Consider the following 57,671-nt stretch of genomic DNA (forward strand, 5'->3'; position numbering starts at 1 on the left):
GCAAGTCTCTCGTCTCCCTGCGCATGAAGCGCCCCGGCGCCCGCTGGAAGGAGGCGTCCGGCCAGCACATCCTGGACTTGCGCGCCCTGGTGCTCTCCGAACGGTGGGACGCAGCCATGCACCTCACGCTTGCACCGCAGAGGGCCGAGGTGCGGCGCGCAGCTTGATCAGGATGGGAGCCACACCCTGCTCAACAGGCAAGATGTGATGGGCCTCGACCCGATAGGGATGGGTCTCCGCCTTGAGCGTGATGGTGCCATCCTTGCGCTGGTCTAGGTACATCTTGCGAACGTTGGTCTCGCCATGACCTCCCTTGGCCCATGGCTCCAGGTTCTTCCCGTGCAGGGTATCCCGTAGCTTTTGGCCCTGGCGCGACACGTTCCCCGTTCCCTTTGGGTTGTACTCCGAGTCGAGGTCCTTCTCGTGTCCCTCGCAGTTGGACCACTTGCACTTCTTCTTGTCCGGGGCCTCTTCCTCGTCGGCCTGCTTCGCGGCAATCCCGGTGGCACCATCGAACTGATTGGGCATGGTGAGCCTCAACCCATGATGTTCTTCTTGTTGTGGAAGAGGGGGGCACCCATGCGACACACGTTCTTGCCTTCGAACTTCACGTCGAAGGAATAGAGCATGAATTCCGCCTCGCCCTTGGTCGAGCCACTCACGACGCCCCCTGCGGAACCGGCTTCGTCGCCCGCGGTGAGGCTGTACTTCGCGCCCTTGACCATTGGCATTTTTCCCTCGACCACGACGGATTTGGGGCCCTTCGCCGTATCGCTGGACTTGCCAATGTTCGGGTAGGGAATGGGGACGGGCCCGGAGGGCGTTGGCGTCTTGCATACGTCGGGGAAGACCGTGTTCATGCCTCCGCTTCCCTGATGCACCACGCCTCGGAAATTGACGAAGACCGAACTTGCCATTGGCGCTGCCCCTATGACGGCATGGGTTCACTGCTCACGAGGGTGGCGGCGCGCGGAGCAGTTTCTGAAGAACACCAAGCAAGGCATGGTCCGGGCAAGTGGCCTCTCTTCAGTCCGAGCGCCGCGAGTCCAACGAGGACCGGGCCAGTCGCCGCCCCGAGGTCTCCGAAGCAATCCGCGGGGTGCTCCATGCGCAGTTCCGGGTGCAGGGCCTCTCGGTTGCGGATGAAGGCCACGCCCCATTCTTTTGCCCCGAAGCTCTCGCCGTTCAAGCTCGCGAACACGGCTCGAACCGGAAGGCCAGAGGCCCCCTCGACCGCGGCGCGGACTGCATCTGCCAGTCCATCGCCCAGGTATGGCTTTTCGCTATACCGATGTCCCTGTTCCTCTCCCAGGCCCGGAGATGACACATAGGCAATGGCCGTGGAGTTCGGGAGGGTTCTCTGCGAGGACAGCAAGAGAAACCCAGCGCCTTCGCCTGGCACGAAGCCATCCAAAACCTCCTCCGCATGAACCCGTCCCTCCTGGTCCAGCATACCGAGCACTCCGGCGTCCACATGGCTGTCGATGCCTCCAACCAGGACCGCGCGCGCCGTACGGGTCTGCAGCAAGGTGAGGGCGGGTGTCTGTGTGTGCAGGGTGTATGTTTTGTATTGGACGCTAATGTTTGGCTCTGCGGGGTAGCGCCATCGGGCGCATGATGGTCATTCCTCCTGCGAGTCGGCAGAGAAGGTGAGCGTCTCGTGGAGGGCCCGCGGCATTGCGGTGTCACGGGCCCCGTCGCGCGTGGCACGACATGCGGCATCAGGGGGATGTTCGCGCGGAGGTGCCGGATGGTGCCGAGCGGGCTGCACGGCACCATCGGCCGGAGTGTCTTCCGTCTGCCTAGAGCGACCGGCTGGCGATTTCCGCCAGCTCCGCGTCTGTCAGCGCCAGGGGATTGGCCTTCATGCTGCTGGCCTCCTTGGCCTTCGCCACCAGCGCGGGCACCTGGGCCTCCGTCAACCCGTAGCGTCCAAGCCCCGGCACGCCCAGCGCCGCGCGAAGTTCGTCCACCCACGTGACGGCGTCCTCGGCCCTTGCATCCACCCGCCCCGTCAGCAGCGCCGCCAACTCCTGCACCCGGGGCAGTGATGGATGCGTTGGCGCACGGGCCCGCAGCGCGCGCAGGTTGACGTCCAGTACCGCGGGCAGCAGCGCCGCGCATACCGCGCCGTGGGGCGCGTCGAACATGCCACCCAGGGGCGCGGCGAAGCCGTGCACCACGCCCAGGCCGGCATTGGCCAGACACAGACCGCCGAAGAGACTGGCCAGGGCCAGGTCCTCGCGGGCGGGCGCATCCGGACCGTCCAGCACCGCGCGCCGCAGCGAGCGGGCCGACCTTCGCAGGCCCTCGCGTGCCAGCGCGTCCGTCAGCGGGTTGGCGCGCGCGGAGAGGAAGGGCTCGATGAGCTGCGACAGCGCATCCATCCCACTGGACGCGAGCACGGCGGCGGGCGCCCCCGTGAGCAGGTCCGGGTCCACCAGCGCCACGCGCGGCAGCATGTGTGGACTGCGCAGGCTGGCCTTCGCCTTCGCGTCCTTCGAGCCCAGCACCGCGTTGCGCGTCACCTCGGAGCCCGTGCCAGCCGTGGTGGGGATGGCCATGAAGGGCAGGGACGGGCGGGTGAGCGGCTGGCCCCGGCCAATGACTTCCAGGTAGTCCAGCGGGTCGCCCCCGTTCGCGGCGAGCGCGGCAATGGCCTTGCCCGCGTCCAGCGCGCTGCCTCCGCCCAGGGCCACCACCACATCACAGCCTGCTTCCGCGACGCGCGCGGTGCCTTCGCGAGCACGCTCCACGGTGGGCTCGCCGTCTACGGAGAAGACAGTCACCCCCAGGCCCAGGCGCTCCAATGCGTCGTGGAGGGGCCGTGCGCGGGAGGGATTCGCGCCGGTGACGAGCAGCACCCGGGAGCCCCCGAGGCCGCGGATGGCCTCCGGCGCTTCGGTCAGGCGGCCCGGGCCGAAGAGGACGCGGGTGGCGGTGGCGAACTCGAACGAGGAAGAAGCGCTCACGTCCGTCACCACCCGGCGTCTTCAGGGAAGCGGTTGACGAACTTCCGGCTGGTGCGGGGCTCCGCCATCATCGGCGCCACGGTGTCGCGCCAGGTGAGGTAGTGCGCCGTCTCCTTGTGCGCGGCGGGGGCCTGCGGCGTCCGGTACGCCTCCACCAGCACGAAGCGCGTGGGGTCCTCGGCGTCCTGCAGGACGTCGAAGCGGGCAATGCCAGGCTCCTTCACGCTTTCTCGCGCATTGGCGAGCGTGGCCTGGTGGAAGGCGTCCACGTGCTCCTGCTTGACGTGGACCTGGACGTGAACGACGAGGAGACTGTGGGACATGCCCCGGAAACTACTCCGGGCCGGGGCCGCGTGGGGACGCGACCTCCGGCCCGGGTGGGGGCAGGCGTGTTGGCTGCCCGTCAGTCCCTACGGGGCCTTGAGGACCGCCGTCGGGCTGATGACGTCTTCCAGCTTGCGGGCCATGGTCCACCCGTCGTGGTAGACGATGCCCACGGGGCTGATGGTGTCATTCCGGTACAGGCCGACCTTCAGGTAGTTGAGCTGACCCTTGTACTGCGTGGCGATGTAGCGCTTGGGCAGCACCACCTTGCCGTCCAGGTACAGCTCCACGAAGCCCACCTTGGAGTCCGGCGACCACTTCACGTGGAAGATGAAGTCCAGCCAGCGGCCGCGAACCAGCGGCGTGCGCCAGACGATGGTGCCCGGGTTGCCGCCGATGTTGAGGCGAATCTCCTCGCCGTAGACGTAGAACTCCACCGGAGGCGAACCGGAGTCGCCCTCGTGGTGCCACTGGGTGAAGAGCTGCCACGTCTTCGCGCTGGGGAAGCTCGAGTCGAACATGGTGCTGAAGCGGTAGTAGTACTCGGAGCCCGTGGCCTCGCGCGTCATGCGCACCAGCTCGTTGCGGTTGCCGCTGGAGTTGATGGGGTCGTCGCCCTTGCGCACGGTGGCCTTGAGGGCGTAGCGGCCCTGCCGCGCGGGCGAGCTCACCACCGCCAGCCGGTCCGCGCTCACCATCTGCGTGTGGCTCCACTGGGAGCGGCTGTTGGTCTCGAAGTCACCGACCCACACCACGCTGGCGCCGGTGCCCGGGGGCGGCTGCTCCGGCGTGGGATCCGGGTTGGGGGTGGGGTCGGTGGGCGTCGACGTCGTGGACGAGCAGGCACGCGCCTCGGCGATGCTGGCCCATTCATTGACGTTGTTGCTCAGGAAGGTGACGCGAACCCGGCGCGTGTTGACGGCCTTGAAGCTGTACGTCTCCGCGGCGGCCGTGGTGCCGCTGCTCTTACCCGAATAGACCTGTGTATAGGTATAGCCATCCGGTGAGACAGAGACGAAGAACTCATTCGTGCGGGTATTGCCCTGGTGCCACGCGACGGAGACACCGGCGACCTGCTGGATGGAGCCCAGGTCATAGTCAACCCAAGAGCCCCGGCCGCTCCGGCTCCAGCGCGTGCCCAGGTTGTCGTCCATGGTATTGGCTGGGACGTTCCCGTCGTGGCCGTTGGAAATCACCGACCGGGCCGTCAGCGCGGTGCAACCGGGGGTGGTCAACGCCGCGGCGCTGACCGCGGAGTTGCCGAGGGCGTCGAATTCGATGGGGGACGCACCGGCTTCAGATGAAACATCATCTTCAGGGGCGCCGCAGCCCGTGCTGCTCATACCGAGCAGCGTTCCAACCAGCAGGAGGGTCTTCTTCATTGGGGGGCTCTCTGGGAACTAAAGACAGACGAGGGGGAGTCCGCGCCGTGGGGGGACGGGCGGGGGGGTGCTTGGCTTTGCTAGGTGGGCTTCTCCAAGGTCACGGCGGGTCGCTGCCGTGTCGAGCTCTCAACGAGCATCCGTCAAAAGTATTTCGTATTCAACACGCGATTTCGCGCCTGCTTGCTCTCCAGGCGCCAGCCGGGGCGTACCTTGTTTCTGTTTCATTCGGCGTGATTGGAATTGTCTGTCATTGTGCGATGCGGGCACTGGAATCGCGCTGGGCGTGAGACTTTCGATGCACTGCGGGCCTGGGCGGGCGCCGGAGTGCACTGCGACGCGAGTCGGGGGTGTGCGGTGGGGAGCGAACAGTCCCACACCCCTGGCGGTCGGAGGCGCCAGGTGCATGCCGGCGCTACAACACCCCGGGTCGTACCGGCGACGCGAAGGACCGGCGCTCGACTCACACAGCGTCATCCTTCAGGGAGGTGACCATGAACCCGGCTTCGGGCTCGTGCGTTGCGTGTGGGGCGCGTTTCCTGGGAGGCGTACTGGCGTGCCCGCGGAGCGCGGCGGGGGTGCCCCGGGACGCGCCGGTCCGCCGATGGGCGCCAGGGTTGTGTCACCCGCCGCTGGTGGGCCGTGTCGCGGTGCTGAAGCGGCTGATGGGGCTGGCGGAGGATGTCCGGCGCGGGTTGGGACGGGCGGTGTGGTTGATGGGGGAGGCGGGGATGGGCAAGACGCGCATCAAGGACGCCTTCGTGGAGTCCCTGGCCTCGGATGGCTTCGAAGTCTGGGAAGGCAGTGGCCTGGCGCTGCCGGGCGCACCGGCGGGCATCTTCCGGGAGCTGCTGGACGCCACGCGGGCGCTCAGCCCGCCCGCCGGGACGGGCCGCGTGTCCAGCGCGGACGCGGAGCGAATCCAGCGCTTCCTGGAAGGCCGCGAGCGCCAGGGCATTCCGGCGAGCCTCGCCTCCGAGCGCACCGCCCTCTTCGACTCCCTGTGCCACGCGCTGATGCCCCACCGCCGTCCGCGCCTGCTGGTGCTGGAGGACTGGCAGCATGGGGACGCGCTCAGTCATGCGCTGGTGGAGGAGCTGGTGTCGCGGCTGTCACACACGCCGCTGCTGTTGCTGGCGCTCCAGCGCCCCAGTGGCACGGCGCCGGCGCCTCTCACGGCGGAAGTCCTGACGGTGGGGCGGCTGGGGCCCGCCGAGTCCGCGGCGCTGCTGGAGGGCCGGCTGCGGAACCGGGGGACACTGACGCCCGCGGCCCGGGTGGCGCTGCTGCGCGGCAGTGCCGGACACCCGCTGCACCTGCTGCACGCGGTGACCCTGCACGAGGAGCAGTCCGAGCGGGAGGTCCCACTCACGGGCGAGGCGGTATATGCGGCGCGGCAGGCCTTGCTGCCCCCGGCACAGCGGGAGGTGCTGCGGGCGGCGTCGGTGCTGGGCCCGTCGTTTCCCCGGGCGGTGCTGGTGGCGTTGGCGGGTGGGGTAGGGCCGTTGGCGCTGCTGGAGACGGGGGGCTGGCTGCGCTCCGTCGCGGGAGGCCGGTACACGTGGGCGGTGGAGCCCGCCCCGGGCGTCGACGAGCTGCCGGAGGCGGAGTTGCCCGCGGCACACCGGCGGGCCGCGGAAGCCTATGAGGCCCTCCCGGAGCCGCTGCGTCAACGCGCCTGTATGGAGTTGACGCGGCAATGGCTGTCAGCGGAGGAATCCTCCCGGGCACTGCCTTATCTGGTATCACTGGCAGGCTGGAACCTGGCGGCATTGGAGCCGGGGCCCGCCATGGCTGTGTATCGCTTCGCGCTGGGATTGGCGAACGCGCTCAAGCCAGACGCCGCGCGGGAGTGGCAGCGGAGGCTCTGGGAATACATGGGCGACGCGCACCGGCTTGCGGGCGAGCCCGCGGAAGCGGACGCCGCATGGCATACGGCGCGGAAGCTGGATGATGAGGGGTTGGCGTCTCCCGCGGGGGACCGGGCCCGGCGTCTGTTCAAGCGGGCGTCGGTGGTGCTCGCGCTCGGCAGGTATGAGGAGGTGCTGGGGCTCGACAGGGAGGGGCGCCGGGATTGTCTGTCCGCGGCGCCGCTGTTGTCGGTGTCGCTGGACGCGCTGTCCGCGTTGGCGCTGTCCGCGCTAGGGCGGTTCGAGGAGGCGCGCGCGAGGATTGTCCTGGCCCGCGAGCAGTTGCAGCAGGCGGTCCGCGAAGACGGCCCCGCGTGGGCGGGCGTGGAGGCGCTGCTCCACCGGGCCATGGGCAGCGTGCAGCTCGGGCTGGGATTCCCGGAGGCCGCGGCGTCCGAATTCGCTCAGGTCCTGCGCTGGAGCGAGCGCGCGGGGGATACGTGGGAGCACTCCACCGCGCTGCTGAACCTGGGCGATGCGTATTCGCGGGCAGGTGACAGGGAGCGCGCGGCGCACTTCTTCCAGCTCGCGCTCGAGCTGGACTCCCGCACGGGAGACCGCCGGGGCATGGCCTACACGCACCATGGCCTGGCGCTGCTGCATACGCGCGCGGGCGCGCCCGAGCTGGCGAAAGAGGACGCACTGCGAGGACTCCAGTTGGCGTCCATGCTGGAGGATCGGCGCCTCCAGTCGTTGCTCCGGTGCGTGCTGGGGCGGGCCCAGTTGCAACTGGGCGAGTTGGATGAAGCCGGACGTCAGCTCCAGCTCGCGGCGAGAGATGCGTCCGCCGCGGGAGCCCGCCTGGAGCTGCTTCAGGCGGAGGCGTGCCTGCGGGTGCTGGAGGCGCGGCGCTGAGCGTCAGGGGCCCATGGGGCCGCGAAGATGCACATTCGCCATGCGCTGCACTCCTCGCTACCCCAGGGCGGCGAGGCGTGAAATTGTTCATGTGTGATCGAAATCGGGACCATCAAGGCATTCGAGCGGCACCTCTCGGCGGGCGTCGGGTTCGCCAACGTCATCATCCAAGGGCTGGATCTACGGCGGTACACCCAGGAACTGGCCTCCGCCAAGCTCGTGGGCGCCGTCTTCCTGGGCTGTGAGCTGGAGAAGGATGCGCTGAAGGCCACCGTGGAGCATGGGGCCATGGTGTTCCCGCCCATCTCCGGCGTGCCCTATCAACCCTACCGTGGCGCGCTGTACACGCCGGAGGAGCTGTACGCGGGCTTCGACCCGGCTCAGCCGGAGTCCTACGCGGACACGCCGGATGCGCGCATCTACGCGCACTGGGCGGCGAACGGGCGCGGCAGTCCTCCCGCGCTGCTGGAGACGCTGGCGCAGCGGCTCCACGACCACTCGGTCACGGAGGCCATGCAAGGATTGCTGTACCGGTCCGGGGGCGTGCGCAAGGTGGTGGCCATCATGGGCGGCCACTCCATGAAGCGCGGCCAGTCGGACTATCGCGCGGTGGCCTCCCTGGCGCGCGAGCTGGCACGCCGTGGCTTCTTCATGGTCAGCGGCGGTGGCCCAGGCGCCATGGAGGCCACGCACGTGGGCGTGTGGTTCGCGCGGCGCACGGAGGCGGAGCTGGACGCGGGACTGGCCCTGCTTGCGCAGGCGCCCAGCTACACGGACCGCGAGTGGCTCTCGCGCGCCTTCGACGTTCGCCGGGCATTTCCCCTGGGCAAGGACGACCTGCCGTACTGCGCCAGCCTGGGCATCCCCACGTGGCACTACGGGCATGAACCGCCCAACCCCTTCGCGACGCACATCGCGAAGTACTTCGCCAACAGCGTGCGGGAAGACGGCCTGCTGACCATCGCCAAGGGCGGCATCATCTACTCGCCCGGCAGCGCGGGCACCATCCAGGAAGTGTTCCAGGACGCGTGCCAGAACCACTACAACTCGGTGGGCGTCATCAGCCCCATGATCTTCCTGGGCACCGAGTTCTGGACGCGCACCCGGCCCGTGTACCCGCTGGTGCACCAGCTCGCGCAGGGCTACGACTATGCGCGCTACCTCATGCTCACGGATTCGCAGGAGGAGGTCGTCCGGGCGCTGGAGGCGTTCGACCGCGAGGCGCATCCGTTCCTCTGACCGCCCGCTGCTTCGCCGGGAATCTCCGACTCCCCCGCCTTCCAACGGGCAGGCTCGGGGGCAGGGGCCCGGCGAATCCGCCTGGACGCGGTCGCCCCACTGCGTTGTCGCTGTTCGACACAGCCGGGGCGGCGTATCCTCGCCTCGGGAAGGAGTGCTCGGATGCGGCCCCGGGCCGTCTTCTTCGACTTGGATGACACGCTGATTGACCGCGCGGGCGCCTTCACGCGCTACGTGGACACCCTCGTCTCCCGTTACCTGTCGTTGCTCTCCGAGGCTCGGCGTGCCGAAGCCGTGCTCTGGATGCACGAGGTGGATGGGCGTGGCGGCGCGTCCCGGAGCGCGTTCTGCCAGCAGGTGACGAAGGCGTTCCCATGCCTGGGCCTCACGCCAGACGCGCTCTGGGAGGACATGGCGTCGCGCCTGCCTCTGCTCGTCGAGGAGGACGCGGGCGTCTGTGATTGGGTGGCCTCCGTGGCCCGCAGCCGGCCGGTGGCGGTGGTGTCCAATGGTTCGGCGCGGGTGCAGCGCACGAAGCTGGCCCGCGCGGGGCTCGCGAAGGTCCTGCCGGATGTCTTCCTCTCCGGCGAGGTGGGCGCTTCGAAGCCGGATGCCCGCATCTTCGAGGCCGCGCTGGCCCACGTCGGACGTTCGCCGGAAGAGGTACTGCACGTGGGCGACGACCCGGAGCGGGACGTCGTGGGCGCCGCGCGGCTGGGGATGGCTACTTGCTGGGTGTCTCATGGCCGGCCGTGGCCCTCCGCGCTGCCTCCGCCCATGTTCACGGTGGAGTGCATCCCTTCGCGCATCGACGACATCGCCGGAGTGCTCACGCGATGGACATGAACGCGGTGGTCGGCACGCACGACCTGCTCTTCATCACCCTGGATACCCTGCGCTACGACGTCGCCGAGGCGCTCGCGGCCCAGGGGCGCACGCCGAACCTCTCCGCGCTGTTGCCCGGAGGCCGGTGGGAGCAGCGTCACTCTCCCGCGAGCTTCACGTACGCGGCGCACCACGCCTTCTTCGCGGGCTTCCTGCCCACGCCCGCGACGCCGGGGCTGCATCCCCGGTTGTTCTCGATGCGCTTCGAGGGCAGCGAGACGACGGCCTCGGGCACCTGCGTGCTGGACGCGCCGGACCTCGTCACCGGGCTGGCGGGCCGCGGGTACCACACCATCTGCATTGGCGGCGTGGGCTTCTTCAACAAGCGTAATCCGCTGGGCAACGTGCTCCCCGGGCTCTTCGCGGAGAGCCACTGGAGCCCCGAGCTGGGCGTGACGGACCCTCGGTCCACCGAGCACCAGGTGGCGCTGGCCGTCCAGCGGCTGGAGGCGCTGCCGCGTGAGCAGCGCGTCTTCCTCTTCATCAACGTGTCGGCGCTGCACCAGCCGAACCGGCACTATGTGCCCGGCGCCAGCCAGGACTCGCGCGAGTCGCACGCCGCGGCATTGGCGTACGTGGACTCGCAGCTCCCTCCGTTGTTCGCCGCCTTGCGGCGCCGGGGCCCCGCCTTCTGCATCGTCTGCTCGGACCATGGCACCACCTACGGCGAGGACGGCTTCACCGGCCATCGCCTGGCCCACCCCGTGGTGTGGACGGTGCCCTACGCTGAATTCCTGCTACCTCGAGAAACCGCACCATGACGCGTCTGGAGCAGATGCTCGAAGGGTCGCCCTATGTGGCGTACCTCTACGGCTACCCGCACAAGACGGCCTACCGGCCCTTCACGCCCGCGCTCCCGTTGGAGTCCGTCTGGGCGGAGGAGCGGCGCGACGCGCTGTTCCTCTACATCCACGTGCCCTTCTGCGAGATGCGCTGCGGCTTCTGCAACCTCTTCACCGCCGCCGGGCCGAAGCAGGACGTGGTGGACGGGTACCTGGGCGCGCTGGTGCGCGAGACGAAGCGGGTGAAGGAGGCGCTGGGGACGGCGAGCTTCGCCCGGGCCGCCATTGGCGGCGGCACGCCGACGCTGCTGGACGTGGCGGGGTTGAACACCGTGTTCGACATGGCCGAGGGCGTCATGGGCGCGGACATGAAGAACATCCCCGTGTCCGTGGAGGTGTCGCCGGAGACGGTGGACGCGCAGAAGCTCCAGGTGCTGCGCTCGCGCGGCACGGACCGGGTGAGCATGGGCATCCAGAGCTTCATCGAGGCGGAGGTGGCCGCGGTGAAACGGCCCCAGAAGACAGCGCAGGTGGAGGCCGCACTGGACCTCATTCGCACCACCGGCTTCCCCACGCTGAACCTGGACCTCATCTACGGCATGGAGGGGCAGACGGAGGAGAGCTTCCTCTACTCGCTGCGCACGGCGCTTCGTTACTCGCCGGAGGAGATTTATCTCTACCCGCTCTACGTCCGGCCGCTGACTTTCCTGGGCAAGAAGGCGCGGGCGTGGGACGACCTGCGCCTCTCGCTGTATCGCGTGGGCCGCGATTTCCTCCTGTCGGAGGGCTACACGCAGGTCTCCATGCGGATGTTCCGTGCTCGCCATGCGCCGGACGCGGGCGGTCCGGTGTATCGCTGCCAGGAGGACGGCATGGTGGGGTTGGGCTGCGGGGCGCGCTCGTACACGGGGCAGGTGCATTACTCGTCTGAGTACGCGGTGGGTTCTCGCGAGGTGCGCTCCATCATCTCGTCGTACAGCGAGCGGACCGAGGCGTCGTTCGGCGAGGTGGGCTACGGCTTCCGCCTGGACTCCGCGGAGCGGCGGCGCCGTTACATGCTGCTGTCGCTGTTGGCCGACGGCGTAGACCTCGCCGTGTACCGGCAGCGCTTCTGCACCGACGCGCTGGAGGACTTCCCGGAGCTGGAGGAGTTGGAGGCGCACGGACTGGCGCGGAAGCACGGTGGCGTGGTGCAGCTCACCGCGGCGGGCGTGGAGCGCTCCGACCTGATTGGCCCCTGGCTGCACTCCGAGCAGGTGCAGGCGATGATGAAGGAGTACGCCTGGCGATGAAGCTCACCGTGCTCTATCGGGGCCCGCTGTCCAGCTGCAACTACGGCTGCGAGTACTGCCCCTTCGGCAAGTGGAAGCACACCGAGGAGGAGCTGGCCAAGGACCGCGCGGACCTGGAGCGCTTTGTCGCGTGGGTGGAGGCGCGCACGCAGGACACGGTGTCGGTGTTCTTCACGCCGTGGGGCGAGGCGCTCATCTGGCCCTGGTATCAAGAGGCGCTGGCCCGCCTGTCACATCTGCCGCATGTGGGGCGACTGGCCATCCAGACGAACCTGTCCTGCAATCTGGACTGGGTGGCCCAGGCGCGCGCGGACAAGCTGGGCATCTGGGCCACGTACCACCCGGAGTGGACCCGGCGGCACCGCTTCGTGGCTCAGTGCGCGAAGCTGACCGAGCTGGGCGTGCGGCACAGCGTGGGCGTGGTGGGGTTCCTCCGCTTCACGGACGAGGCGGAGGCCCTGCGTGCAGAGCTTCCCGCGGACACCTACCTGTGGATCAACGCGGTGAAGGACGGGCAGGAGGAGCCGTACACAGCGGAAGACGTGGCGCGCTTCACGCGGTTGGACCCGCTCTTTCCGGTGAACAACACGCGTCACCCGAGCCTGGGCCGCGCGTGCCGGGGCGGGGAGTCCGTCATCTCCGTGGACGGCGAGGGCACGGCGCGGCGGTGCCACTTCATTGACGAGCCGATTGGCAACATCTACGCGCCGGACTTCGACTCCGCTCTGAGACCCCGGCCCTGCGCGAAGCAGACCTGTGGGTGTCATATCGGGTACGTGCATCTGGAGTACCTGGAGCTGGACCGGGTCTTCGGCTCCGGCATCCTGGAGCGCGTCCCGGCCACGCCCCTGTGGAAGTAACTGGAGCGATTCCCGGCAGCGTGATGTGTGTCCATCACGGGAGCTGACGCAGGGCTTCTTGAATCTCCCACTCGTAGACGGTGAGCCCGTCACGGCGGAGGTTGGGGAGCAAATCGCCGAATGCGTTGGCCTCCAGCACCCGGTGCCCGGCGAAGTGCTCCTCGTACATGAGGTCGATGCCCACGTGGAGGCAGTCATGGCTGCGGGCCACCGTGCGGCAGCTCTCCATGGCATCCGCGAGCTCGTTCCGTGGCACCGCGGCGTGGAAGTCGTCCAAGTCGCCCCGCCAGCCGCCCAGGTGCAGGTTGGTGATGGGCCGCATGCTCTGCCGCACCACCGTGAAGGCTGGCTCGCCTCGGACCATCAACACCCGGCAGTCGAAGTAATCGCCGCCCAGCCGTGCCTTGGGAATCGAGCGCTCCACCTGTGAGCCCTCGCCCAGCAGATACGTGAGGATTTCATCCACCTGCTTTGGGGCCTCGACGCGGCGGACCTTCAGCGAGTTGTACCAGCCCGTCTTCGCCACTTCGATGGTGGTGGTCAGCGTGTCCGCCGAGCGCCCCCGCCGGTAGATGGCGAGGCACGACGCGGAGGAGCCACACGACACCTTCACGAACACCTCGCGGCAGTCCTCCTCCCGCATCCGTTCGCGGAGTGATTCCACGTCCGTGACACCGTCCAGCGGCTCGGGAACCGGCACGCCCAGGGCGGCGTAGCGGCGGGAGGTGATGCGCTTGTCGAAGAGGTCCGCGATAGCGGAGGGCTTCTGGAGGATGCGCCAGCGGGGATGCGCCGCGAAGATGGACTCCAGCTCCGCCAGGACTCGCAAGAACCCCAGGTGGTGCTGCCGGGGGCTGAGAATGCGGCCTCGGTCCACGGGCAGGCGGTCCACCTGCTCCGGCGTCAGGACGGAGCAGCCCTGGCCCACGGCGTCCGCGTAGCCCCGCTTGAGCAGGGCCTTCTCCACGTCCCAGTTCTCGCCCGTGGAGTCGATGCGGACGAACGCCTCCGAGTCCGGCAGGTCCGCCAGGAGCCCCGGCGACGCCAGCAGCTCACGCCAGGGGACGACGTGCGCCGGGGGAAGCCCCTGTCTGGCGAGGGCGTCCTGGAACAGCGTGACGCGCCGGTTCTCCGGGTTGCCGACGAGGATGAACGGAGGCGCGCCCATGATGCCGGACTACTCGCTCACCGCGACGTAGCGACCGCCTTCGTCATCGTCGTAGATCTCGCGCTGGTTCCCCGCCACGACGTCCGGGCACAACGAGGCCAGCAGCTTCACGCCTTTGCGCGTGAGCTGGTTCTGCGACACATCCAGCTTCTTGAGGTGCTTGAACACCGCCGCGTTCGCCGCCAGGACCTCGGCGTCGGTGTCCATCAGCGTGCCCTTCGACAAGTCCAGCGACTCCAACTGCTTCAGCACCTTGGCCTTCGGCAGCACGGTCGCGAGCTCATCGGAGAAGGCCGCGTTGCACAGTCCCAGGTGCTTCAGGTTCGGCAGCCCCGTGGCGTCGAGGATGGGCTGGATGTCACTCGGGCGGAACCGTCCGCCGTACTCCTCGCTGCCGAACCAGACTTCCAACTGCTCCAGCTTCGGCCACTTCGCACTGGCGATGGACTGCACCGCGGGCCGAGGAAGGCCGCCCGACTCCATCGTGAAGCGACGCAGCTCCGGCAGCTCCACCGGCCCCAGGCGTACCTCTCCGCCACGCAGCCTCAAGGTGGTGAGCTGGGGCAGGGCCTTGAGCAGGGGCGCGAGGTTCCCCAGCTTGACCCAGGAGATCTCCGACTCGTCCGGGAAGACGAAGTCACCGATGAACAGCCGCTGAAGCGTCTTCGGCGCCAGCCTGGTGATGACCTTGACGAGGTCGCCGTACTCGTTGTCACCGTCGTTGTCCGGCAGGCCGAGCGTCAGCTCCTGGAGGAACCGCGCGGAGGGGCTGCGGAGCAGCATCGTCAGGGTTTCGACGACGTCGAAGTCGGCGTCCGAGTCGAAACCCGGCGCCGCGACGCGCGCGCCACGGATGAAGCCCAGGTGCCACTCCAGCGTCAGGGCTTTCTCGCCGAGCATCGACGTGAGGCCCACGCCCAGCAGTGTTCCCTGGTGCTTCTTGTACAGGGCCGCGACCTTCCGCTTGAGGCTGGTGGCCTCCGCGCCCTGGGCCTGTCGCTGCGCGTGCTGGAGGGCCATCAGCTCGCCGCGTGGGTCGCCCTGGCCCTGGAGCCAATCGGCGTAGACGAGGTAGCCGTCGTCAGACTCCGGAGCCTGGAGGATGGCGGCCTCCAGCTCCGGGTTCGTCTTGGCCGCGGGCGCCGTGTCCTTCGGCTTGATGCGCGTGTACCCCTTCTTCGTCTTCTCCAGGACCTGCTTCTGGTACGCCTGCAGCGCTTCATACGTCTGCTTGAACTTCTGGGTCTTCTCCTGGCCCTCAGCGCCGATGCGGCCCCAGCGGGTGGTGACGACGGTGTCCTTCCGTTCGATTTCCCAGAACTTGCTCGACGTGCCTTCGGTGTACTCGAAGCGCGGCATGGTGTGACCCCCTGGAGTGCGCCGTGACGCTACTCGCCCACCGCGGAGTAGCGGTACTCCTCTTCGTAGTCGCGCTGGTTGCCCACGTTGGCGTGGGGAATCGCCTTGGACAGCAGCGACTGGCCTTCGTCCGTCAGCGTGTTCTCCGTGACGTCGAGCTGCTTGAGGTGGGCGAAGGCCGCCGCCTTGTCGGCCAAGGCGCGCGCGCCCTCGTCGGACAGGGTGCCCATGGAGATGTCCAGCGTCTCCAACTGCGGGAGCACCTTCGCGGTGGGCAGCGCCTGGGCGAGCGCGTCCGTGAACTCGGAGTTGCGCAGGCCCAGCTGCTTGAGGTTCGGCAGGCCCTTGCCGTCGAGGATGGGCTGGATGTCCTCCACGCCGCCCTCCGCGCCGTAGTTGTCGCTGCCGAACCACACCTCCAGGCGCTCCAGCTTCGGCCACTTCGCGTTGGCGATGGACTTGACGGCCGCCAGCGGCAGGCCGCCTGTCTCCACCGTGAACTCGCGCAGCTCGGGCAGGTCGATGGCGCCCAGCTCCAGCTCACCGCCGCGCAGCCGCAGCTTGCGCAGGTCGGGCAGCACCTTGAGCAGGGCGGAGATGTCGGTCAGGTGCGTCCAGGAAATCTCGGTGTCGTCCGGGTACTCGAAGTCGCCGATGAAGAGCTCCTGAATCGTCTTCGAGCCCCCGGCCTCGACGAGCGCCTGGATGGTCTCGCCGTATTCGTTCTCACCGTCGAAGCTCGCCATGCCGATGGTGAGGCTGCGGATGAAGCGCGCGGAGGGGTGCTTGAGCAGCGCCCCGGCCGTCTCCGGGACATTGAAGTCAGAGTCGTATTCCTTCTGGCCCACGCGCGCGGAGCGGATGAAGCCCAGGTGCCACTCCAGGGACAGCTCCTCTGACTTCACCCCGGCCGCCAGCTCGCCGAGCAGCAGCGTCTGGTACTTCTTGATGTGCGCGGCGGCCTTGCGCTTCAGGTCGCTGGCCTCCGTGCCGCTGGCCTGGGAGGCCGCGTGCTGGATGGCGATGAGCTCGCCGCGCGGGTCGCCCTGGCCCTGGAGCCAGTCGCTGTAGACGAGGTACGCGTCCACGTTGTCCGGGTCCTTGAGGATGGCGGCCTCGAGCTCCGGATTGGATGCGGGCTCTTCACCCCCACCGCCTTCGGAATCGTCATCGTCGCCCTTGCCGGCCAGGACGTAGCCCTTCTTCTCCTTCTCCCGGACGAGCTTGTCGTGCTCCTTCTGGGCCTCGGCGGGAGAGCCGAAGGTCTGGGTCTTCTCCTGGCCGTCGGTGCCGATGCGGCCCCAGCGCGCGGTGAAGCTGTTGCCGGAGAGGTTGATTTCCCAGAACTTGCTGGAGCTGCCTTCCTTGAACTCGTACCGCGGCATGGCCCGTCCTTCGTCCGTTGCGCCGGGTGGGGCGCGTTGTGAGACGGACGCTAGAGAAGCCCTTGCGCAAGCTCAAGCGTTACGCCGACCCAGGCCTCCCAAGGGTCGTTGTTGAGAGCGGCGCCCATCGGCGCTTCCGACTTTCGAGAATCCAGGTCTTCTCGCTTGTCTCGGATGGTCCGCACGCGAGGGGAGGGGCCGCTGAGGTCGAGCACGTGCCGCTCGACCCGGGAGGCGCCGGGATGAGACATCTTCTCGACTCGACTGCTTGCGTCGAGCAGCACCAGGTCCACCCGCGCGCGCTTCGCACGCGCTTCCGCATCCGCCAGGACGTCGTCGAGCGTGGCGGCGGTGACGACCTCCGCCGTGCCTCGGGCGCGCCACTCGCGCAGCAGCAGCTCGCAGAGGCCGCGTTCAGCCTCCAGGGGCGCCGAGCCGTCATGGGCGTGCAGGAAGACGGCGCGAAAGTGGAGTTCCTCGCTGCCCAGCCAGAGGGAGAGCCGCCGCACGAGGCAGAGCAGCAGGCCCAGCGACACCACGACGCGCTGCCAGCGGACCCCCGCGTCCTTCACGCGCGCATCCACGAGGTCCGGCGGCAGGACGAAGGTGATGACGCGCCGGCGGCGAACGGAGATGCTCTCGTCGCGCGTGTAGTAGAGGAGTTCGCCCTCCACATAGCGCACGTCGAAGAGGTCGAGGTTGGGTTCGTCCTCCATGTAGACCAGCTCGGAGGTGACGAGGTTCTCCAGGCTGCCCACGTTGGACACGGAGGAGAATCCACCTTGTGGGAAGGCGGCCTCGTCCTCCAACGCCATGGGGAGCGGTGCGGTGCTCACCGGGCGGGCGCGGAGCTTGGGCGGCAGGGTTCGCGACAGGGCCTCCGCCGCCTCCACGGCTTGCTCCAGGGCCATCCGCTGCGCCTTGCCCTGGAGGTGTTCCAGGTTCTCCAGCGTGAAGGACTCCGCGTCGCCGAGCAGGGCATGGGCACGCCGGGCCGCGCTCGCCATGGCTTCGTAGCCTTCAGTGAGCCGGTCCAGCGCGGTGCTGGTTCCTGACTCGCGCAGGGCTGTGTAGCCCGCCTGGAGCAACTCCGAGGGTGGACGCTCCAGGACGCGCCGGGCCAGGGCGGGGCTCACCGGGCTTCCCGCGGTGAAGCCCATGCGGGTCAGGACGCGCGCGACGAGGAAGGCGACGCCTCGCGGCCGGAGCGTCTCGGGCAACCGTGCGAGGGCGGCGGAGACCGCCTCCAGATGGGGCTCCGCGGCCAGGCGTGCCAGTACGTGGTCGTCATACGCGCGCACCGCCGCGCGCAGCCGAGGCTGGGTATCGGGAACGGGCGCGGAGGGCGCGAGCGGAACCCCCGCGACGAGCCGGCCGAGGTCCGCGATGAACGCGGGTGGGGGCAGGGCAGGCGACTCCGCGAGCGTGGCGAGGAGCCACGGCACGGCCGAGGTCAACGCGTCGGCCGTGAGGTCCTCGTGCCGAATCAGGCACAGCCCCGCGCACAGCCAGCGCTCCGTGTCCTGAGGGCTTCTCAGCTCCGTGCTCATCCGCGACTCACGAGAGGCCCAGCAGCCGGGGCACCTTCTCCTCCAGCAGGTCGATTTCTTCCCGCGTCTCGCCCAGGTACGAGAGGAGCTGGAGGTCCTGCCGCTCCACCGCGCCGCCGTGGAAGATCCACGCCCGCGTCCGCAGCAGGCGGTAGAGCTTCACCAGCTTGCGGTCGCTGATGAACACGCCGTCCTCGCGCGTCAGCGTCTGCACCACGCGGCGGAATTCGCGCAGCAAGTCATCGCGGAAGAACAGGTCGCGGTCGCGCAGCTCCCGGCCATCCGGGCCCGTCTCGCGCTTGCCCATCATCAGCGTCAGGTAACGGTGGGCCTTGAGCACGTCGTCCAGCGTGGCGTGCCCTTCCGCCCAGGGTTTCTGGTTCATCTCCCGGTGCGTCTGCGAATCCAGGCCGGAGTCCAGCAGCTCCAGGAAGTAGCGGTCCTGCACCGGACGGCACGCGGCCTTGAGGCAGAAGCGGTCCTTGAGCGCGCCCAGCTCGGCGTGCTCGGGCAGCTCGTTGGTGGCGGCGAAGAGCACCTTCAGCTTCACCGGCTGCGGCGCGCCGTCCTGGTAGAACTTGCGCTCGTTGATGACGGTGAGCAGCGCGTTGAGGATGGCGGAGCTGGCCTTGAAGACCTCGTCGAGGAAGACGAGCCGGGCCGTGGGCAGCTTGCCGCCCTCGCGCCGGATGTAGCGGCCCTGGCGCAGCAGGTTGATGTCGATGGGGCCCAGCACCTCCGACGGCTCGGTGAAGCGCGTCAGGAGGTACTCGAAATAATCCTCGTTGGGGATGCGCAGCGCGTCCCGGAACTTGAGGACCAGGTCCGACTTGGCCGTGCCCGGTGGGCCCACCAGCAGCAGCGGCTCCTGCGCCACCGCCGCCACCGTCATCAGGTCCACCAGGGTCTGCTTGCCCACGAAGTGACGGCCCAGCGCCAGGCGGAAGCGGTTGAGGCGCTCGCGAAGGCCGTGGGCCTCGCTCGAGAGCGCGTCGAACGTCAGCTCGGAGATGGCGGGAAGACTGCTCATGTGCGCTCCTCCAGCTCCCGATGGATGCGCCGTCGCACCAGGAATTCGTCTTCGTCGAGCCAGCTTCGCGCACGCGCTCCGGTGCCTTGCGCCACCTCCACGTGGCCCTGCACCAGCGCGTCCGCCAGCTCCACCACGGAGAGGCAGAAGTGGCTGTTGGTGTTGTAGCTGTCCGTGATGATGGGCAGCCCTTCCGAGATGCGCGCCAGCCCCGGAAGCGCCAGCTCCACGGGGGCATGTGCCAGGGCGCTCGCGAGGCTGCGCATCAGCGCCAGCCGCTCAGGGAGTCCGCCCTTCGCAGCGCCCAGTGACTCGAAGGCGGCGTCGAACACGTCGACGGCCTCGGCCGTGCGCCCCTGCATGGACAGGCCCGCCGCCACGCCGAGCCGCGCCGTCAGCGGTGTCTTGGGCCCCGTCAGGCGTTCTTGCGCCGCGTCCACCAGCTCGGCGGCTTCGCGAGACAGGCCGACCCGGCGCAGGCCGCGCAGGCTCACACCCAGGATGCCCTGACCCCAGGCGGGCGACGTGGGGGCCAGCGCCGTGAGCACCTTGCGCAGCCGCGCCGCCAACGTCATCGCGTGGTCCGCGCGGCCGAAGAGGGCCGCCAGCGTCAGGGCATCCCCCAGCATCACGGCCTGGGCTTCACCGGGAAGCGCCTCCATCGATGAGACGAGCCGGTTCAGGAGTGGAAGCGCACGCGCCGGCGCGACGCGAGGCAGCGTGTCCAGCAGTCCTCCGATGAGCCGCTGCCGTTCCTCGGCGGGCAGCGTCGCATCGGTGGCCCGGCCCGTCAGGGCCTCCACCTGCGCCGCCACCTGCGCCGGGTCCTTCAAGTCGCGAAGGGCGGCGAACTCCTCTCCGCGCAAGTCCCTCGCGCCGCGCCCGAAGGCCCTCGCGGGGTCGAGCCGCTCGCTGGGCTCCAACAGCGCCGACGCCTGCCGCAGCCGATCCACTTTGTACCGCTGGAAGGTCCCCAGGGCATTCAGCTCGGCGGCGATGTCGGACGGCAGCGGTGTCTCGGGCGGCTGGCCTTCCAGGGCCTGGGCCACGCGCGCGCCGTACGCTCGGGAAAGGAAGCCGTGGATGGCTTCCTTCGCATCGACTGCCTCCACCGCCGCGGACGCCAGGGTGCGGGCACGGTCTGCCTGCCCGAGCCGCGCGAGTCCCACGGCGAAGACATAGCGGACATAGGCCAGCGTGAGGGCAGGCGCCGCTTCGATGGACGAGCGGCGACGGGGCGTGTGCTCGAACCGCTCCAGCAGGGCCTCGAGCTGCGCCAGCACCCGGGGCGCATGGGCCGAATCGGTGCCACCTCGCAGGAAGCGCGGCACGTCTCTCGCGAGGGAAAGGCCTCGCTGAAGCATCTCCAGCAGCCGGTCGCCCGCTCTCGCAAGTCCGAGCGCATCGCCACCCGCCAGCGTGTCGAGCGCCGTCCGCGTGAGCCAGAGCGCCCGGACGTCGAGCTCCGCGTCGTGCCTGTCCAACCACCGCTGAAGTGCCGCCACGTCGACAGGCGCGGGCGCACCTGGGACGCACACCGCGCGCACCAGGCTGCTGGCGACGCCGCGCACGTCATCGCCCGTGGGCGCGGGGGACGCCATCCGTTCGGCGGGGGTGGCGCCTCCTTCGTTTTCTGAATCGGACCAGCGCCGTGCTAGCTCGGTGGCCTCGGTGTCGGACGCGGACCACAGCGCGCGTGTCCAGCACAGGCTCGCGTCGCGCTTGCGGCCCAGCCGCCCGTTCAGCTCCGCCATGCGCGTCCAGAGCTCCTGCCGCTGCGGCGAATCGGCGGGCACCTCCAGGGCCAGGAAGGACTTCTCGAGCGAACTCAGCTCCTCTTCCACCGCGCTGGATTGCGCGGGCGTGAGCGGCGCCAGGCGGACCCCGGTGGGCACGGGTTGGGCGACGCGGACCGCAACGATGGGGGGCGGGCTCGCTGGTGTCACGGGGGGCGCCGGCACTTCACGGCGGCTACGGCGCGTGCCTCGCGGGCTCCGGTCGTCCTCTTCGTCCGATTGCATCGTGCGGGCCGCGCTCTGCCACTCACCCTCCGCGGCCTCGAAGGCGGCGAAGTCGAAGCTGGCGCTCCGGACCCACGGCATGAGTGCGTCGGCGTCGGCATCCACGACGTAGTCCACCCACGTGTCGAGCGGCTGGAACGCGGATTCCGGCAGCCGTTCCGCGCGGAAGCCTCCACCCCCGGTGGGGTGGAGCCACGTCACGGTGTCGGCCTGGGGCACGAGCAGCGCGCGCAGGCGGTCCCTTCGCACGGGGGGCTCCAGCAGTCCGTCACACGGCAGGTAGAGGTCCGCGAGCTGAGGCAGCGGCGCGTACGCCATGCCCGACAGGCCCAACTCCGGGGGGCGCTCCCGGCCCGCTCGGGCACGGAGCACGATGCACGGCGCCTCCGGTGGCCCCGTGACAGCGAAGCGAAGCTGCGCGAGCAGCGGCTCCGGCACCGTGTGGACCAGGGACTCCACCTGGGCGAGCGCATCCTCTCGCAGCACCCACAGGCTCGCGGGTTCCGTACGTGCGGCTCGCGTGAGGCGCAGCGGCACCGTCAGCCGGCCCGGGGTGGGCGCGGGCGTCCAGTCCTCGCCCGGGGCTGGGAGCCGCAGGTCGGTGTGTTGGTACAGGTCCGTCCACGGGCCGTCCGGCGCGGTCAGCCAGGGGCCTTCGCCGCGGACGAGCAGCAACGTCCCCGCGGGCGCTTGCAGCGTGCGCGCGAGTGGATGCGTGTAGCCCACCTCGACCCAGACGGAGTGTTGCCCTGGGACAGCGGGAACGAAGGCACGCAGCGGACCCGAGGCGTCCAGCGCGCTGGTGAGGGTGAAGTAGGGCGGCGCCATCGCGCGCAGCAAGGCGCGCTGTCCGCTTCCCCCCGAGGCTTGGGCGAAGCACACCTCCTGCCGGTCGCACCCCAGGCGCAGCATCTCGCCCGCCAAGGGGAGGAGTGCATCGGCGCTCGGGGGTAGGAACAGCACCGGGCCGGTCGGTGCGCTCTCCAGCGGCACGCGCCGCGCCGTCACCAGCTCCGCCCAGCAGAGGACTGGCGTGGCCTCCTTCGCGCGGCTCCGCGTCACGTGCACGCCGAGGGACGCGAGGCGCGCGAGCACCTCCTTCGCGGGCATCACCTCCGGCAGGACGTGAAGCGCGCCGTCGGGCGTCCGATGATAGCGGGCGGGTGCGGCCTGGACTTCGGCGGGGACGAGTCCGGAGGTCAGCGCCAGGTGGAGCGCCTCCTCACTGGTGAAGACGAGCATGGACATCAGGCCTTCTGGCGGACCTTCTCGGAGGCGTCCTCGGCGGTGGAGGCGGGCTCGGTGGCCTTGCCCGACGGCGTGTCGCGCTGGACGATGACGCGGCCCAGTTCGGAGGCTTTCAGCGTGCCGCCCTGGATGAGCGAGTCCACGAGCCGCCGGTGCTCGTCCTCATGCTCCATGGGCAGCGCGTCCGCGTCGCTCTCGTACTGGATGATGACGTCCTTGCGGCCCGTCGCCGGGTCCACCTGGAGGCGGAGGATGAGGCTAGCCAAGCGCGGGCTCCTTCTTCGGCGCCACGGGCGCGGGCACCAGATGGGTGAAGGCCTCGCGGTCCAACACCTTGCGTTCGATGAGCAAATCTCTCAGGGCCACGACCCGCTCCTTCTCGCGCTGGAGGATATCGCGGGCCCGGGCCCGTTGGACGGCCAGGACTTCCTGTATCGCGGCCTCCAGCGTGCTTCGCGTCGCGTCGGACAGGGCATGTCGGTCCCCCTGCCGTCCCGGTGCATCAAAGCGCCGCACGGGCACGCCGTCTCCGCCCATGCCCAGGTCCTCCACCAGCTCGCGCGCAATCTCCGTGGCGCGCTCCAGGTCGTGTGCGCTGCCTAGGGAGAGGTCATCCAGGAGCAGCGCCTCCGCCTCCCGGCCGCCGAAGAGCATGCAGATGCTGTCCAGCAGCTGGCCTCGCGTGACGACGTACCGGTGCGCCGGGTCCGCGTACTGCACGTGCCCCAGCGAGCCCGCCAGGTCACCCCGGATGCTGATGCGGTCGATGGCGGGCGCGTGCTCACAGAAGAGCGCGCACACCGCGTGCCCCGCCTCGTGTGTGGCCACGACGCGCTCCTCCATGGGCGTGAGCTCCGGCCGGTCCAGGAACTCCGTGAGGGCGCGCTCCACGTCCACCGCTTCGGTGGGGCCCTGGGCGCCTTCGCGCAACCGCCGACGTGCGAGTGCCCGGCACAGGGCCTGGATGTGGTCGCCGGAGAAGCGCGTGCCGGTGCCTTCCACGCGGTCGCCCGTGCGCTTCACCGCGTAGTCCAGCGCGCGCTCTGTCATCTCCAGGCCCAGCTTCTGGTTGTAGATGGACAGGATGGCGCGCCGGTCCGAGCTGTTGGGATAGGGAATGCAGAGCTGGAACTCGAAGCGGCCCGGGCGCAGCAGCGCGGGGTCCAGGGACTCCACAGAGTTGGTGGTGCCCACCACGAAGACCAGCTCCTCCTTGCGGAAGCCGTCCATCTCCGTGAGGAGCTGGTTCACCATGGAGTGCTCCACGCCCGAGCCCGTGTACGTGCCACGCGCCGACGCGAAGGAGTCCAATTCGTCGAAGACGATGATGCTGGGCGCCGCCTGCCGCGCGCGGACGAAGATCTGCCGGAGGTTCTCCTCGCTCTCGCCCACCCAGCGGCTCTTGAGCTCGGGGCCGCTCACCACCTGGACCGCCGCGCCCAGCGACGAGGCCATGGCCTTGGCGAAGAGCGTCTTGCCGGTGCCGGGAGGGCCCCAGAAAATCATCCCGCGTGGCAACAGCGCCTCCACGCGCTTCACCGCCTCCGGGTCGCTCAGCGTGTCCTTGTGCGACAGGACGTCCAGAATCTCCTGCTGGAGCCGTTGCTTCACCTTGGTGTAGCCGCCGATGTCCGCGTGCAGCTCCAGCTCCGGCACGCTGAGCGAACTGGTGAGCGTGGCCGAGCGCAGCTGCGCATACGCGGGCTTTGGGTTGGCGGGGTAGTCCTCACCGGTGATGGCGCCCAGCAGGCGACGCAGCCGCACGGCGTTGACGCCGGAGACGTGCTTGTAGAGCGCGTAGGGCTGCAGGCCCCTTCCGAACTTGCGGCACTCGCGCTGGGTGATGAGGTAGCGCAGCCGGTCGCGCCCCACGCCGAGGATGCTCTCCTTGTGGGGGAAGAGGTTCTCGATGACGCGCGGCACGGCGAAGGACGGGTCCTTGAACCCGACCCAGACCATCTCCGGGTTTTCGTACAGCAGGGGGATGACCTCGCGTGCCTCGCTGGTGAGCCCGCCGTTGCTGGTGGTGAGCAGGTCCAGGTGGGGCAGCACGACGATGCGCTCGCGCACCGCGCCACGCACCGCGTCCCGGAGCTGCGCGATGAGCGTGGCCATCATGCTGGGCGCGGGCATGCCCGGTGGAGGCTCCTGCGCGGTGCGGCCGTCCAGGTAGAGGAACTGCTTGCCGTCCTTCTTCAGCCTGTCTCGCAGGCACTTGTAGAAGTAGGGCGTCAGCTCCTTGTCCGCCTCCACCATGACGGGCAGCCCGCGCAGCAGCGCCTCGCAGACGCGGTTCAGCTCGGCGGGGTAGGCGGCCTCGACGGCGGCGAAGGGCGACAGCTCCGTGGGCAGTGACTCCTCGGGGATGCGCTGACTCATACGCGCACCTTGATGGTGAGTGAGCCCGTCGCCGCGTCCTCGTGGACCTCCTCGATGGTGCCGAGCTGCCCGGCGCGCACCTTGAGCGCCTCCGCTGTCACCTTGTTGGAGATGGAGTCCAGCTCCGACTTGAGGTCTTTCAGCCGGCCTTCGAGCTTCTGGGTGACCTGCTGCCGCAGCTTGTCCGTGGCGACGTCCGCCGCGTCCTCGAGCCGCGCGCGCGCCAGGTCCTGGGCCCGCAGCTTCGCCTGCTCCACCTCGTGAGGGCTCTCCACAGCCAGCTCGCCGCGCGCCTTCAGCTCCACCTCCTGCTCGCCGCTGAGGGTGACGCTGACGTCCCCGGTGGTGACGTCGATGGCGATGCGGACACCATCCGCCTCGGTGCGCAGGGCCACGTCGCCCACTTGCGTGAAGCCTCGGTTCGCCAGCTCGGCCGCGAGCAGCCCGGCCAGCTCCTCGCGCGACAGGAGGGGGAGCAATTCCAGCTTGGAGCAGAGGCCGTCCTCGGCCTGGACCACGCGGTTGAGGGACTCGGAGACGGAGACTCGGTAGGCGCGGCTCATGAAGCGCTCCCGGCGGAGGAAGGTGGAGGTGTGGCGGAGGCGCCGCTGGCGCTGGTGAGGGCGGTGGCCAACTGCCGGGCGTGGTCCTCGGCGCGGCGGAAGCCTGCTTCACCGAAGGCGTTCCATTCAGACAGCAGGTGCTGGGCGGCGTCGTAGTCGTCGTCGAAGAAGCGCACCGCGCGGTGCTCCGCGTCCCAGCGCGACAGCCGTCCCAGCGCGCGCAGGAAGGCGGCGGCGGCACGAGCCGCCGCGGCCCGGGAGGACAACGTCGCCGAGGAAGACAGCCCCTCCACCCAGCGCGTGGCGGGCTGCTCCAGCAACGGGCGCGCCGCTTCGAGGAGGAAGCCCGCGAGGTCCCTTCGGCCCGCGCCATCCACCGCGTCGAGGAACGCGGCGAGCACGGCCTCCTGCGCGATGCCCAGGGCCAGGGCCTCCTCGGGAGCCGCGATGTGACGCTTGGACTCCTCCAACCCACGCCAACGCTGCGCGAGCTCCCGCCGCAGCGCCTCCAGCAGCCACGCGCCGTCCGCCAGCAGGGGCGCGAAGGCGGTGGCATCGAGCTCCGGACGGTGCGTCCCGAACTGCTCCGGGAAGCCCAGCCAGCAGAGGGCGGAGCGGCGGAAGAGGTGCTGTGCGCCCAGGGCCGGCGCGCAGGGGGTGCCCGCCACCAGACGGCAGCAGAGAAAGAGGATGAGCTCGTCGGCGAGCGTGGGGGTTCCGTCCACCTCCAGCGGCATGGCCCCGTGTTTCGTCAGGGGCTGTTCCAGAAGCCACTTCAGGACGTGGAAGGTGAGGGGGGAGAAGCGCAGGGTGGGCGGAGCATGCCGCTCCCAGAGCCGGCCGGTGCGTGCCTGCCCGTCGCGCACCGTGAGCTGCTGGCGCCAGCCGCCGCATCGGGCGAGCGCCATCACGCTGCCCTTGGCGAGCGTGTCCCGCAGGACCTCCATCGCGCCGGGACTGAACTTCGCTGGGACGGCGTGCCGGTTGCGGAGCAGGTCCTCCACGGGGGCGTACTGCCCCAGGCCGACGATGGCGCGGGCGAGCGTGAGCAGCTCGAGCTCGGACGGAGCGACGCGAATCATGGACGGAGCCGGTCGGCGAGCGCGGGCCAGCCGTTGATGACGAGCTTGCCGCCGACGAAGTGCACCTCCGCCGTGTTCGGGGCGGTGAAGCACGCGTCGTGCGGAGCGTAGCGGCCGGTGAGGAAGTGCATCACCTGGTTGCGCGAGCCAATCCACCGCCGCGCCGTCTCCGGCTGGTCCTTCTCGAAGCGGCCGTCCACCAGCAGGTCCACCGTCGCGAGGAGCCGGTCCACGTCGTCCCGCGCCTGGGCCCGCAGCTCCGCGAGCGTGTGGCCGGTGAAGACCATGATGCTCAGCCCGGCGGCGCGGACGCGCTCGCACAGCGCCGCGGCGGGACCGGGCTGGGAGAAGGGCTCGCCGCCCAGCAGGGTGAGTCCCTCGATACCGGGGGTGGCCAGGATTGCCTGGGCCAGCGCCTGCACCGTCTCCACGGTGCCGCGCTCGGTCGCGAACATCTCCGGGTTGCAGCACCCCGGGCAGCGCAGGGGGCAGCCCTGGACCCAGAGGGCGTAGCGCACACCGGGGCCCTCCGCTTCCGTGCGGGGGACTCGCTGGGCAATCCGGAGCGTCGGGCCGGAGCTGGGGGTGCCTGCGGCGATGGCCATGAAGACGGCTCCAGCATGCCAGCAGCGGCGGCACAGGGGGAGCGCGAGGACGTGTCTCATGCCGCGAGACGGGCTCGTTTGCTTGTTGATACCTTCCGCCGCCCGGTCGTTCATGACCTATGCCTACATCCAGGTCGAGTGATGACTGGCGAATCTTCTCGCGTCGCAAATTGTCAACGTCGCTTCATCCCTCAAGTAGACTGTGGTGGTCATGACGCGGCCTGTGTCCGCCTACGCCCCTCGAAGCGAACGCAAGCCGTTGTACGTGAAGGTGGTGACGCAGCCCGCGCTCCATGGGTGCTGGGCCGTCAACATCAGTGAGACGGGCATCGGGCTCATCGCCACGCCGCACACGCCGTCCGAAGGGCCGCGTGAGGGCGAGGACGTGGAGCTGTCGTTCTCCCTTCCGGACTCCGGTGAGCACATCCGCGTGCGCGGCGTGGTGCGCTGGCGCCACGACGCATCCGGCGCGGTGGCGGCCATGGGCGTGAGCTTCCGCGCCTTCGAGGAAGCGGACGGCGTGAAGCTGGCGCGCTACCTCGCCTCGTCGCACCTCCAGGTGGTGGTGGCCTTCGCCACCGAGCAGGAGGCGCGCGCGGTGACGGCCGCGCTGGAAGGGGTGGCCAAGCTCCACTTCGCCGCCAGCCCGTCGGACGCCCACGCGCTGGTGACGCGCGGGGACGCGGCGTGCCTGGTGGTGTGCGGTCAGGACGAGGAGCAGGCCCTGGCCCTGGTGGAGTCCCTGGCCGCCCGCCGCGCGGACGCGGACCCTTCCGGCGCGGGGCCGCCCAGTGACCTGGCATCGCGAATCGTCTACTGCGCGCCGGCCGCGCCGGAGCGGCTGGTGGCCCTCTTCAACGCCGGGCGCATCTTCCGCGCGCTCGGGCCTGCACCCACGCGGGAGGCCCTGCACCAGGCGGTGCTTCAAGCGGGGCGCGAGCACGGCGTGCGCACCGAGCAGTGGCGCATGGCGCTGGAACTGGAGCGCAGCTTGCTGCGCGAGCGCGCCCTATCGCAGAAGTTGCCGCCGGCCCCTGGTGGGCGCGGCGGGGATGAAGTGGGCTTCCGCAGCGCCGCCATGCAGCGGGTGATGGAGCTGGTGCGCCTGGTGGCGCCCCACCGCGTGGCCGTGCTGCTCCAGGGCGAGACGGGCACGGGCAAGGAGGTGCTGGCGCGCATCCTCCACCGGCTCAGTGGCCGGGGGGACGTGCCGCTCGTGGTGCAGGACTGCGGCGCGCTGTCGGAGACGCTGCTGGAGAGCGAGCTCTTCGGCCACGTGAAGGGCTCCTTCACGGGCGCGGTGGCGGACCACCCCGGGCTCTTCGTGCTCGCCAACGGCGGCACCATCTTCCTGGACGAAATCGAGAACACCACCGCCAACCTCCAGGCCAAGCTCCTCCGCGTGCTGGAGACGGGGGACGTGCGTCCGGTGGGCGGCACCCAGGTGCGCCACGTGGACGTGCGCGTGGTGGCCGCCAGCAACAAGGACATGGGCGAGGAAGTGCGCGCCGGCCGCTTCCGCGCGGACCTCTTCTACCGGCTCAACAGCTTCACCGTGGACATTCCCCCGCTGCGGGACAGGCCGGAGGACGTTCCGGAGCTGGCGCTCTACTTCCTGGAGTTGTTCAACCGCACCTTGCGCCGCTCCGCCAGCGGCATCGCGCCGGACGCGGTGGACGCGCTGCGGGCCTACGCCTGGCCGGGAAACGTGCGCGAGCTGCGCAACGTCATGGAGCGCTCGGTGCTGCTCTCCCGCCCCGGCGAGGTGGTGTCGCGGCGGCTGCTGCCACCGGTGCTGGGCTCCACCCTGGCCCTGCGTAACGAGCCGGGTGGGGATGGCTCGCTGCGCGCGCGGCTGGACCGGGTGGAGCGGGAGTTCATCCGCGAGGCCCTGGAGCGCCACGGCGGGGTGCTGCGGCGCGCGGCCGTGGCGCTGGGGATGGACCCGGTGACGCTGGGCCGGCGGGTCCGGCGCCACGGCTTGTGGAAGGGAGACAGCTAGGCCTTGCGCCTCAGTGGGCGCGAATCCACTGGAGCATGGGCTTCCAGACGCGCACGCGCGCGTCGTCCGCCAGGAACAGGTCCGCGTGCCCGTAGTCCAGGGCGCGAGCGGTTTCCGGCAGCGTGCTGATGTTGAGCAGGGTGACGTCCCGGCTGCCCAGCAGCGTGACGCTGTGCTCGCCGTAGCGGCCCACGCCGCCCGCGGCGCCCACGTACAGAACCGGCACCTTCACGTCACGCAGGCGGTCGCCGTAGGGTACGTGCTTCCCGCAGGCCCACGCCTCCGTCTCCACCACCTCGTTGATGCTCTGGTACGGGGCGGCGCGCTGGCCGAACTCGAAGAGGTAGCCCTCGTGGGTGAAGGACAGCCGCTCCGGCAGGCCCATGGCATCCGGCGTGCTGCCCATCAGGTGGTAGGCCGGGACAACCGGCTGCAGCGGCGCGAAGAGCACGCTCGTCGCGCCCGCCGCGACCAGGGCCAGCTTGCGGTTCGAGGGCCGGCCCGTGCCCGGCCCGAAGATGTCGTCCTGCACCAGCGGCGACGGCGCGGCCGGCAGCACCGCGGCGAGCTGGCCAATGGCCTGCAGCATGATGCCCGGCGCCGGCCCGAGCAGGCCGCCCTCCAGTTGGCCCTCCTGGCGGGCATTGCTCAGCGCCGCATGGCGCTCGCACGCCCACGCCTGCTGTTGCGCGTCCTGCGGAGAGAAGCGCACCGCCATGTCCATGGGGATGAAGCCGTCCACCTGTCGCAGCGCGCGCGGCAGCCGGGCCTCGCGGTTGAGGTACGCGTAGCCCACCACCGCGCCCCGGCTCCAGCCCAGCAGGTGCATGGTGCCCAGGAAGTTGCCGCCCGCCAGCCGCAGCAGTTTCGCCACCCCCAGCGCCACGCCCACGTCGGCCGCGTGCGTTTCCAGCGTCCAGTTCTTCATGAAGCGAAAATCCTGCGTGTTCTGCGGCACGCCCGCCCACCGCAGGTCGATGCCCCACACGTCCACGCCCTCCTTCGCCAGATACGCGGCGATGGACTGCTCCGGCGGAACGAATGCGGAGCCGATGCTGGAGAGGAACGCGGCCTCGAAGCCCCACCCGTCGCCGTGCACCATGAACACCGCGCGCGTCGCACGCGCCGGCCGCCACGCCCCGTCCTCCCGCACCACCCGGTGCAGGGTGATGACGTCCTGCTGCGATGGGCCCACCTGCAGGCGGTAGCGGTAGTGGGCCACGTCGCCGAACAGCGCCACCCGCTCACTGCCTCCCCGATTGCTGGAACCGACGAGCGCGGCGCTGGCCGGCGCGCCCTCCGCCAGCGCCACGCCCTGGAGCGCCGCGGCCCGTGAGACAGCGTGTCGCATGTCATCAGAAGGGGCCCCTTCGGCGGTTCGAGCCAACGACAGACATGCCAACGAGACGCAGAGGAAGAACACGGAACGCATACAGACCTCGGATCGGCTGAAGAGGTTCGGGGGAGTCGAGTTACGCCGGCCCATGACGCCCCTGACGTGTCGCCCCCCCGAGCAGAATTCACGCCAATCATTAAACCCCTGTAACTCCTGGAGTGTTATCCAGACAGGGACTTCATGGGTGAATGCCACTGTGGATCGAACCTCTGACATCCCCTGCCAGGTGGGGTACTTCGGCGCGTGCTTCATCGCTGAAGCCCGCGCATCACCGGTGCGGCTTTCGGGGCGTCACGAGGAACCCGGCAGGGATTGAGAGGCGTGGGTGACGAGCGCGCGCAAATGACCACAGGCGACCAGAACGGGCAAGAACGGATTAGCTCTCCAGTACGGGTGGACTGACGGGGTCCGAACGGCACCAGGTGACGTGGGAGGGGTGCTGAACACACGCGCCCGTGGGGCTCTCGCCACCCTCCTGGGTGGGGGGCACATGGAAGCCAGACTTCAACGTGAGGCGGCCCATGTTCGAGCAGCGGTTCCAGCGCAATCTGGGCGTGGTGGATGCGGAGACGCTGGACAAACTGTCACGCACGCATGTGTTGGTGGCGGGCGTGGGCGGCGCGGGTGGCCAGTGCGCGGTGGACCTGGCGCGGCTGGGGTTCGGCGGCGTGACGCTGGCGGACTTCGACGTCTACGAGCGCCACAACATGAACCGGCAGGTGGGCTGCTTCGAAAGCACGTTGGGCCGCTCCAAGGTGGAGGTGGTGGGGCGGATGTGCCGGGACATCCACCCGGCGCTGCGGCTGCGGGAAGTGCCGGAGGGCATCACCGAGGCCAACGTGGAGGACGTGCTGGGCGGGGGCGGTGCGCTAGGGCCGGTGGATTACGTGGTGGAGGTCATCGACATCGCGGGGGCGCATGAGAAGCAGGTGCTCCACCGCGCCTGCCGCCAGCGCGGCGTGCCGGTGATGACGGGGCTGATGTTGGGATTCGGCGCGGCGCTGCACGTCTTTCAGCCGGACGCGCCGCTGTATGAAGCGCTCTACATCCTGCCGGATGGGCGCATCGACCTGCCGGCCATCATCCCCCACCTGGGAAGCTACATGCTCCGCGAGTACATGGACGCGTGCTTCCAGGGCCGGGGCCACGCCCCCACCTGCGTGGTGGGCGCGACGAGCGCCGCGGGGATGATGGTGACGGAGTTGACGCGCGCGGTGATGCGGGGCCCCCGGTCCATGGTGTCGTGGCCGGAGTACCTCTATGTGGACTTCTTCGACCACAGCTTCGTCCGGGGCACCGCCGCGTCGGCCCTGGCGAGGCGGGTGGTCCCGGCGTCGCGGGCCGGAGGTGCCCCGGCCGCGAGCTGACGTCGCTGGACGGAAGGACGGGCCGCGCTCACACCACGCCGCGCGCCCGGGCCTCCTCGATGACCTTCACGCCGTCCACGCCCAGGCTCTTGCCCAGGTAGGGGGCGACGAGGTCGGCGTGCTTGTGCACGCGGTGGAAGGCCTCGTCGAAGGTGCGCGTCACCAGGTTGATGCCAGAGATGATGACCCGCTGCAGGTTGTATTGCAGGTCATTGCCTTCGACGATGGCGTGAATCTCCGTGAAGAGCGGGCGCGCGTCCGAATGGAAGGTGGACAGGTTGCGCCGCTGCTCCGAATTGGGCACGGACGACTTCGGTGAAAGGCTGGCGACGAGGACGAGCGGGTGCTGAAGCTGCTCGTGCGCGCCCTTCATCTGCTGGAAGACGGTGTGGATTTCTTCCTGACTGGGTGGTGCCTCCCAGCGGAGGAAGAACACTCTGCCGATGATGGCGGTCTTGTAGACGGATGTGGCCATGATGTCCCCCTGCTGCTGCCGCGGTGATTCCACCGGGAAATCCCGGTGCCCCTTCGCCAGGAACGAACGGCGGCGCCTGGCGGTCTGCGCACCCATTGGCGCGCGTCCCTGGAGCAGACGGAATCAGACTGGAGGGCGGACATCCGCGGCCCGACGTTGCCCCGCCGGGCCGCGAGGTGTCCGGCCCCCGACGAATCGGGGGCCGGCGGGGGGGCGTCAGTCGCCGGTGAGGGTGATCTGCTCAGCCGGCGCGGCGGCGATTTCCTCGGCGGTGAAGAGGATGGGCCGCCACTGCTTCTGGGAGAACAGCCGCGTCTGGTCCGCGTAGTACGGCGAGGCCGGGTTGCTGGACTCGCTGTAGGTCAGCAGGGCGCTGGCCTGCACGCCGGTGGGCGTGAACTCCATGGCCATGATGAAGCTGCTGCCGTTGTTGATGACGTAGCCGCCGTTGGCCAGGGCCGTGCGTCCGTTGACGACGGTGCGCGTGGCGCTGCCCACCTCGGCGTTGGGCGTGGTGGACTTCAGCGTGCCGAAGCCGACGATGTTCGCCGCGCCATCGTAGTTGCCGCCGCCGTGGATGGGGATGCGCTCGCCGCTCACGCGGGGGGTGAACTGCGCCTCGCCCAGCGGGAGGTCCAGCGCCAGGCCCGCGCGCGTCAGCGTGGTCACGGCCTGGGCCAGCTTGGTCAGGACGGGGTCGGTGCCCTGGGCGGGCGCGGGCGCCAGCGTGTGGGGCGTGGCGATGGGGTCGGCCGGGTCGAAGGGCGTGGCGTACAGCGCCGGGCTCGCCTGCAGCTCGCCCATGGTGAACGTGCCCGCGAACTCGCGCCACACGATGGCGCCCACGCTGTCCACGTCATAGCGACGGTCCCACTGGGCAATCAGCGAGCACGCCTGGCTGATGTCCACGGTGTCCGTGCCGTAGGGCACCGTCGTGTGGCCGGTGCAGCGGGCCACCACGTCGTCGATGAGCAGCTCGGCGATCATGCCGCGGTTGCTGAGGCTGGCGTCCTGCAGCTCGGTGCGGGTGAAGAGGCCGTCCGCGCCGGACGCGCCACCTTCGCCCTGCTCGGTGAGCATGACGGCGTTGAGGCGCGTGCGCGGCGTCTGGGGCACGTCCTCCAGGCCGTGCAGGGGCGAGAAGCCCTTGAGCGGCGCGGCGGGGTTGGTCAGCCAATAGCTGTCATTGGCGTTGAAGACGAAGTCGGTGCGGTCCAGCTTGGGCACCTTGCTGAAGGGGACCAGGCCCGGGCTGCGGGCGCCGGGCTCGTCCTGCCACTCGTTCTGGCTGTTGCTGCCGTCGAGCAGCACCAGGCCCATCTGCTGCCAGATGGCGGTGGTGGCCAGGTCCGCGCCCTGGCGGGCGATGTTCCAGGTGGCCAGGGCCGCCTGCGACAGGTTCGGCGTGGGCGTGGCATCCGTGTACCAGGTGTTGCCCGCGCGGTCGGCCGCCATGGTGTTGACCCAGGGGATGCCCTGCTCGCGCGCGTAGACGGCCTTGAACTCATCCATGCTGCGGGCCTGGTTCATGCCCAGGAACTGCGCCAGCAGGGTGTCGTTCTCCAGGTTGGCGTCGCGGTAGGTGAGCACGGACTGCTCGGTCCACTCCGCGGTGCCGGGGATGGAGATGATGGGGCCGTAGTGGCTGCTGTACATGCGGCGGGTGACGTTGACGAGCGTGCCGTTGTCGAGCCGGACCAGGATGGTGATGTCCTTCCAGGTCATCTCCCGCTCTTCGTTGTCGTAGTAGTACGAGGTCGGCTTGCCCGGCACCAGGCGCAGCCCGTACAGCGTCATGCGCTGGCCGGAGGAGAAGGTGTGCGTCCAGGCCACGTCGTTGTTGAAGCCGATGAGGACCGCGGGCACGCCCAGCAGGCCCACGCCGTAGATGTCCAGCTCACCGGGGACGGTGAGGTGGCTCTCCCACAGCTTGAGCTCGCCTTCCCAGGGGAAGTGCGGGTTGGCCACCACCATGCCGTGGCCGGTGGCGGAGCGGTCGCGGCCAATGGCCCAGCCGTTGCTGCCCACCTGGTGCAGTTCGGGCCGCTGGACCTTGACGTGGTCGCGGTCCGGCGTGCCCAGGGTGGTCGCCGTCACGTCGGGCGGCGTGGCCGCGGCGAGGGCGAGGGCGACCTGATAGCTGCTGCCCGTCAGCGCCACGCTGTAGGCGTAGGCCAGCAGGTCCACGTCGGAGATGGGGCGCACCCACTTGGCGCCGGTGCAGGGCGCGGGGAGCTGATCCTTGGGCGTCTCCTCGATGTAGCGGTTGAAGCCGGCCGCGTAGCCCTTGAGCATGGCCTGGAGGGTGGCGGGCTGCGTGCTGATGCGCTCCGTGGCGCGCGCGTGGAGGCCCAGCGAGCGGTAGGCGAAGTCGCTGCCCGCGTAGGTGCTGCCGGGGCCCATGCCCAGGAAGCGGGCGCGCTCGCCGCGCACCTTGAGGATCTGATCCGCGAGGATGCAGACGTGGTCCTGGGCGAAGGCATAGCCATTGCCGTACGCCACGCTGCCCATGTCCTTTCCGGTGATGTGGGGGACGCCGTGGGCGGTGCGGCGGATGGTGACTTCGTAGGTGGGCGTCGGGGTCGGAGGCGTGCCTTCGTCGTCGTCACCACAGGCGGAGCTGAACAGCAGGCTCACGCCTGCGAGAAGGGAGAACTGCCAGCGGGTGCTCCGCGTACGCCGGAGCACACCGCGCCGGAGGGGCGAGGGAGGTTTGGGGTGCATGACAGTCGTCGAGCGTAGGGAGTGGCTGATCACACCGTCAAAATGTTTCTGGAACTGGAATGATTTCTCACACCGCCGGGCACAACGCAGTGTGGCAAGAACGAGCTTCCGGCCGAGCGGGAGGGGTGTGGTAGGAAATCGCGCATATGTCGACCGAGCCGTCCCGTGCCCGCCGCCCGCGCCGTCACTTTTCGATGATTCGCACGTTCGTGCTCGCTGACTTCGTGACGCTGGGCAACGGCTTCGCGGGCGCGGGCGCCATCCTCTCCTCCATGCAGTACCTGGCTTCCGGGGACGTGAGCTGGCTGTGGGTGGCTTTCGGCCTGATGCCGGTGGCGCTGGTGATGGACGTCATGGACGGGCGCATCGCGCGCTGGCGCTTCAAGAAGTCGCCTCTGGGCGCGGACCTGGACTCACTGGCGGACGTCATCTCCTTCGGCATGGCGCCCGCGGCGCTGGCCTTCGCGGTGGGGATGCGCGGCTCCCTGGACGTGGCGGCGCTCCTCTACTTCGTGGCGTGTGGCATCAGCCGGCTGGCGCGCTTCAACGTCACGTCGGCGGACCTGTCGGACGAGTCAGGGAAGGTGAAGTACTTCGAGGGCACCCCCATTCCCACCAGCCTGGTGCTGGTGATGGTGATGGCCGCGGCGACGTGGGCGGGGCGCATCGGTCCGGACCTGTGGGGTGGGGCGTGGCGCCTGGGACCGTTGGTGTTGCACCCGTTGGCGCTGATGTACGTGGCCAGCGGAAGCGCGATGATCAGCAAGACATTGCGCATTCCGAAGATTTGATACCGGACACCCACCCACCCCTGGGCGCGGGGTTCCCCACGCATGGCCGGTTGCCCACCCTGAAGTGGGTGCCTAGCTTCGCCACCGTTCCTTCCGCCGTCCTCCATGTGGGGCGCGCGGCGGCCAAGGTTGACGGTAGTGGGGAAGGGGTGGGCCATGACAGGGCGCTTGGGCTGGGTCGCCCTCGCGGTGGTGGGGTTGCTGGTCGGCTGTGCGGATCGCGAGCGCTCGGCGCTGGCGGACGGACGGCTGACGGCGACGCCGGGTGGCGTCGACTTCGCGCGGGTGGCCATCTTCGATGCGCGCGAAGCGGAGATTTCGCTGCGCAACGTGGGCCGCGCACCCGTTGACGTGAACGAGGTCTGGGTGGAGGGCCCCGAGGGGGCCTACCGCGCCGAGTTCACCCATGAGGGGCCGCACAGCTTGCAACCCGGGAGCGCGTGCTCGCTGCGCGTGCGCTTCGCGCCGCCCGCCGAAGGTTCCCAGCCGGGGGTGTTGGTGGTGCGCTCGGATACGCGCATCGAGCCCCTGCTGCGCATCCCCCTGACGGGCACCGGCGTGGACGCCTGGGCCCGCGTGTCGCCGCGTCGGCTGGACTTCGGCCGCATTGAAGCGGACGCCACGAAGACGCTGCCGCTGATGCTGGAGAACCCCACGGAATTATCCGTGGAGGTGACGCCGCGGCTGGTGGGCGCGGACCGCGACGAATTCAGCGTGGCGCCGGTGACGCTGGCGCCCGGTGAGCGCCGCGAGCTCAGGGTGACGTTCCACCCGGTGCGGGTGGGCCGCAAGCAGGTGGCGCTGGCGGTGTCACCCTGCCGCGGCTGCGCTGACGTGACGGTGCAGGTGGCCGCCGAGGCGCTGGAGCGTGCGGTGGTGGCCGAGCCGGAGGTCCTGGACTTCGGCGCGGTGCCCGTGGACCGGGACGCGGTGCGCGAGTCGAGCATCCGCAACATCAGCACCGAGCCGGTGACGGTGACGCAGTTGACGCTGGAGGGCCGTGACGCGTCCTTCACCCAGAACAACGCTGGCTTCCCCTTCGTGCTCCAGCCGGGCGAGGTGCGGACCTTCACGTTCCGCTACAGCCCGGACCACCAGGGCGCGGCGCAGGACACCGCGCTGTACCACGTGGAGAGCCGCCGCCATCCGACGACGCCCGTGCAGCTGCGCGGCTACGGCGGCGCGCCGGAGCTGTGTGTGTCCCCGTCGTTCTACGACTTCGGCACGCAGCCGCTCGGCGCGAAGGTGCGTGTCATCATCAACGTGAAGAACTGCGGCGCGTCCAATGAGGGCGGGCTCACCATCAACACGCTGGATTGGCTGCCGCAGCAGGGTGGGGCGCCTCAGTTCAACCACACGCCGCTGGCGCTGCCGGTGACGCTGCCGCCCGGCGGTGAGGTGAACCTGGAGGTCTTCTACGAGCCCACCGAGCTGCGCGCGGCGGAGGGCTCGCTGGTGATGACGACCAACGCCTTCTCCGCGGCCATGGTCCAGATGGACTTCCGCGGCAACCCGGAGGCGCACGCGCCCTGCGAGCTCACGCTCACGCCGCAGGCCCTGGATTTCGGCACCATTCCGCCCGGGCAGGGCGCGGTGCTGGGACTCAAGCTGGAGAACCGCGGCACCGACTTGTGCCCGGTGAAGAACCTCCGCCTGCGAGATGACGGCGGCGGCGTCTTCACGCTGCCGGGCGGCGACATCTACGGCGGCATCATGTACCCCGGCGACTGGTTCAGCTTCCAGGTGGCCTTCATGGCGCCCGTGGCGGGCGGCCACTTCACCGGCACCGTGCAGATTGAACAGATGCAGCCGGCCAACCCGGTGCTGCTGGTGCCGCTGGTGGCCAACACGCAGGCGGTGTGCCTGGTGGCCTCGCGCCGCTACATGGACTGGGGCGTGGCCCGGCCGGACTGCCCCGCCGAGCCCATGGAGGTGAACTTCCTCAATGCCTGCGCCGCGCCGGTGACGGTGCACGACGTGTGGATTGGGCCGGGCACCACGGATTCGGAGTTCGGGTTTTCGGCGGTGCCGGCCTCCATCCCCTTCGTGCTGCCGCCCAACGAGGCCTTCACGGTGGGCGTGGAGTACTTCGGCCTGGTGTCGGGCATGAACCTGTCGCCGCTGTACGTGGGCTCCAGTGACTTGCCGGCGCCGCTGATGGTTCCGCTGGTGGGCGAGTCGTCGATGCGCGTGGAGAAGACGGACAACTTCATCCAGCAGGACGTCAGCAAGGTGGATGTGCTGCTGGTGGTGGACAACACCGCCTCCATGGCGGTGGAGCATCCGCGGCTGGTGGAGGCCATTCCGACCTTCGTGCAGACGGCGCTGGACCGGGGCGTGAGCCTCAACGTGGCGGTGACGACGACGGGCATCCATCCGGTGACGCCCACGGACCCGGCCAACGCGTGCCCGGGCGGCGCGGAGGGGGGCGAGGCGGGCCGCTTCTTCCCGGTGGACCACTCGCTGCCGCGCATCCTCACGAGCGCGACGCCGAACCTGGCCCAGCAGCTCCAGCAGAGCGTGCAGGTGGGCCGGTGCGCGGAGGTGGAGCAGGGCTTCGAGGCGATGCGCCGCGCGCTGTCCCGGCCGCTGGTGAACAGCGCGGATGACCCGCGCACGCCGCTGCCCAACGACGGCAACGTGGGCTTCCTGCGCGAGGAGGCCGCGCTGGTGGTGCTGTTCGTCAGCGACGAGGACGACCACTCGCCCGACGCGGTGGACACCTACGTGGACTGGGCCCAGCAGCTCAAGGGGCAGAACCAGCCTCAGCGCGCGACCTTCTACGCCATCGCTCCGCCGGCTGAAGGCTGCGCGACGGCCGGCGGCGCCGGTACCCGCTACGCGCAGGCCACCTCCCGCACAGGAGGCGAGGTGGTGAGCGTCTGCGCGGAAGACTACCGGCCGCTGTTGCAGGCGGTGGGTGACAAGGCCTTCTCCGCGCAGGAGCGCTTCCCGCTGAGCGACATGCCGGAGCCCGGCACCGTGACGGTGACGGTGAATGGCACGCCGTCCACGTCTGGCTGGACCTACGACGCGGCCACCAACAGCGTGGTGTTCGACGTCGTGCCGCCGGCGGGCACTCGCATCTCCATCAACTACCGCCGTTCGTGCGACGCGATGTAACGCACCTGGAGGGCCGGACATCCGGCCCTCCACAGTGGTGTCAGTCCCCGGTGCTACAGGTCTGCTTCCGCCTGTGCGGATGACCAGAAAATTGGAGGTCACCTCGCGGTGTGTACCCTGAGGTCGTACCTGCAGCTGCCGAGGAGGCACCCGGTGAACTCCCAGGACTTTGAAGGAACGATGACGAGCGCGGCCCGCCCCTCTGGACGGGCTCCAGGACTGCGCGTCATCAAGGGAGAAGGGCAGCGGAGGGAGGAGCCGCTCGCCTCCCGGGACGCCGTGGCCCGGGTGCTGATGGAGGCCGGGGCGGACCTGCTGCTGCGGCGAATCAGCCCGGCGCGGGCGGGGGAGATTGAGCGGAAGGTGGACCGGGTCCTGGACCTGTTCGACCGGGTGGACGTGGCGCCGGTGCTGATGCCGGTGCTGAAGCGGCACCTGGACGAACTGGAGGCCCTGATGCGAGAGACTCGCGAGGTGAGGGCCGCCCGGAGGTAGCCACAAAGGCCGTTTCCGGAGCAGTTGGGGGTTTGACCCTCCTTCCCGGTGCGCTTACGCTCGGGGCCATCCCGCGCCCGGAACTCGGGGCCACTCCAAGGGTGGTTGTCCAGGGGCCGGTCAGGTCGCCGTGTCCATCGAAACCTATGGCAGGTATCAGCTCCTGAGTCGTCTCGCCACGGGCGGGATGGCGCAGATCTATCTTGCGCGGCCTCAGGGCGCGGAGCCTGACAAGCGGGTGGTGGTCAAGCGGATCCTTCCGCACCTCGCGGAGAACGACGACTTCGTCAAGATGTTCCTGGACGAGGCGCGCATCGCCGCCCGGCTGAACCACCCCAACGTGGTGCAGATTTTCGACCTGGGCGCCCAGGACGACTCCTTCTTCATCGCCATGGAGTACATCCACGGCGACGACCTGCGCCGGCTGTGGCGGCAGTCGGAGCTGATGGGCCAGCCGCTGCCGGTGCCGCTGGTGTGCCGCATCCTCATCGAGGCCTGCGCCGGCCTGGACTACGCGCACAAGCGCACGGACCCGACGACGGGCCGTCCGCTGGGCATCGTCCACCGGGACGTGTCCCCCCAGAACATCCTGGTGACGTTCGAGGGCGGGGTGAAGGTGGTGGACTTCGGTATCGCCAAGGCGGCGGACCAGGCCACGGTGACCCGCTCCGGCGTGCTGAAGGGGAAGTATTCGTACATGTCCCCGGAGCAGGCGGCGGGCATGCGGGTGGACTGCCGCGCGGACATCTTCGCGCTGGGCATCGTCCTGTACGAACTGCTCACCAGCACGCGCCTGTTCAAGCGCCCCAACGACATCCAGACGCTGACGGCGGTGTCGGAGTGCCGGGTGTTGCCGCCCTCGCACGTGACGTCGCGCGTGCCGGCGGATCTGGACGCCATCGTCCTCAAGGCGCTCGCGAAGGAGCTGCCGGACCGGTACCAGGAAGCGGCGCACCTCCAGCACGCGCTGGAGGAGTGGCTGCGTGCGCACCAGGCGCCCGCCACGTCCGCGCACCTGTCCGCCTTCATGAAGGAGGTCTTCGCGGAGCGGCTGGCCGAGGAGGCCCGGGCGGGCGACGTGCTGGGCGAGGACTCGGATTCGGGGACGTCGAGGCAGGAGGCTCCGCCGCGTCGCACGGGCCTGCGGCCCGCGTTGCCGCCGCGTCCACCGTCGATGTCTCCGGAGGACGACGCGACGGCGGCGCTGCGTCCGCGACCGGCGTCCCGCACGGGCCGCTTCGAACTGGAGCCGGAGAAGCCCGCGCCGCGGCTGACGGGACAGCGCCGGGCGGTGGAGCCCGAGCGGCCCTCTCGCTCTGGCATGAACGTGACGCCTCCGCTGCCGCCGCCCGTGGAAGAGGACGCACCCACGGTGGATGCGCGTGCGCCCGCGTCGGTGACCCGGACGGACGTGAAGCTGGGCGGGGCCGCTGCTGCCGCGCCGACGGAGCCTCGCGGCGCTTCGCGGCCCTTCGGCGGCACGGGCCGCTTCGACCTGGGGGCGCCGGTCCTCCCCGTGGATGACGAGGACGCCCCCACGGTGGATGCCCGCGCTGGCGCGCGCTCGCAGGCGCGGGGTGGGTACGTCGTGGAGGAGGACGCGCCCACCATCGCCATGATGGAGACGGGCCGGCCCGCGCGGGTGGTGATTCCGCTGCGGGACGGCGAGTCGCTCGAGGAGGACGCCCCCACGCTGTCGCTGGGCATGGCGCGCGCGGCGAAGCGCCCCGTGGCTGCCGCGGGCAGCAAGACGTGGCTGTACGTGGGGCTGGCATTGCTGGTCGTCGTGGCGGTGGGCGTGGTGCTCTGGTCGATGCGGTCGCCGGAGCCCATGCCGGTGTCGTTGGACCCGGAGGCCGCGGTGCCCGCGCCCGTGCCCAGGCAGGCCGAGGCGCCGGTCCAGGCTCCGACGGAGCTGCGGCCCCCGCCCGTGGAGCCCCAGCCTCCCGTGGAGCCCGCGCCGGCGCCGGTGCGGCTGCGCATCGAGACGCAGCCCGCGGACGCGGTGGTGCTGGTGGATGGTCAGCGCCACGACGAGCGGCCGGTGATGCTCGAAACGGCGGTAGGCCAGCAGGTCGCCGTGCGGGTGGAGGCCGACCGGCACCAGGCGCAGACGCGCACGGTGACGGTGGGTGAGGACGCGGAGCAGGTGGCGCGCTTCACGCTGGAGCCCGAGCCCCGCGCGGTGGCTGCTGCTCCCGTGGCGGTGGTACGCGAGCGTCCGCCCCGGCCCGAGCCCCGGCAGGAGGTGCGACTGGCCCGGGTGCGCTTCGTCGTGCACCCTTGGGCGGAGGTGACGTGCGGTGGCAAGCGGCTGGGCGAAACGCCCTTCGAGGCCGTGGAGTTGCGAGTGGGCAGCTATGACTGCCGCTTCGTCAACCCCGACCTCAAGAAGACGCTCAGTCGACGTATCGAGGTGAAGCCCATCGACCTCAACGTCGTGAGCGTGAAGTTCGAATAGCACATGCCTTGGATGCTCCCGTGACGCTCGAAGCCGGCACTCACATCGGCAAGTACGTCGTCCGCCGCAAGCTCGCCGAGGGCGGCATGGCGGAAATCTACCTGTGCACGGCGCGCGGCGCGGAGGGCTTCGAGAAGGAAGTCGTCATCAAGCGGGTGCGCGCCTTCCTCGCCAGCGACCCGGAGTTCGTGGGGATGTTCATCGCCGAGGCCCGGCTGGCCTCGCGGCTGAACCACGCGAACGTGGTGCAGATATTCGACTTCGACAAGCATGAGGACACGTACTACCTGGCCATGGAGTACGTGCGCGGCTGCTCGTTGTGGGAGCTGCGCAAGCGCGGCAAGGAGTTGATGGAGCCGGTGCCGCCCATGCTGGTGGCGCACATCGGCGCGGAGGTTGCCCGGGGCCTGCACTATGCGCACCGCGTCCGCGTGAATGGCCAGCCGTTGGACCTGGTGCACCGGGACGTCACGCCGCACAACGTGCTGCTGTCCTTCGACGGCGCGGTGAAGCTGACGGACTTTGGCATCGCCAAGGCGGGCAACAAGCTGACGCAGCCGGGCGTGCTGAAGGGCAAGTTCGCGTACATGTCGCCCGAGCAGGCCCGGGGCGAGGCCGTGGATGCACGCACGGACATCTTCGCGTTGGGCGTGGTGCTGTGGGAGATGCTCACCGGAGGCCGCCTGTTCGACGGGGACTCCGAGGTGGCGGTGCTGCGCGCGGTGCAGCAGAGCACCATTCCGCCTCCGGCCCGGCTGAATCCGGACGTGCCCGCGGACCTGGATGCCGCCGTGGTGCGAGCTCTGGACAGAGACCCCGCGCTCCGCTTCCAGACGGCCGCGGAGTTCGAGCGCGCCCTGGCCCAGTGTGTGCTGACGCATGCGAGGTCCTTGGACGACACGGACCTGAGCGCCTTCATGCGCCGCTTGTTCCCCACCAGCCTCACCCAGGCGATTCCCACCGTGCAGGAGCGCACACACGTCGTGGAAGGGGAGCCGGCACCTGGGGCAGAGGCGTCGCCCGTGCCGCGCGAGCCCACCGCGGTGATGGTGTCTGCTGGCCGCAGCGGCCTGGCGTTGCCGACGTCTCCGGATGAAGACGTCAACGCGCCGACCTTCGTGTTGCCGCGTAGGGGCGAGGTGGCCGCGCTGGATGCGGCGCCACTGCCGCCCATGGCCACGCCGATGATGCCGCTGCCGGCGGTGGCGTCGTCGCCGGTGCCTCGCGGCGCTTCTTTCGAAGGCGCGCCTTCCACTCCGGGTCGGCAGAGCCGTCCGGAGGGCGTGGTCGCGGTGTCGGGGCCGCCCTCCGGCGGGGCCGAGGATGCTCGCGGTGCCGCCTCCAGCCAGGATGCACGGGCCGAGAAGACGCCGAGCAGGGGCTCCGGTGTCCCGGCGGTGTCCGGGAGCGCGCGGACCCCGAGTCGTCCGGAAGGAATCGCCGCCGTCGCGTCACCGTCAGGGCCCTCCGGGAGCCTGAAGCTGGCCAGCGCCTGGGACGATGAGGACGACGACGACGAAGGGACCCCGTCGACTACGGAGCCTGAGGCGCATCCCGGGATGTGGGCCGCCGTGCCTGGATCGTCCGAGGTGCCTGCGGCGGGTTCCCATGGGTCCGGCCCCGAGGGCCTTGCGGCGAGTGTCCGTGCGTCCGGCCCCGAGGGCCCTGCGGCGAGTGTCCGTGCGTCCGGCCCCGAGGGCCCTGCGGCGAGTGTCCGTGCGTCCGGCCCCGAGGGCCCTGCGGCGAATGTCCGTGCGTCCGGCCCCGAGGGCCTTGCGGCGAATGTCCGTGCGTCCGGCCCCGAGGGCCTTGCGGCGGGTGTCCGTGCGTCCGGACCCGAGGTGCCTGGGGCGGGTGCCCAGACGTCCGGATCCGGGGGGCTCGGGGCGAGTGCCCGTGCGTCCAGAGCCGATGTGCCTGCGGTGGGCGCTCATGCGTTCGGCCCCGAGCCTCTCGAGGCGGGTGCCCACGCGTCCGGTCCCGTGGCCTCGGTGGCCGTGCCGGCGGCGCGCCGTCCGTGGGCGCTGGGACTCGCCGTGGCATTGGGGCTCGCAGTCGTCGGAGGTGGCGTCGCTGTGATGCGGGGGACCGAAGCGGCTCCTCCGGTGGCGCCGGCAGAGCCCATGGTGGCCGCCCCCGCTGTTGATGAACCCGTGCCGGCCGCGCAGCCCGCGCCTACGGCGGTCGCTGGGAACGCCGAAGGCGGGGAGACAGGGCCCGCCGAAACCGCCGACACCGAATCCGAGGTGGACGGGCTGATGCGCGAGGAGGTGCTCGCCGCTGCCGCCACCCACCCGGCCTCCGACCCCGCGCCGAGTACGGCCGGCACCCACCAGGAGCCGGAGCGCGTGCGCGCGGCGCCGGCTAGCGGAACGCTCCAGGTCCAGGCCGCGCCCTATGCCACCGTGTTCATCAACGGCAAGCGCATGGGCGAAGTGACGGGGCGGGCGTCGTACCGGTTGCCCGTCGGCAACCACAAGCTCGTTTTCCAGCACCCGTCCGGTGAGCGCCGCTACGACGTCACCGTCACCGCGGGCGGCACCGTCAGCCGCGAGTTCCGCGCCCCCAGGGGGCGCTGAACCAGGCCGGCTCCCGGCGCGGCAGCCTCACCGGCAGCCGCGCCGCAACCTGAGCCCAGGTCCGAAGTCACCCGCCGTACCCGTGCTCGCTTCCGCTTGAGCACCCCCAACGTCCACTCCTGAACGCTGCTGCCTCGCACCCGGCGGGGCCGCCTTCGGGCTGTCACGCCTACCTCGTCCCACCTGCCGCTCCGCCTGTTCAAAGGCGCGCGATTCGTCCGTCGCCGCTTGCCTGCCTGGTGGTCTGCCTTGACACCCAACCGCCCGTTCTGGCACTCAGTGGCCCCCACTCAGTGGATTATATTCAATGGAATCCATGGACCTGCTGGCTCCTGAGGAGATTGCTCGGATCGAGCGTGAGAACGCGGGCGGCCTGCCCGCGAGCGCCATCCTGGAAATCTTTCGGCCGCGGGGCGTGCGCCTGTCGGAGGCGACGTTCCGGAAGTACGTGCAGGCCGGCTTGCTACCCAGGAGTCGCCGGGTGGGCCGGAAGGGGAAGCATCAGGGGAGCGTTGGGCTCTACCCGGTGGAGGCGGTGCGCCGCATCAATGTCATCAAGAAGATGATGGCGGAGGGGCACACCCTGGAGGACATCAAGCGGTCCTATGTCTTCCACAGCAACTACATCGACCAGTTGGAACGGGACCTTGCAGGCCTCCTGAACGGGTTCCAGGAGGAGCTGGGGGACCGCGCCTTTGGGGGGGAGCATCGGCGTACGCTTGAGGCACAGCTAGCAACCTTGCGGCAAAGAGCGCAGGATCTGGTCCGGGATGTCGCCCGGCTCGGTAGCGCCGTGACCGCACGCGCAGACGAAACCATCCGTTCGCAATAGAATACCCGGGAACCGGGTAGACTGGCCTCACGTGGAGGGGACATGTCGGAAGTGAAGCAGCTACAGGAGGAGGGGGGGGACCAGGAATCGGACCAGGCGCAGGAGCGCCGCCGTTCCAAGACCATGTCGCGCAAGGAGATGGCGCGCGACCTGCGGAGGCGTCGCCTCACAGGTCAGGTGGACCCCGAAGAGGCCGACCTGCTGAAGCAGATGGACGACACGCGGCCGCGTACGCGCGCGGACTGCATCAACGGTCCCCGGCCGTGCAACTTCGTCTCCTGCAAGCACAATCTCTACCTGGACGTGAATCCGGAGACGGGGTCCATCAAGCTCAACTTCCCGGACAAGGAGATCTGGGAGCTGGAGCACACCTGCGCCCTGGACGTGGCGGAGAAGGGCGGCATCACGCTCGAGGAGGTGGGAGAGATCATGAACCTCACCCGCGAGCGCATCCGCCAGGTGGAGACGCGCGGGCTGATGAAGCTGCGCGAAGCCACCGAAGCCGAGCCGCCGGTTTCGGCTCGCAAGCCCTGATGTTCGCGGGTGGTTTCCACCCGCCAACGGAGGGCCGACGTGTTGCGTTGACACCCCAGGGGGTGGTTGCTACTACCGCCGCTTCCCGCACACCGAGGCCCACACGTGCTGGCTCTCCTGAGCGTTTCTGATAAGCGAGGTCTGGTTCCCTTCGCCCAGGGGCTCGTCCGCCTGGGCTTCCGGTTGTTGTCCACCGGGGGCACGCTGGAGGCGCTCAAGGGCGCGGGGGTGCCCGTCAAGAAGGTGTCCGAGCACACGCAGAGCCCCGAGATTCTGGGTGGCCGCGTGAAGACGCTCCACCCCCGCATCCACGGCGGCATCCTGGGACGGCTGGAGCTGGAGGCCGACCGGGAGGAGATGAAGGCGCACGGCATCGAGCCCATCTCCCTGGTTGCGGTGAACCTGTATCCATTCCGGCAGACGGTGGCCTCGGGCGCCGCGGAGCCGGAGGTCATCGAGCAGATTGATATCGGCGGGCCCGCGATGGTGCGCGCCTCCGCGAAGAACTTCCGGCACGTCTCGGTGGTGGTGGACCCGGACGACTATCCGGCGGTGCTGGCGGAGCTGGAGCAGCAGAAGGCGGTGAGCGAGGACACGCGGCGCCGGCTGATGCGCAAGGCCTTCGCGCACACGGCGGCCTACGATGCCTCCATCTCCGCGTGGCTGTCCGCGCAGGCGGGCGAGCCATTCCCGGGGGAGCTGTCGCTGGCGTTCCAGAAGTCGCAGGACCTGCGCTACGGGGAGAACCCGCATCAGCGCGGCGCCTTCTACCGCGAGCACGCCGCGCCCCAGGAGCCGACGGTCGCCTTCGCCAAGGTGCTGCAGGGCAAGGAGCTGTCGTACAACAACATCCTGGACCTGGACGCGGCGCTGGGCCTGCTGCTGGAGTTCCCGGAGGCCCCCGCGGCCGTCATCATCAAGCACAACACGCCGTGCGGCGTGGCGGTGGATGCCGCCCTGGTGAAGGCCTACCGCACGGCCCGCGCGGTGGACGAGGTCTCCGCCTTCGGGGGCATCGTCGCGCTCAACCGCGAGGTGGACGCGGCCACGGCCCAGGCCATGGCGGAGACGTTCCTGGAGGCGGTCATCGCGCCGTCGTACTCCCCGGAGGCGTTGCAGGTGCTGGCGGCGAAGAAGAACCTGCGGCTCCTGGAGGCGGGCCCCGCGCTGGCCAGTCCCCAGGCCCGGCCGCGTGCCCAGTTGGACGCTCGCAGCGTGTCCGGTGGCATGCTGCTGATGGACCGGGACTCGGTGGAGCCGCCGCTGTCGTGGAAGGTGGTCTCCAAGCGGGCTCCCACGCCGGAGGAGGAGCGGGCCATGCGCTTCGCCTGGAAGGTGTGCAAACACGTCAAGAGCAACGCCATCGTCTTCGCCTCTGGTGACCAGCTCCTGGCGCAGGGCGGGGGGCAGACGAACCGGGTGGACTCGGTCCGCATCGCGATGCAGCGCGGCGGAGCGGCCCTCCGGGGCAGCGCGGTCGCCTCGGACGCCTTCTTCCCGTTCCGGGATGGGCTGGACGAGGCCGCCCGGGCGGGGGCCACCTGTGTCGTACAGCCCGGCGGTTCGGTCCGTGACGCGGAGTTGATTGCCGCCGCGGATGAACATGGGATGGCCATGGTGCTGACGGGAGTGCGACACTTCCGGCACTGAGCCATGCGCATCGTCTGTCAGAAATGTGCGGCCGCCTACGCGATTGATGACAAGCTCATCACCGCCAAGGGCGTTCGCGCGCAGTGTCCTCGCTGCCGGAACCTGCAGTTGGTCCGGCGCGATCCCTCGGCCGTGCCCGCTGCTGGCGCGCCGGCTCCGGCATCACAGCCCGCGGCGCCCGTCACGCTGACGCCCGTCTCCGGCGCCGCGCCCGCGGCGAATCCCGCGGACGACCTCTTCGGCGACTTCGGTGCGCCGCCGCCCGCCGCGCCCGCGCCTGGCGCTGCTCCGGCTCCCAAGCCCGCCCGGGGAGAGGGCCGCTCGGGCTCGGACCTGTTCGGCGACTTCGGGGCGATGCCCCCGCATGCTCCCGCGTCCGCGCCGCCCGTGGACCCCTTCGCGAGCGTGGGGACGCCGGCTTCGGGAGGCAGTGGGGCCGGTGCGGAGGACCCGCTGCTCGACTTCCTGGGACCGCCGCCCTCCGCGCCGCAGGGGCTGGAGTCCCAGCCTTCGCGCCCGGCGAAGCCCGCCGCTGCGAAGCCCGCGACCTCCGGCTGCCGCGTCTGCCAGAAGCCGCTGACGGATTCCTTCGACCAGGCGCTCGGCATCTGTGATGACTGCCGCCAGCCTGGTTCCGCCCAGGCGCCGGCCGCCGCGAGCCGTCCGGCCGCTCCGGCGGGGAACTCGGACTTCCTGCCTCCCATGGCGGACCTGGGCGGGGGCTCGGCATCGGCGGCGCAAGCCTCGGAGCCAGCGCCCGGTGCCGAGTCCCGCAGTGGCGCGCGCGTGCCCATCAGCACCGACATCATTCCGGACATGGGGCCGGAGCCTCGCAGTGGCCTCCGCGGCTCCTCGCCGCAGCTGGGAGCGGAGCCTCGCAGCGGCTCGCGCTCCGCGCCGGTGCTCGTCACGGATGGGCGCTCCCGTGGAGGCAAGGGCGGACTGGTGGCGGGCCTCGTGGGGCTCGTCGTCGTGGGCGGAGGCGTGGGCGGTTATTTCCTGTACCAACAGCAGCAGCAGGCGTCGCGCCTCCAGGCCGGTCCTCCGCCCGTGGCCGCCATCCCGGAAGCGGTGCAGGCGGTGCTGCCTCGCTGGAAGTTGAAGTACCTGGAGATTCCGGGCACCAGCGCGGAACGGCTCGCGCAGGGGCAGCAGCAGCTCGCCCGTGACGAGCGCTTTGCGTACGCGGAGGCGGAGGAGTCCTTCCAGCAGGCGCTGGTGTTGGATCCGACCAGCGACGCCGCCATCGCGGGCTACGTCCAGGCGCTGGCGCTGGGACGCGGCGCGCGCATGGACGACGCGACGTTCCAGGAGGCCCGGGCGCTGCTGTCGGCGGCGGAGTCGCGGTCCGGCCGCACGGCGCCGTTGCTGCTGGCGCACGCGAACCTCTTGCTGGCCCGCTCCGGTCAGCCCGAGCAGGCACGCCCGCTCGCGGAGGAGTTGCTGGCCCGCGCGGAGCTCCCCGACGCGCAGAAGGCCGAAGCGCACCTGGTGCTGGGCCGCACGTGGCTGTCGTCGTCCCGCGAGCTGGCTCGCAGCCACTTCGACTCCGCGCAGAAGCTGTCGCCGGACATCAAGCGGCTGCACTACTACCGCGCGCTCGCGCATGTGTCGGGCGGTGAGTACTCCGCCGCGCTGGACACGCTGCGCAAGCGGCTGGAGACGAGCCCGAAGGACTGGGAGAGCCTGGCGCTCACCGCCCGCATCTACCAGGAGGTGGGTGAGCCCGCGGAGGCGCGCAAGTTGTACGAGGCCCGGGTGAAGGCGGAGCCCGGCGAACTGCGCGCGCTGTTGCCGCTGGCGATGCTGCGCTACCAGGCGGAAGGCAACGCCGCGGGCGCGGTGCGGGACTTGCGCGCGCTGATGAAGAGCCGGGCGCGCTACGACGGGCCCGAGGTGGCCGAGGTGCTGGTGCACCTGGCGGCCGCGGAGCGCACCGCGGGCAGTCAGGACGCGGCGGTGAAGTCGGCGGAAGAGGCCCTGCAGCTCGTGAAGGGACTGCCGGAGGCGCACCTCCAGCTCTTCCTGGTGGCCCTGGGCCGCCGCGATGCGGAGATGGCACGGACCCATCTGCCGGGCTTCCGCGGGCAACTGGAGGACGGCGCGCTGGAGAAGGTGCTCGAAGGCCGGCTGCTGCTCCTGGAGAAGAAGCCGCTGGAGGCGCTGGAGGCATTCCAGGCGGCGGTGAAGCTGGACGCGCGGCGGCTGGACGCGCAGCTGCTGGCGGGCGTCGCCGCGGCGAGCGCGAAGCGACGCGACGATGCCTTCCGCGCGCTGCACCAGGCGCTGCAATCGGATCCGCTCCGGCTGGAGCCGCGGCCCGCGACGTCCGCCTACTGGCTGCGCCCGCGCGAGACGGTGGAGGGCGTGGAGGGGGCCATCCTCGCGCTGTCCGAGGGACCGGAGGATCCGTCCCCACTGTTGTACGAGGGCCTGCTGCGTTTCCACCAGCACCAGTTCGACGCGGCCGAGCGTCACCTGCGCAGTGTGTTGGAGGTGGACGCGAACAACGCGGGGGCCCTGGCCTACCGCTCGCTCATCGCGCTACAGCGAGGTGCTATTGCGGACGCCCGGCGCCTGGGCGAACGCTCCGCGGCGGCGGGGCGGCAGATGCCGGTGTCGCATCTGGCGCACGGCCTGGCGTTGGCGGAGGCCCGGCAGGTGGAGCCGGCCAAGCGCGCGCTGCGGGACGCGCTGGCCCTGGCGCCCACGCTGCTATCGGCGCAGGCGCGACTGGCGCAGTTGGAGTCGGCCCGGGGCAAGGACGTGGCGCGAGACACCCTGGTGAAGGTGGTGGGGTTGGATCCGGCATACCTCCCCGCGAAGCGGATGCTCTACCTGTTGGAACGGTGAGGTGGATGTGAAGGTCCTGCTGCTCGGTTCCGGTGGCCGTGAGCACGCGCTCGCGTGGAAGCTGTCGCAGAGCCCCTTGTTGACCCAGCTCTTGTGCGGTCCGGGCAATCCGGGCACGGCGAAGCTGGGCACCAACGTGGCCCTGCGCGCGGAGGCTCCGGAGGAAGTCGCCGCGTTCGCGAAGCGCGAGGCGGTGGACCTGGTGGTGGTGGGGCCAGAGGCGCCGCTGGTCGCGGGGGTCGCTGACGCGCTGGCCGACGCGGGCATCGCCTGCTTCGGGCCCGTGGCGGCGGGCGCGCGCATCGAAGGGTCCAAGGCCTTCGCGAAGGAAATCATGGCCGAGGCCGGTGTGCCCACCGCCGCCTTCCAGACCTTCACCGACATGGCGGCGGCGGAAGCCTACGCGGTGGCGCAGGGCCGCATCGTCGTCAAGGCGGATGGCCTGGCGGCGGGCAAGGGCGTCATCGTCGCCCACGACGTGGAGGCCGCGCGCGCGGCGGTGCGCGCCGTGGGGGCCATGGGCGTGGCGGGCCAGACGATGGTCCTGGAGGAGCTGCTGGAGGGAGAAGAGGTGTCCGCGATGGCGCTGTGTGACGGCGAGCGCTACGCCATGCTTCCCTTGTCCCAGGACCACAAGCGCGTGGGCGAAGGTGACACCGGGCCGAACACCGGTGGCATGGGCGCGTACAGCCCCGCGCCTTTCCTGTCCGCCGCGCAGCTCGCCGAGGTGGGCGAGCGCGTGGTCGCCCCGACGCTGGCCGTGTTGCGCCGGCGCGGAATTCCCTTCCGGGGCGTGCTGTATGCGGGGCTGATGCTCACGCGCGGCGGCCCGAAGGTGCTGGAGTTCAACGCGCGCTTCGGTGACCCGGAGACGCAGGTGTTGATGATGCAACTGGGGGAGGACCTGCTGCCGTTGCTGGACGCGTGTGCCCGAGGCGCGCTCGCGCCGCGGACGCTGGTGTCCGCGCCTGGTGCCTCGGTGGGCGTGGTGCTGGCGGCGCGGGGCTATCCGGACGCGCCGGAGAAGGGCCAGCGGATTGAAGGGCTGGACGCGGTGCCACCCGACGCCACGGTGTTCCTGGCGGGCACGGAGGCGCGCGACGGCGGCATTGTGACGGCCGGAGGCCGGGTGCTGACGGTGTGCGCGCGGGGCGAGGACCTGGCGCAGGCGCGTGAGCGGGCCTACGCGGCGGTGGCGGCCGTGCGCTTCGAGGGCATGCACTTCCGCCGGGACATCGGCGCGCGAGGGATGAAGGCCGCCCCGTGAACCGCCTTTCGCGCTACCTGCTCGGGGAGCTGCTGGTCCCGCTCGGCGTGTGGGTGGCGTTCATGTTCCTGCTGCTCTTCGTCATGCAGTTCCTGCGGGGCACCGACGTGCTGCTGGGCTCGTCGGTGACGCTGGTGGACATGGCGCGGCTGCTGGCGTACCTGGCGCCGCACTTCCTGATGATGGCGCTGCCCATCGCCTTCCTGCTGGCCATCCTCCTGGGGCTGGGGCGGCTGGGCGAGGACCGGGAACTGGTCGCGCTCCAGGCGCTGGGCATCGGGCCGGTGCGCCTGCTGGCCGCGCCAATGGGCATCGCGGTGGCGCTCAGCGTGCTGATGCTGGTCATCACCTCCACGGCGCAGCCCTGGGGCCTGTCGGGCTTGAAGGTGCTGGTGAGCGAGGTCATCCGGAAGAACGCCGTGGGCGACGTGAAGTCCGGCGTCTTCTACGAGGACCTCAGCAACTTGACGCTGTACGCGGAGCAGGTGTCCGCGGACGGGAAGTGGACCAACGTGCTCCTGCATGACGACCGGGAGGCGAATTCGCCGCTGCTGGTGCTGGCGCAGCGGGGGCAGGTGGGCACGTCCACCAGCGGCGAGGTGCTGCGCTTCGCGCTGGAGGCGGGGGAGGTGCACCGCTCCGCGGGCCGCGAGACGGAGGAGTACAGCATCATCCGGTTCGACCAGGCCGAAATCAGCGTGGGTGTGGGTGCTTCCATGGGCAAGCGCAGCCGCTTCTCCTTCTCCCGCGAGGAGCTGACGCCCGGCGAACTGATGGAGGCGGCGCGCGAGGCGGAAGCGCAGGGCGAGGATGCGCGCATGTACCGGATGGCGCTGCACAGCCGGCTCGGGAACGCGCTGGCGCCCATCGCCTTCGCGCTGCTGGGCACGCCGCTGGCCATGGGCCGGCGCCAGTCGGGCCGGGCGTGGGGCTACCTGCTGACGCTGGGGGGCTACGTCCTCTACTACCTGCTGAGCCGCGTCTTCGAGCAGATGGGGCAGAAGGGCCAGATGCCCGTGGGGCTGGCGGGGCAGATGGCCAACCTGGTGTTCGTCGCGGTGGGGCTGGTGGCCCTGTACCGGGTGAGCCGCTCGGGGACGGTCAAGTGAGGGGGACGCTCTTCATCTACGTGCTGCGCACGTACCTGCGCTTCGCCCTGGGCATCCTCGGGGGCCTGGTGCTGGTGTTCGTGGTGGTGGACTTCGTGGACCGCGCGAAGCTGTATACGGGCCCGGGCTGGGTGTGGGACGCGGCGGAGCTCTACTTCTACAAGGCGATGATGTCGGTGCAGCAACTGGGGCCGGCGGCGCTGCTGCTGGCGGCGGGCACCACGGTGTCCGCGCTGCGCAAGCAGGGCGAGGTGACGGCCATCCGGGCGCTGACCTTCGGCCCGTCCGCGCTGTACCTGCCCATCCTCGTGGCGTCGTTCGCGGCCTGCGTGGGCCTGGTGGCCTTCGACGAGCGGGTGGCGACGTACTCCGGCCGGCGCGTGGACGAAATCACCACCCAGCGCTTCAACAAGTGGGGCGACTGGCGCTTCTACTACACGCCGAAGCAGTGGTTCCGGCGTGGGGACAACATCTTCTTCCTCCGGGGCGGCAGCGCGCAGGAGGGCTTCCAGGACGTGTCCGTCTTCACGGTGACGGAGTCCTTCGACCTCCAGCGGCGCCTGGACGCATCCGGCATGTTCCCGGTGGAGGGCATGCGCTGGCGCCTGACGGACGTGGTGGAGCGCACCTTCGACGGCGAGGGGAAGACGTCCGTACGGCAGCTCCCGGAAGCGGAGTACGACCTGGGCGTGGCCGTCACCGCGTTCCGCATCCGGCCGGGGCGTCCGGAGCAGATGCGGGCGTCCGAGCTGCGCGAGCAGATTGCCGCGCGCCGCGACGTGGGCCTGGCGACGAAGCAGTTCGAGCTGGCGTTGCACAACCGCTTCGCCTACCCGATGGCGGCGTTCCCCGCGGCGCTGCTGGGGGTGGGGCTGGCCCTGCGCGCCAACCGGCGAGGGCACCTCACGGCCGCCATCATCGAGGGTCTGCTGACGGCGGTGGCGATGTGGGGCTTGATGATGGTGTGCCGGACCCTGGTGCTCACGGAGCGGCTGTCTCCTGTCGTCGCCGCGTGGACGCCCACCGTGCTGCTGGGCCTCATCGCGGGCGCTGTGTGGTTGCAGCGTGAGGGCCGGTTGCACCTGCCGCGGCGCTCGCTGCTGGTGAGATAGCGTGTCCGCGCTCATGGGAACCGCGTCCGAGCTTCCGCTGGACCTGCGCTGGCGCCGCGCCATCAACGCCGTGCTCGTGCTGTGGACCGTGGGCCTGGTGCTGGCGGAGGTCGTCCTCCAGGTGGCGACGGGCGCGGCGGTGTTGCTGTCGTTGATCCTGCTGGTGCGAGGGCGGCTCCACCTGGCGCCGGACGTGCGCGCCTACGTCGGGGCCAGTGGGGTGCTGTGCCTGTGGCAGGCGGCGTCGCCCGCGGTGGCGCTGCTGACGGGCGCGGCGGAGTCGTGGCCGCGTGGCGCGCGGTACGGCCAGGTGCTGGACTCGGTGGCGGGCGCCGCGGCCGCGTGCATTGGCGCCATGGGCGTGCCGTGGCTGCTGCTGGCGGGCGTCCTCGCGGGAGGGTGGCTGCTGGCCGCGCTGTTGGGCATGTTCCAGAACCGGGTGCGCTGGTCCGTGGAGCTGCCCTCCTTCCTCAAGCTCAACCTGGGGCGACTGCACGAGAACTTCGGCACCGAGGAGTCTCCGCGCTACGCGGCGGGTGGCTTCTTCTCCCACCGGCTTCGCTTCGCGCACGGCGCCATCGCGGCGCTCGGTCCCGCGCTGTCGGTGCTGGGCAGCGCGGACCAGGCGCGGCGGCGCATCCTGGCGGGGGCGGTGGTGATGGGGATGCTCATCTCCATCTACAACGCCTTCGCGCGAGCGGCGCTGGGCGCGGCGTTGCTCGTGAGCGTGGTGGCGTTGCTGCTGCTGGTCCAGGGCTCCGCGCGGAAGATGGGGTTGGCGCTCCTGTTCGCGCTGGTGGCCGTCGTCTCCATGAGCCCGGCCTGGCGCACGCGGCTGGAGAAGGCGCTGGGCAACATCTACGGCGGAGAGCGCGAGCACGCCATGGCCGTGGGCTGGAGCCTGGTGCGTGAACACCCGCTGACGGGGGTGGGCTTCGGCAACCACAAGCCGGCGGCCCTGGCCACGCAGGACGAGACGGGCATCACCGACCTGCTGGCCACCGATTCGCACAACCTCTGGCTGACGGTGTGGGCGGAGACGGGCCTCGTGGGGCTGCTGCTGATGCTGGCGATGCACGGCCTGCTGGGGCGCGCCCTCATCCGGCGCTACCGCGAGGGCTCCATCGCGGCCACGGGCGCGCTGCTGTCCTGGGTGGGCTTCCACATCCTCGCGCTGGTGCACTACCTGCCGTTCCACTCCAGCGTGTACCTGTCCTTCTCGCTCATCTGGGGGCTGGGGCTGTGCGAGGGCAGTGAACGCCTGCGCGGCCGGGAGGCCCGTCAGGGGCTCCTGGAGATGGAAGGCGCGTCCAGGCCCACGCCCTAGCGGCGAGGCGTCCCGCGCGAGCCTCCAGGCGCCGGGGACTCCAGCACGCGGCGGTAGACGGCCAGGGTGCGCCGGGCACAGTCGTCCCAGGTGAAGCGCGCCACGCGCTCCCGGCCCAGCTCCACCAGCTCCCGGCGCAGCGCGTCGTCGCGAAGCACGCGCAGCGTCGCTTCACGCCACGCCACCGCGTCGTCCGGGGAGAGCCTCAACGCCGCGTTGCCCACGACCTCGGGCAGGGCCGTCGTATCCGACGCCAGCACCGGGCAGCCCGCGCCCATGGCCTCCAGGGCCGGCAGCCCGAAGCCTTCGTAGCGAGAGGGCAGCAGCAGCGCCGCCGCCGCGCCGTAGAACAGCGGCATCTGGTCCTCGGGCAGCTCCTCCAAATCGACCACGTTCTCGTGGAGCCCCAGCTCGTGCGCCACCGCGCCCTTGCCCGCTAGCAGCACGACGGGCACCGGCAGCTCCCCGGCGAAATCCTTCAGCAGCGCCAGGTTCTTGAAGCGCTTGGCGTTGCCCACCGCCGCCACGTAGCGCGCTGGCAGCTCGTACCGTTCGCGGAACGCGGCGGCCTCGGCCTGGGTCGACGGCTGGAAGTTGGCATCCACCCCGTTGTGAATCACCTGGAGGCGGTAGGGCGACAGCTTGAGGTGCTTCGCGAGCTCGTCGCGCGAGAACTCGGACACCGTCACCAGCGCGGTGGCCCGCTTCGCGCGAGGGCCCACCACCACGCGGTAGTAGATGGACTGGGCGGGCGTGTACTGGTCCGCCAGCGCCAGGTGATTGGCGTCGTGGAGCGTGGCCACCAGCCGCCCGTTCCAGAAGAGGGGCAGCGAGAAGGAGGTGGCGTGGAACGCATCCGGCGCCAGCTTCACCAGGTCCGCCGCCAGCGCCGGCTGCTCGAGGGGCGACAGAAACCCGGCCAGCGCGCGGTGCAGCGGCATGCGCGGCGTCAGCTCACCCAGGTCGGGCGCGAGCCCTTCGGGGGGCACCAACGCGGAGAAGTGCAGGTCGGGCGCGAGCACGGGCATCCGCCGCGCCAGCTCCAGGGCGTAACGGGCAATCCCATGCAGCCGGCCGCGCACCATGCGCAGGTCGAGGAGGACGTGGGCCACGGCCCCCGCGTACCACACGCGCGGCCTCCATGGGGGGCGGGCGGGCACGCGGGGCCTCATCGACGCTTGCCGCGCCGCGCGCACCCAGTGCTAGAAGCCGTGCCGTGAAGGTTGCCCTGGTCCACGATTGGCTCGTTACCCACCGAGGGGGTGAGCGCGTCCTTGATGCCCTCTGCGAAGTCCTGCCGGACGCGGACATCTATACGCTCATCCACAAGCCGGGCTCCCAGTCGCCGGCCATCGAGTCCCGCCGCATCTTCACGTCCTTCCTTCAGCACATCCCCGGCATCCACGCGCGCTACCGGCACTTCCTGCCGCTGATGCCGAAGGCCATCGAGTCCCTCCAACTCCAGGGGAAGTACGACCTGGTCCTCTCCTCCAGCCACTGCGTGGCCAAGGGCCTGCGCACGCCGCGGGGCACGCCGCACCTGAGCTACGTGCACGCGCCCATGCGGTACATGTGGGACTTGTTCGATGACTATTTCGGACCCGGACGCACGGGCCTCGCGGTGCGCGCGGCGGCCCATGCCGTCCGGCCCTGGCTGCGCCGGTGGGACCGCCGGACGGCGGCGGGGGTCGATCGTTTCATCGCCAACAGCCGACACATCGCCACCAAGGTGCAGCGCTTCTGGGGCCGCGAGGCGTCGGTCATCCACCCGCCCGTCTCCCTGGAGCGCTTCGCCCAGGTCCCTCTAGAGGGCGGAGGCCAGGGCGGCTACTTCCTCTGGCTGGGGGCCTTCGCGCCGTACAAGCGATTGGACGTGGCGTTGGAGGCGTTCCGAAGCCTGGATGCACGGCTCTGGGTGGTGGGCGCGGGCCAGGAGGCCGCGCGCCTGGGCGTCGGAAGCCTGCCTGAAAATATCCGCTTCCTTGGCAACGTCTTGGATGCGTCGCTTCCGGCGCTGTACCGAGACGCTCGCGCGCTCATCTTCACGCCCGAGGAGGATTTCGGCATCACCCCGCTGGAATCCCAGGCGGCGGGCCGGCCCGTCATCGCCTATGGGAAGGGCGGCGCGCTCGAGACGGTGACGGCGCAGACGGGAATGTTCTTCTCAGAACAGACGCCGGAATCGCTCGCCGCCGCCGTGCGCCGGTTCGACGAATGGGAAGCAGGCTTTCGGCCTGAAGCCGCTCGCGCGCAGGCCGAGCGCTTCGGCCGCGCGCATTTCCAAAGTGCCATTCTTCGAGAGATTCACTCGGTGCTGGGGGAGGTGTTGCCAGATTCCCCAGGCCCCGCAGCGGGACTGTGACTTCGCTGTCGCTCCTGTCTTGGTCTTTTGTGGGCAACAGGTGGACACCACCCCTGGCTGGGGGGGCGGGGCCGCCGCAACCCATTGTTTTCACAAATTTTTTCGTGCTAGCAAGCGCGGCTATCAAACGGTGATGGGCAAGACGCGTGTCCGGATGAAGAGGGCGCGAGTCTTGCACCGGGGTGGCCACCCGTTGATTACGCCACAGGAGTACTTCGGTGTTCAGTCGTCTCCAGCGTTTCTACACATCGATCAAAGTCGTCGCCGACATGGTGATGCTCGCGCTGGCATTCGTCCTCGCGTACGCCACGCGCTTCTCCG

At 70.2% G+C, this 57,671-nt stretch carries 43 protein-coding genes and 1 pseudogene (1 of these 44 running past the window's edge); 24 read left to right on the forward strand and 20 right to left on the reverse strand.

Translation table 11 applies throughout. From position 1 onward, the window contains the following. Positions 1-167: pseudogene (locus BLU09_RS38385) on the forward strand (ISKra4-like element ISMfu2 family transposase); the annotation flags it as partial. On the opposite strand, the gene BLU09_RS27535 reads toward BLU09_RS38385, so the two are convergent. From BLU09_RS27535 to BLU09_RS27560, 5 genes are all read right to left on the reverse strand, one after another. Beyond that, positions 124-528 (reverse strand): hypothetical protein, encoded by a 405-nt coding sequence (locus BLU09_RS27535; protein WP_090492684.1) that lies wholly within the window; start codon positions 526-528, stop codon positions 124-126. The pseudogene BLU09_RS38385 and the gene BLU09_RS27535 overlap by 44 nt on opposite strands. 8 nt (positions 529-536) lie before the next feature. Continuing rightward, on the reverse strand, positions 537-860 hold the full coding sequence (locus BLU09_RS27540) for a DUF4150 domain-containing protein (protein WP_279627373.1): 324 nt from the start codon (positions 858-860) through the stop codon (positions 537-539). Between the two features lie 942 nt (positions 861-1,802). After that, a complete protein-coding gene (locus BLU09_RS27550) occupies positions 1,803-2,984 on the reverse strand; it encodes an iron-containing alcohol dehydrogenase (RefSeq protein WP_090492689.1) in 1,182 nt (393 codons plus the stop codon). Beyond that, positions 2,978-3,295: an antibiotic biosynthesis monooxygenase gene (locus BLU09_RS27555; RefSeq protein WP_090492690.1), complete on the reverse strand. Its 318-nt coding sequence runs from the start codon at positions 3,293-3,295 to the stop codon at positions 2,978-2,980. The genes BLU09_RS27550 and BLU09_RS27555 overlap by 7 nt, the downstream gene beginning before the upstream one ends. 87 nt (positions 3,296-3,382) lie before the next feature. Continuing rightward, entirely contained in the window at positions 3,383-4,678 is a 1,296-nt protein-coding gene (locus BLU09_RS27560) for a heparin lyase I family protein (RefSeq protein WP_090492691.1), read from the reverse strand. A 494-nt stretch (positions 4,679-5,172) separates the two neighbouring features. Here BLU09_RS27560 and BLU09_RS27565 point away from each other — a divergent pair, with 494 nt between their 5' ends. The 6 genes from BLU09_RS27565 (at position 5,173) to BLU09_RS27590 (ending at position 12,501) form a co-directional block, all read left to right on the forward strand. Beyond that, positions 5,173-7,443 (forward strand): ATP-binding protein, encoded by a 2,271-nt coding sequence (locus BLU09_RS27565; protein WP_244172069.1) that lies wholly within the window; start codon positions 5,173-5,175, stop codon positions 7,441-7,443. Between the two features lie 93 nt (positions 7,444-7,536). Next, positions 7,537-8,682: an LOG family protein gene (locus tag BLU09_RS27570; RefSeq protein WP_090492695.1), complete on the forward strand. Its 1,146-nt coding sequence runs from the start codon at positions 7,537-7,539 to the stop codon at positions 8,680-8,682. Between the two features lie 162 nt (positions 8,683-8,844). Further along, positions 8,845-9,528 (forward strand): HAD family hydrolase, encoded by a 684-nt coding sequence (locus tag BLU09_RS27575; protein ID WP_090492697.1) that lies wholly within the window; start codon positions 8,845-8,847, stop codon positions 9,526-9,528. Continuing rightward, positions 9,519-10,328, forward strand: a complete 810-nt coding sequence (locus BLU09_RS27580) for an STM4013/SEN3800 family hydrolase (protein ID WP_186817842.1) — start codon at positions 9,519-9,521, stop codon at positions 10,326-10,328. The genes BLU09_RS27575 and BLU09_RS27580 overlap by 10 nt, the downstream gene beginning before the upstream one ends. Next, entirely contained in the window at positions 10,325-11,641 is a 1,317-nt protein-coding gene (locus BLU09_RS27585; RefSeq protein ID WP_090492701.1) for an STM4012 family radical SAM protein, read from the forward strand. Before BLU09_RS27580 ends, BLU09_RS27585 begins: the two co-directional genes overlap by 4 nt. Continuing rightward, the gene (locus BLU09_RS27590; protein ID WP_090492704.1) at positions 11,638-12,501 is read left to right on the forward strand and encodes an STM4011 family radical SAM protein; all 864 of its coding nucleotides are present in this window, start codon (positions 11,638-11,640) and stop codon (positions 12,499-12,501) included. Before BLU09_RS27585 ends, BLU09_RS27590 begins: the two co-directional genes overlap by 4 nt. A 34-nt stretch (positions 12,502-12,535) precedes the next feature. Here the strand turns inward: BLU09_RS27590 and BLU09_RS27595 are convergent, their stop codons facing one another. Genes BLU09_RS27595 through BLU09_RS27645 form a run of 11 tightly spaced genes read right to left on the reverse strand, consistent with a single transcriptional unit; the run spans position 12,536 to position 26,891 of the window. Then, a complete protein-coding gene (locus tag BLU09_RS27595; RefSeq protein ID WP_090492706.1) occupies positions 12,536-13,669 on the reverse strand; it encodes an STM4014 family protein in 1,134 nt (377 codons plus the stop codon). A 9-nt stretch (positions 13,670-13,678) separates the two neighbouring features. Further along, positions 13,679-15,028: a WGR domain-containing protein gene (locus tag BLU09_RS27600; protein ID WP_090492708.1), complete on the reverse strand. Its 1,350-nt coding sequence runs from the start codon at positions 15,026-15,028 to the stop codon at positions 13,679-13,681. A gap of 29 nt (positions 15,029-15,057) precedes the next feature. Further along, positions 15,058-16,413 (reverse strand): WGR domain-containing protein, encoded by a 1,356-nt coding sequence (locus BLU09_RS27605; protein ID WP_090492709.1) that lies wholly within the window; start codon positions 16,411-16,413, stop codon positions 15,058-15,060. 50 nt (positions 16,414-16,463) lie between these two features. Next, entirely contained in the window at positions 16,464-17,963 is a 1,500-nt protein-coding gene (locus tag BLU09_RS27610) for a hypothetical protein (RefSeq protein ID WP_090492710.1), read from the reverse strand. 7 nt (positions 17,964-17,970) lie between these two features. After that, positions 17,971-18,993 carry an AAA family ATPase gene (locus BLU09_RS27615; RefSeq protein ID WP_011552956.1) on the reverse strand — a complete coding sequence of 341 codons (1,023 nt, stop codon included), beginning with the start codon at positions 18,991-18,993 and terminating at the stop codon, positions 17,971-17,973. Further along, on the reverse strand, positions 18,990-22,262 hold the full coding sequence (locus tag BLU09_RS27620) for a hypothetical protein (protein ID WP_090492711.1): 3,273 nt from the start codon (positions 22,260-22,262) through the stop codon (positions 18,990-18,992). Before BLU09_RS27620 ends, BLU09_RS27615 begins: the two co-directional genes overlap by 4 nt. Continuing rightward, a complete protein-coding gene (locus BLU09_RS27625; RefSeq protein ID WP_090492712.1) occupies positions 22,262-22,528 on the reverse strand; it encodes a hypothetical protein in 267 nt (88 codons plus the stop codon). The genes BLU09_RS27620 and BLU09_RS27625 overlap by 1 nt, the downstream gene beginning before the upstream one ends. Beyond that, a complete protein-coding gene (locus BLU09_RS27630) occupies positions 22,521-24,641 on the reverse strand; it encodes an AAA family ATPase (protein WP_090492713.1) in 2,121 nt (706 codons plus the stop codon). The genes BLU09_RS27625 and BLU09_RS27630 overlap by 8 nt, the downstream gene beginning before the upstream one ends. After that, on the reverse strand, positions 24,638-25,204 hold the full coding sequence (locus BLU09_RS27635; RefSeq protein WP_090492719.1) for a hypothetical protein: 567 nt from the start codon (positions 25,202-25,204) through the stop codon (positions 24,638-24,640). The genes BLU09_RS27630 and BLU09_RS27635 overlap by 4 nt, the downstream gene beginning before the upstream one ends. Beyond that, positions 25,201-26,286: a hypothetical protein gene (locus BLU09_RS27640; protein WP_090492720.1), complete on the reverse strand. Its 1,086-nt coding sequence runs from the start codon at positions 26,284-26,286 to the stop codon at positions 25,201-25,203. The genes BLU09_RS27635 and BLU09_RS27640 overlap by 4 nt, the downstream gene beginning before the upstream one ends. Beyond that, complete coding sequence (locus BLU09_RS27645; protein WP_244172070.1) at positions 26,283-26,891, reverse strand: 4Fe-4S single cluster domain-containing protein; 609 nt, start codon at positions 26,889-26,891, stop codon at positions 26,283-26,285. Before BLU09_RS27645 ends, BLU09_RS27640 begins: the two co-directional genes overlap by 4 nt. Before the next feature lie 211 nt (positions 26,892-27,102). On the opposite strand from BLU09_RS27645, the gene BLU09_RS27650 reads away from it, so the two are divergent. Further along, positions 27,103-28,893: a sigma 54-interacting transcriptional regulator gene (locus BLU09_RS27650; RefSeq protein WP_186817843.1), complete on the forward strand. Its 1,791-nt coding sequence runs from the start codon at positions 27,103-27,105 to the stop codon at positions 28,891-28,893. Positions 28,894-28,903: 10 nt separating this feature from the next. On the opposite strand, the gene BLU09_RS27655 is transcribed toward BLU09_RS27650, so the two are convergent. Further along, on the reverse strand, positions 28,904-30,244 hold the full coding sequence (locus tag BLU09_RS27655; protein WP_244172071.1) for an alpha/beta fold hydrolase: 1,341 nt from the start codon (positions 30,242-30,244) through the stop codon (positions 28,904-28,906). A 566-nt stretch (positions 30,245-30,810) separates the two neighbouring features. Here BLU09_RS27655 and BLU09_RS27660 point away from each other — a divergent pair. Beyond that, a complete protein-coding gene (locus tag BLU09_RS27660) occupies positions 30,811-31,656 on the forward strand; it encodes a ThiF family adenylyltransferase (RefSeq protein WP_244172072.1) in 846 nt (281 codons plus the stop codon). Between the two features lie 28 nt (positions 31,657-31,684). Here BLU09_RS27660 and BLU09_RS27665 read toward each other — a convergent pair whose 3' ends face one another. Both BLU09_RS27665 and BLU09_RS27670 read right to left on the reverse strand, forming a co-directional pair. Then, on the reverse strand, positions 31,685-32,131 hold the full coding sequence (locus BLU09_RS27665; protein ID WP_011552966.1) for a hypothetical protein: 447 nt from the start codon (positions 32,129-32,131) through the stop codon (positions 31,685-31,687). 216 nt (positions 32,132-32,347) lie between these two features. After that, positions 32,348-34,855 (reverse strand): penicillin acylase family protein, encoded by a 2,508-nt coding sequence (locus BLU09_RS27670; RefSeq protein WP_090492728.1) that lies wholly within the window; start codon positions 34,853-34,855, stop codon positions 32,348-32,350. Between the two features lie 146 nt (positions 34,856-35,001). Between BLU09_RS27670 and BLU09_RS27675 the strand changes: the two genes are divergently transcribed. From BLU09_RS27675 to waaL, 13 genes are all read left to right on the forward strand, one after another. Continuing rightward, a complete protein-coding gene (locus BLU09_RS27675; protein ID WP_090492730.1) occupies positions 35,002-35,646 on the forward strand; it encodes a CDP-alcohol phosphatidyltransferase family protein in 645 nt (214 codons plus the stop codon). Between the two features lie 156 nt (positions 35,647-35,802). Then, positions 35,803-38,769, forward strand: a complete 2,967-nt coding sequence (locus BLU09_RS27680) for a choice-of-anchor D domain-containing protein (protein WP_186817844.1) — start codon at positions 35,803-35,805, stop codon at positions 38,767-38,769. Positions 38,770-38,877: 108 nt separating this feature from the next. After that, positions 38,878-39,264 (forward strand): hypothetical protein, encoded by a 387-nt coding sequence (locus BLU09_RS27685; protein WP_090492734.1) that lies wholly within the window; start codon positions 38,878-38,880, stop codon positions 39,262-39,264. Positions 39,265-39,394: 130 nt separating this feature from the next. Next, positions 39,395-41,725, forward strand: coding sequence for a serine/threonine protein kinase (locus BLU09_RS27690; protein WP_090492736.1), 2,331 nt, complete (start codon positions 39,395-39,397; stop codon positions 41,723-41,725). Positions 41,726-41,745: 20 nt separating this feature from the next. Continuing rightward, positions 41,746-44,304: a serine/threonine-protein kinase gene (locus BLU09_RS27695; protein WP_090492738.1), complete on the forward strand. Its 2,559-nt coding sequence runs from the start codon at positions 41,746-41,748 to the stop codon at positions 44,302-44,304. A 307-nt stretch (positions 44,305-44,611) separates the two neighbouring features. Then, positions 44,612-45,136 carry a MerR family transcriptional regulator gene (locus tag BLU09_RS27700; protein ID WP_090492740.1) on the forward strand — a complete coding sequence of 175 codons (525 nt, stop codon included), beginning with the start codon at positions 44,612-44,614 and terminating at the stop codon, positions 45,134-45,136. Between the two features lie 42 nt (positions 45,137-45,178). After that, positions 45,179-45,670 carry a sigma factor-like helix-turn-helix DNA-binding protein gene (locus BLU09_RS27705; RefSeq protein ID WP_002635080.1) on the forward strand — a complete coding sequence of 164 codons (492 nt, stop codon included), beginning with the start codon at positions 45,179-45,181 and terminating at the stop codon, positions 45,668-45,670. Positions 45,671-45,775: 105 nt separating this feature from the next. After that, the gene (gene purH, locus BLU09_RS27710; RefSeq protein ID WP_090492741.1) at positions 45,776-47,320 is read left to right on the forward strand and encodes a bifunctional phosphoribosylaminoimidazolecarboxamide formyltransferase/IMP cyclohydrolase; all 1,545 of its coding nucleotides are present in this window, start codon (positions 45,776-45,778) and stop codon (positions 47,318-47,320) included. A 3-nt stretch (positions 47,321-47,323) separates the two neighbouring features. Next, positions 47,324-50,173: a tetratricopeptide repeat protein gene (locus tag BLU09_RS27715; protein WP_090492742.1), complete on the forward strand. Its 2,850-nt coding sequence runs from the start codon at positions 47,324-47,326 to the stop codon at positions 50,171-50,173. A 1-nt stretch (position 50,174) separates the two neighbouring features. Further along, on the forward strand, positions 50,175-51,440 hold the full coding sequence (gene purD, locus BLU09_RS27720) for a phosphoribosylamine--glycine ligase (RefSeq protein ID WP_090492743.1): 1,266 nt from the start codon (positions 50,175-50,177) through the stop codon (positions 51,438-51,440). Further along, positions 51,437-52,549: an LptF/LptG family permease gene (locus BLU09_RS27725; RefSeq protein ID WP_090492744.1), complete on the forward strand. Its 1,113-nt coding sequence runs from the start codon at positions 51,437-51,439 to the stop codon at positions 52,547-52,549. The genes purD and BLU09_RS27725 overlap by 4 nt, the downstream gene beginning before the upstream one ends. After that, positions 52,546-53,661, forward strand: a complete 1,116-nt coding sequence (locus BLU09_RS27730; RefSeq protein WP_090492745.1) for an LptF/LptG family permease — start codon at positions 52,546-52,548, stop codon at positions 53,659-53,661. The genes BLU09_RS27725 and BLU09_RS27730 overlap by 4 nt, the downstream gene beginning before the upstream one ends. Position 53,662: 1 nt before the next feature. Beyond that, positions 53,663-54,988 carry an O-antigen ligase WaaL gene (waaL, locus tag BLU09_RS27735; protein ID WP_090492747.1) on the forward strand — a complete coding sequence of 442 codons (1,326 nt, stop codon included), beginning with the start codon at positions 53,663-53,665 and terminating at the stop codon, positions 54,986-54,988. On the opposite strand, the gene BLU09_RS27740 is transcribed toward waaL, so the two are convergent. Continuing rightward, a complete protein-coding gene (locus BLU09_RS27740; protein WP_244172073.1) occupies positions 54,985-56,118 on the reverse strand; it encodes a glycosyltransferase family 4 protein in 1,134 nt (377 codons plus the stop codon). The genes waaL and BLU09_RS27740 overlap by 4 nt on opposite strands. Positions 56,119-56,204: 86 nt before the next feature. On the opposite strand from BLU09_RS27740, the gene BLU09_RS27745 reads away from it, so the two are divergent. Both BLU09_RS27745 and wbaP read left to right on the forward strand, forming a co-directional pair. Continuing rightward, complete coding sequence (locus BLU09_RS27745; protein WP_090492750.1) at positions 56,205-57,350, forward strand: glycosyltransferase; 1,146 nt, start codon at positions 56,205-56,207, stop codon at positions 57,348-57,350. A 218-nt stretch (positions 57,351-57,568) separates the two neighbouring features. After that, on the forward strand, positions 57,569-57,671 hold the 5' end (the start) of the coding sequence (gene wbaP, locus BLU09_RS27750; protein ID WP_090492752.1) for an undecaprenyl-phosphate galactose phosphotransferase WbaP. It continues 1,292 nt past the right edge of the window; only the first 103 of its 1,395 coding nucleotides appear in the window; the start codon lies at positions 57,569-57,571; its stop codon lies off the right edge, out of view.

This window comes from Myxococcus virescens, assembly GCF_900101905.1.
Classification (GTDB): Bacteria; Myxococcota; Myxococcia; order Myxococcales; family Myxococcaceae; genus Myxococcus; species Myxococcus virescens.

Excerpts from the sequence above, each read along its gene's own strand:
- BLU09_RS27535 (WP_090492684.1), bottom strand. The coding sequence starts at position 528 with ATGCCCAATCAGTTCGATGGTGCCACCGGGATTGCCGCGAAGCAGGCC.
- BLU09_RS27540 (WP_279627373.1), bottom strand. The coding sequence starts at position 860 with ATGAACACGGTCTTCCCCGACGTATGCAAGACGCCAACGCCCTCCGGG.
- BLU09_RS27555 (WP_090492690.1), bottom strand. The coding sequence starts at position 3,295 with ATGTCCCACAGTCTCCTCGTCGTTCACGTCCAGGTCCACGTCAAGCAG.
- BLU09_RS27560 (WP_090492691.1), bottom strand. The coding sequence starts at position 4,678 with ATGAAGAAGACCCTCCTGCTGGTTGGAACGCTGCTCGGTATGAGCAGC.
- BLU09_RS27565 (WP_244172069.1), top strand. The coding sequence starts at position 5,173 with ATGAACCCGGCTTCGGGCTCGTGCGTTGCGTGTGGGGCGCGTTTCCTG.
- BLU09_RS27575 (WP_090492697.1), top strand. The coding sequence starts at position 8,845 with ATGCGGCCCCGGGCCGTCTTCTTCGACTTGGATGACACGCTGATTGAC.
- BLU09_RS27580 (WP_186817842.1), top strand. The coding sequence starts at position 9,519 with ATGGACATGAACGCGGTGGTCGGCACGCACGACCTGCTCTTCATCACC.
- BLU09_RS27585 (WP_090492701.1), top strand. The coding sequence starts at position 10,325 with ATGACGCGTCTGGAGCAGATGCTCGAAGGGTCGCCCTATGTGGCGTAC.
- BLU09_RS27590 (WP_090492704.1), top strand. The coding sequence starts at position 11,638 with ATGAAGCTCACCGTGCTCTATCGGGGCCCGCTGTCCAGCTGCAACTAC.
- BLU09_RS27595 (WP_090492706.1), bottom strand. The coding sequence starts at position 13,669 with ATGGGCGCGCCTCCGTTCATCCTCGTCGGCAACCCGGAGAACCGGCGC.
- BLU09_RS27600 (WP_090492708.1), bottom strand. The coding sequence starts at position 15,028 with ATGCCGCGCTTCGAGTACACCGAAGGCACGTCGAGCAAGTTCTGGGAA.
- BLU09_RS27605 (WP_090492709.1), bottom strand. The coding sequence starts at position 16,413 with ATGCCGCGGTACGAGTTCAAGGAAGGCAGCTCCAGCAAGTTCTGGGAA.
- BLU09_RS27610 (WP_090492710.1), bottom strand. The coding sequence starts at position 17,963 with ATGAGCACGGAGCTGAGAAGCCCTCAGGACACGGAGCGCTGGCTGTGC.
- BLU09_RS27615 (WP_011552956.1), bottom strand. The coding sequence starts at position 18,993 with ATGAGCAGTCTTCCCGCCATCTCCGAGCTGACGTTCGACGCGCTCTCG.
- BLU09_RS27620 (WP_090492711.1), bottom strand. The coding sequence starts at position 22,262 with ATGTCCATGCTCGTCTTCACCAGTGAGGAGGCGCTCCACCTGGCGCTG.
- BLU09_RS27630 (WP_090492713.1), bottom strand. The coding sequence starts at position 24,641 with ATGAGTCAGCGCATCCCCGAGGAGTCACTGCCCACGGAGCTGTCGCCC.
- BLU09_RS27635 (WP_090492719.1), bottom strand. The coding sequence starts at position 25,204 with ATGAGCCGCGCCTACCGAGTCTCCGTCTCCGAGTCCCTCAACCGCGTG.
- BLU09_RS27640 (WP_090492720.1), bottom strand. The coding sequence starts at position 26,286 with ATGATTCGCGTCGCTCCGTCCGAGCTCGAGCTGCTCACGCTCGCCCGC.
- BLU09_RS27645 (WP_244172070.1), bottom strand. The coding sequence starts at position 26,891 with ATGGCCATCGCCGCAGGCACCCCCAGCTCCGGCCCGACGCTCCGGATT.
- BLU09_RS27650 (WP_186817843.1), top strand. The coding sequence starts at position 27,103 with ATGACGCGGCCTGTGTCCGCCTACGCCCCTCGAAGCGAACGCAAGCCG.
- BLU09_RS27655 (WP_244172071.1), bottom strand. The coding sequence starts at position 30,244 with ATGCGACACGCTGTCTCACGGGCCGCGGCGCTCCAGGGCGTGGCGCTG.
- BLU09_RS27660 (WP_244172072.1), top strand. The coding sequence starts at position 30,811 with ATGTTCGAGCAGCGGTTCCAGCGCAATCTGGGCGTGGTGGATGCGGAG.
- BLU09_RS27665 (WP_011552966.1), bottom strand. The coding sequence starts at position 32,131 with ATGGCCACATCCGTCTACAAGACCGCCATCATCGGCAGAGTGTTCTTC.
- BLU09_RS27670 (WP_090492728.1), bottom strand. The coding sequence starts at position 34,855 with ATGCACCCCAAACCTCCCTCGCCCCTCCGGCGCGGTGTGCTCCGGCGT.
- BLU09_RS27675 (WP_090492730.1), top strand. The coding sequence starts at position 35,002 with ATGTCGACCGAGCCGTCCCGTGCCCGCCGCCCGCGCCGTCACTTTTCG.
- BLU09_RS27680 (WP_186817844.1), top strand. The coding sequence starts at position 35,803 with ATGACAGGGCGCTTGGGCTGGGTCGCCCTCGCGGTGGTGGGGTTGCTG.
- BLU09_RS27700 (WP_090492740.1), top strand. The coding sequence starts at position 44,612 with ATGGAATCCATGGACCTGCTGGCTCCTGAGGAGATTGCTCGGATCGAG.
- BLU09_RS27705 (WP_002635080.1), top strand. The coding sequence starts at position 45,179 with ATGTCGGAAGTGAAGCAGCTACAGGAGGAGGGGGGGGACCAGGAATCG.
- BLU09_RS27715 (WP_090492742.1), top strand. The coding sequence starts at position 47,324 with ATGCGCATCGTCTGTCAGAAATGTGCGGCCGCCTACGCGATTGATGAC.